At 72.1% G+C, this 43,381-nt stretch carries 51 protein-coding genes and 1 tRNA gene; 31 read left to right on the top strand and 21 right to left on the bottom strand.

Annotated elements, in window-relative coordinates:
* From ABTZ03_RS37265 to ABTZ03_RS37250, 4 genes are all read left to right on the top strand, one after another.
* The coding region (locus ABTZ03_RS37265) for a class F sortase (protein ID WP_350517626.1) at nucleotides 1-751 on the top strand (751 nt) is incomplete at its 5' end.
* Nucleotides 752-1,003: 252 nt separating this feature from the next.
* On the top strand, nucleotides 1,004-1,861 hold the full coding sequence (locus ABTZ03_RS37260; RefSeq protein ID WP_350517625.1) for a hypothetical protein: 858 nt from the start codon (nucleotides 1,004-1,006) through the stop codon (nucleotides 1,859-1,861).
* Complete coding sequence (locus ABTZ03_RS37255; protein WP_350517624.1) at nucleotides 1,858-2,664, top strand: response regulator; 807 nt, start codon at nucleotides 1,858-1,860, stop codon at nucleotides 2,662-2,664. The genes ABTZ03_RS37260 and ABTZ03_RS37255 overlap by 4 nt, the downstream gene beginning before the upstream one ends.
* The gene (locus ABTZ03_RS37250; protein ID WP_350517623.1) at nucleotides 2,661-3,869 is read left to right on the top strand and encodes a sensor histidine kinase; all 1,209 of its coding nucleotides are present in this window, start codon (nucleotides 2,661-2,663) and stop codon (nucleotides 3,867-3,869) included. The genes ABTZ03_RS37255 and ABTZ03_RS37250 overlap by 4 nt, the downstream gene beginning before the upstream one ends.
* A gap of 244 nt (nucleotides 3,870-4,113) precedes the next feature.
* Here the strand turns inward: ABTZ03_RS37250 and ABTZ03_RS37245 are convergent, their stop codons facing one another.
* Entirely contained in the window at nucleotides 4,114-4,302 is a 189-nt protein-coding gene (locus ABTZ03_RS37245) for a hypothetical protein (protein ID WP_350517622.1), read from the bottom strand.
* A gap of 1,182 nt (nucleotides 4,303-5,484) precedes the next feature.
* The gene (locus tag ABTZ03_RS37240) at nucleotides 5,485-5,964 is read right to left on the bottom strand and encodes an NUDIX hydrolase (RefSeq protein ID WP_350517629.1); all 480 of its coding nucleotides are present in this window, start codon (nucleotides 5,962-5,964) and stop codon (nucleotides 5,485-5,487) included.
* An 18-nt stretch (nucleotides 5,965-5,982) separates the two neighbouring features.
* Between ABTZ03_RS37240 and ABTZ03_RS37235 the strand changes: the two genes are divergently transcribed.
* From ABTZ03_RS37235 to ABTZ03_RS37150, 18 genes are all read left to right on the top strand, one after another.
* Nucleotides 5,983-6,762, top strand: a complete 780-nt coding sequence (locus tag ABTZ03_RS37235; RefSeq protein WP_350517621.1) for a GntR family transcriptional regulator — start codon at nucleotides 5,983-5,985, stop codon at nucleotides 6,760-6,762.
* A gap of 180 nt (nucleotides 6,763-6,942) precedes the next feature.
* Entirely contained in the window at nucleotides 6,943-7,296 is a 354-nt protein-coding gene (locus ABTZ03_RS37230; RefSeq protein WP_350517620.1) for an SCO3933 family regulatory protein, read from the top strand.
* A gap of 5 nt (nucleotides 7,297-7,301) precedes the next feature.
* Entirely contained in the window at nucleotides 7,302-8,693 is a 1,392-nt protein-coding gene (locus ABTZ03_RS37225) for an FtsK/SpoIIIE domain-containing protein (RefSeq protein WP_350517619.1), read from the top strand.
* Nucleotides 8,694-8,779: 86 nt separating this feature from the next.
* Nucleotides 8,780-9,046: a hypothetical protein gene (locus ABTZ03_RS37220; RefSeq protein ID WP_350517618.1), complete on the top strand. Its 267-nt coding sequence runs from the start codon at nucleotides 8,780-8,782 to the stop codon at nucleotides 9,044-9,046.
* A gap of 141 nt (nucleotides 9,047-9,187) precedes the next feature.
* On the top strand, nucleotides 9,188-9,397 hold the full coding sequence (locus tag ABTZ03_RS37215; RefSeq protein ID WP_350517617.1) for a hypothetical protein: 210 nt from the start codon (nucleotides 9,188-9,190) through the stop codon (nucleotides 9,395-9,397).
* Between the two features lie 5 nt (nucleotides 9,398-9,402).
* Complete coding sequence (locus ABTZ03_RS37210; RefSeq protein WP_350517616.1) at nucleotides 9,403-9,585, top strand: hypothetical protein; 183 nt, start codon at nucleotides 9,403-9,405, stop codon at nucleotides 9,583-9,585.
* Nucleotides 9,582-9,746, top strand: coding sequence for a hypothetical protein (locus tag ABTZ03_RS37205; RefSeq protein WP_350517615.1), 165 nt, complete (start codon nucleotides 9,582-9,584; stop codon nucleotides 9,744-9,746). Before ABTZ03_RS37210 ends, ABTZ03_RS37205 begins: the two co-directional genes overlap by 4 nt.
* Nucleotides 9,747-9,815: 69 nt before the next feature.
* Nucleotides 9,816-10,028: a hypothetical protein gene (locus tag ABTZ03_RS37200; protein ID WP_350517614.1), complete on the top strand. Its 213-nt coding sequence runs from the start codon at nucleotides 9,816-9,818 to the stop codon at nucleotides 10,026-10,028.
* Nucleotides 10,029-10,039: 11 nt separating this feature from the next.
* Complete coding sequence (locus ABTZ03_RS37195) at nucleotides 10,040-10,786, top strand: DUF2637 domain-containing protein (protein ID WP_350517613.1); 747 nt, start codon at nucleotides 10,040-10,042, stop codon at nucleotides 10,784-10,786.
* A gap of 12 nt (nucleotides 10,787-10,798) precedes the next feature.
* Nucleotides 10,799-10,993: a hypothetical protein gene (locus tag ABTZ03_RS37190; protein WP_350517612.1), complete on the top strand. Its 195-nt coding sequence runs from the start codon at nucleotides 10,799-10,801 to the stop codon at nucleotides 10,991-10,993.
* Between the two features lie 23 nt (nucleotides 10,994-11,016).
* Entirely contained in the window at nucleotides 11,017-11,547 is a 531-nt protein-coding gene (locus ABTZ03_RS37185) for a DUF6197 family protein (RefSeq protein WP_350517611.1), read from the top strand.
* A gap of 88 nt (nucleotides 11,548-11,635) precedes the next feature.
* Nucleotides 11,636-12,184, top strand: coding sequence for a GGDEF domain-containing protein (locus ABTZ03_RS37180; RefSeq protein WP_350517610.1), 549 nt, complete (start codon nucleotides 11,636-11,638; stop codon nucleotides 12,182-12,184).
* A gap of 101 nt (nucleotides 12,185-12,285) precedes the next feature.
* The gene (locus tag ABTZ03_RS37175; protein WP_350517609.1) at nucleotides 12,286-12,468 is read left to right on the top strand and encodes a hypothetical protein; all 183 of its coding nucleotides are present in this window, start codon (nucleotides 12,286-12,288) and stop codon (nucleotides 12,466-12,468) included.
* A 3-nt stretch (nucleotides 12,469-12,471) separates the two neighbouring features.
* On the top strand, nucleotides 12,472-12,639 hold the full coding sequence (locus ABTZ03_RS37170; RefSeq protein WP_350517608.1) for a hypothetical protein: 168 nt from the start codon (nucleotides 12,472-12,474) through the stop codon (nucleotides 12,637-12,639).
* 65 nt (nucleotides 12,640-12,704) lie between these two features.
* Entirely contained in the window at nucleotides 12,705-14,120 is a 1,416-nt protein-coding gene (gene repSA, locus ABTZ03_RS37165) for a replication initiator protein RepSA (RefSeq protein WP_350517607.1), read from the top strand.
* On the top strand, nucleotides 14,105-14,323 hold the full coding sequence (locus tag ABTZ03_RS37160; RefSeq protein ID WP_350517606.1) for an excisionase family DNA-binding protein: 219 nt from the start codon (nucleotides 14,105-14,107) through the stop codon (nucleotides 14,321-14,323). Before repSA ends, ABTZ03_RS37160 begins: the two co-directional genes overlap by 16 nt.
* Entirely contained in the window at nucleotides 14,323-15,477 is a 1,155-nt protein-coding gene (locus ABTZ03_RS37155) for a tyrosine-type recombinase/integrase (protein WP_350517605.1), read from the top strand. Before ABTZ03_RS37160 ends, ABTZ03_RS37155 begins: the two co-directional genes overlap by 1 nt.
* Nucleotides 15,478-15,629: 152 nt before the next feature.
* Nucleotides 15,630-16,748 carry an SRA domain-containing endonuclease gene (locus ABTZ03_RS37150; protein WP_350517604.1) on the top strand — a complete coding sequence of 373 codons (1,119 nt, stop codon included), beginning with the start codon at nucleotides 15,630-15,632 and terminating at the stop codon, nucleotides 16,746-16,748.
* Between the two features lie 64 nt (nucleotides 16,749-16,812).
* Here ABTZ03_RS37150 and ABTZ03_RS37145 read toward each other — a convergent pair whose 3' ends face one another.
* Together ABTZ03_RS37145 and ABTZ03_RS37140 are read right to left on the bottom strand one after the other, a co-directional pair.
* Entirely contained in the window at nucleotides 16,813-17,619 is an 807-nt protein-coding gene (locus tag ABTZ03_RS37145) for a DUF6602 domain-containing protein (protein ID WP_350517603.1), read from the bottom strand.
* 167 nt (nucleotides 17,620-17,786) lie between these two features.
* Nucleotides 17,787-17,860 (bottom strand) — tRNA-Thr (locus ABTZ03_RS37140).
* Nucleotides 17,861-18,202: 342 nt separating this feature from the next.
* Here ABTZ03_RS37140 and ABTZ03_RS37135 point away from each other — a divergent pair.
* The 3 genes from ABTZ03_RS37135 to ABTZ03_RS37125 all read left to right on the top strand — a co-directional run bounded on the left by ABTZ03_RS37135 (nucleotide 18,203) and on the right by ABTZ03_RS37125 (nucleotide 20,853).
* Entirely contained in the window at nucleotides 18,203-19,294 is a 1,092-nt protein-coding gene (locus tag ABTZ03_RS37135) for an ABC transporter ATP-binding protein (protein ID WP_350517602.1), read from the top strand.
* A gap of 181 nt (nucleotides 19,295-19,475) precedes the next feature.
* Nucleotides 19,476-19,919, top strand: a complete 444-nt coding sequence (locus tag ABTZ03_RS37130) for a hypothetical protein (protein WP_350517601.1) — start codon at nucleotides 19,476-19,478, stop codon at nucleotides 19,917-19,919.
* A gap of 145 nt (nucleotides 19,920-20,064) precedes the next feature.
* Nucleotides 20,065-20,853 (top strand): nucleotidyltransferase family protein, encoded by a 789-nt coding sequence (locus ABTZ03_RS37125; RefSeq protein WP_350517600.1) that lies wholly within the window; start codon nucleotides 20,065-20,067, stop codon nucleotides 20,851-20,853.
* 155 nt (nucleotides 20,854-21,008) lie between these two features.
* Here the strand turns inward: ABTZ03_RS37125 and ABTZ03_RS37120 are convergent, their stop codons facing one another.
* From ABTZ03_RS37120 to ABTZ03_RS37090, 7 genes are all read right to left on the bottom strand, one after another.
* Entirely contained in the window at nucleotides 21,009-22,592 is a 1,584-nt protein-coding gene (locus tag ABTZ03_RS37120; protein ID WP_350517599.1) for a DoxX family membrane protein, read from the bottom strand.
* Between the two features lie 264 nt (nucleotides 22,593-22,856).
* The gene (gene rlmB / locus ABTZ03_RS37115; protein WP_350517598.1) at nucleotides 22,857-23,849 is read right to left on the bottom strand and encodes a 23S rRNA (guanosine(2251)-2'-O)-methyltransferase RlmB; all 993 of its coding nucleotides are present in this window, start codon (nucleotides 23,847-23,849) and stop codon (nucleotides 22,857-22,859) included.
* A gap of 136 nt (nucleotides 23,850-23,985) precedes the next feature.
* Nucleotides 23,986-25,380 carry a cysteine--tRNA ligase gene (gene cysS, locus ABTZ03_RS37110; RefSeq protein WP_350517597.1) on the bottom strand — a complete coding sequence of 465 codons (1,395 nt, stop codon included), beginning with the start codon at nucleotides 25,378-25,380 and terminating at the stop codon, nucleotides 23,986-23,988.
* A gap of 113 nt (nucleotides 25,381-25,493) precedes the next feature.
* Nucleotides 25,494-25,889, bottom strand: a complete 396-nt coding sequence (locus tag ABTZ03_RS37105) for a PPOX class F420-dependent oxidoreductase (RefSeq protein ID WP_350517596.1) — start codon at nucleotides 25,887-25,889, stop codon at nucleotides 25,494-25,496.
* A gap of 172 nt (nucleotides 25,890-26,061) precedes the next feature.
* Nucleotides 26,062-26,553 carry a 2-C-methyl-D-erythritol 2,4-cyclodiphosphate synthase gene (gene ispF, locus ABTZ03_RS37100; protein ID WP_350517595.1) on the bottom strand — a complete coding sequence of 164 codons (492 nt, stop codon included), beginning with the start codon at nucleotides 26,551-26,553 and terminating at the stop codon, nucleotides 26,062-26,064.
* On the bottom strand, nucleotides 26,543-27,298 hold the full coding sequence (gene ispD / locus ABTZ03_RS37095; RefSeq protein WP_350517628.1) for a 2-C-methyl-D-erythritol 4-phosphate cytidylyltransferase: 756 nt from the start codon (nucleotides 27,296-27,298) through the stop codon (nucleotides 26,543-26,545). Before ispD ends, ispF begins: the two co-directional genes overlap by 11 nt.
* 260 nt (nucleotides 27,299-27,558) lie before the next feature.
* Nucleotides 27,559-28,041 (bottom strand): CarD family transcriptional regulator, encoded by a 483-nt coding sequence (locus ABTZ03_RS37090; protein ID WP_030244332.1) that lies wholly within the window; start codon nucleotides 28,039-28,041, stop codon nucleotides 27,559-27,561.
* Between the two features lie 462 nt (nucleotides 28,042-28,503).
* Here ABTZ03_RS37090 and ABTZ03_RS37085 point away from each other — a divergent pair, with 462 nt between their 5' ends.
* Nucleotides 28,504-29,205 (top strand): DUF461 domain-containing protein, encoded by a 702-nt coding sequence (locus ABTZ03_RS37085; protein ID WP_350517594.1) that lies wholly within the window; start codon nucleotides 28,504-28,506, stop codon nucleotides 29,203-29,205.
* 157 nt (nucleotides 29,206-29,362) lie between these two features.
* On the opposite strand, the gene phoP is transcribed toward ABTZ03_RS37085, so the two are convergent.
* Both phoP and ABTZ03_RS37075 read right to left on the bottom strand, forming a co-directional pair.
* Nucleotides 29,363-30,058, bottom strand: coding sequence for a two-component system response regulator PhoP (gene phoP / locus ABTZ03_RS37080; RefSeq protein ID WP_031069385.1), 696 nt, complete (start codon nucleotides 30,056-30,058; stop codon nucleotides 29,363-29,365).
* A 2-nt stretch (nucleotides 30,059-30,060) separates the two neighbouring features.
* Nucleotides 30,061-31,545, bottom strand: a complete 1,485-nt coding sequence (locus ABTZ03_RS37075; protein WP_350517593.1) for a sensor histidine kinase — start codon at nucleotides 31,543-31,545, stop codon at nucleotides 30,061-30,063.
* A gap of 306 nt (nucleotides 31,546-31,851) precedes the next feature.
* Here ABTZ03_RS37075 and phoU point away from each other — a divergent pair, with 306 nt between their 5' ends.
* Entirely contained in the window at nucleotides 31,852-32,541 is a 690-nt protein-coding gene (phoU, locus tag ABTZ03_RS37070) for a phosphate signaling complex protein PhoU (RefSeq protein WP_350517592.1), read from the top strand.
* A 166-nt stretch (nucleotides 32,542-32,707) separates the two neighbouring features.
* Nucleotides 32,708-32,884 carry a hypothetical protein gene (locus tag ABTZ03_RS37065; protein ID WP_350517591.1) on the top strand — a complete coding sequence of 59 codons (177 nt, stop codon included), beginning with the start codon at nucleotides 32,708-32,710 and terminating at the stop codon, nucleotides 32,882-32,884.
* 103 nt (nucleotides 32,885-32,987) lie between these two features.
* On the opposite strand, the gene ABTZ03_RS37060 is transcribed toward ABTZ03_RS37065, so the two are convergent.
* The gene (locus ABTZ03_RS37060; protein WP_350517590.1) at nucleotides 32,988-33,584 is read right to left on the bottom strand and encodes a lytic polysaccharide monooxygenase; all 597 of its coding nucleotides are present in this window, start codon (nucleotides 33,582-33,584) and stop codon (nucleotides 32,988-32,990) included.
* 269 nt (nucleotides 33,585-33,853) lie between these two features.
* Nucleotides 33,854-34,612 (bottom strand): phosphoglyceromutase, encoded by a 759-nt coding sequence (locus ABTZ03_RS37055; protein WP_350517589.1) that lies wholly within the window; start codon nucleotides 34,610-34,612, stop codon nucleotides 33,854-33,856.
* 148 nt (nucleotides 34,613-34,760) lie between these two features.
* Here ABTZ03_RS37055 and ABTZ03_RS37050 point away from each other — a divergent pair, with 148 nt between their 5' ends.
* On the top strand, nucleotides 34,761-36,116 hold the full coding sequence (locus tag ABTZ03_RS37050; protein WP_350517588.1) for an MDR family MFS transporter: 1,356 nt from the start codon (nucleotides 34,761-34,763) through the stop codon (nucleotides 36,114-36,116).
* Between the two features lie 15 nt (nucleotides 36,117-36,131).
* Here the strand turns inward: ABTZ03_RS37050 and ABTZ03_RS37045 are convergent, their stop codons facing one another.
* Nucleotides 36,132-36,644 (bottom strand): type III secretion system chaperone family protein, encoded by a 513-nt coding sequence (locus ABTZ03_RS37045; protein ID WP_350517587.1) that lies wholly within the window; start codon nucleotides 36,642-36,644, stop codon nucleotides 36,132-36,134.
* Between the two features lie 85 nt (nucleotides 36,645-36,729).
* Nucleotides 36,730-38,100 carry a D-inositol-3-phosphate glycosyltransferase gene (mshA, locus tag ABTZ03_RS37040; RefSeq protein ID WP_502894713.1) on the bottom strand — a complete coding sequence of 457 codons (1,371 nt, stop codon included), beginning with the start codon at nucleotides 38,098-38,100 and terminating at the stop codon, nucleotides 36,730-36,732.
* A gap of 226 nt (nucleotides 38,101-38,326) precedes the next feature.
* On the opposite strand from mshA, the gene ABTZ03_RS37035 reads away from it, so the two are divergent.
* A complete protein-coding gene (locus ABTZ03_RS37035; RefSeq protein WP_350517586.1) occupies nucleotides 38,327-39,160 on the top strand; it encodes a class I SAM-dependent methyltransferase in 834 nt (277 codons plus the stop codon).
* 206 nt (nucleotides 39,161-39,366) lie between these two features.
* On the opposite strand, the gene ABTZ03_RS37030 is transcribed toward ABTZ03_RS37035, so the two are convergent.
* Nucleotides 39,367-39,927 (bottom strand): O-acetyl-ADP-ribose deacetylase, encoded by a 561-nt coding sequence (locus tag ABTZ03_RS37030; RefSeq protein WP_350517585.1) that lies wholly within the window; start codon nucleotides 39,925-39,927, stop codon nucleotides 39,367-39,369.
* Nucleotides 39,928-40,166: 239 nt separating this feature from the next.
* Here ABTZ03_RS37030 and ABTZ03_RS37025 point away from each other — a divergent pair, with 239 nt between their 5' ends.
* The gene (locus ABTZ03_RS37025) at nucleotides 40,167-41,696 is read left to right on the top strand and encodes a PP2C family protein-serine/threonine phosphatase (protein WP_350517584.1); all 1,530 of its coding nucleotides are present in this window, start codon (nucleotides 40,167-40,169) and stop codon (nucleotides 41,694-41,696) included.
* A 94-nt stretch (nucleotides 41,697-41,790) separates the two neighbouring features.
* Here ABTZ03_RS37025 and ABTZ03_RS37020 read toward each other — a convergent pair whose 3' ends face one another.
* The 3 genes from ABTZ03_RS37020 to ABTZ03_RS37010 form a co-directional block, all read right to left on the bottom strand.
* Nucleotides 41,791-42,141, bottom strand: a complete 351-nt coding sequence (locus ABTZ03_RS37020; RefSeq protein ID WP_350517583.1) for a DUF2516 family protein — start codon at nucleotides 42,139-42,141, stop codon at nucleotides 41,791-41,793.
* Between the two features lie 111 nt (nucleotides 42,142-42,252).
* Nucleotides 42,253-42,783, bottom strand: a complete 531-nt coding sequence (locus ABTZ03_RS37015) for a hypothetical protein (protein ID WP_350517582.1) — start codon at nucleotides 42,781-42,783, stop codon at nucleotides 42,253-42,255.
* 2 nt (nucleotides 42,784-42,785) lie between these two features.
* Nucleotides 42,786-43,193, bottom strand: coding sequence for a helix-turn-helix domain-containing protein (locus ABTZ03_RS37010; protein ID WP_350517581.1), 408 nt, complete (start codon nucleotides 43,191-43,193; stop codon nucleotides 42,786-42,788).
* Nucleotides 43,194-43,381: the final 188 nt, after the last annotated feature.

Below are 43,381 nucleotides of genomic sequence, written 5' to 3'. Positions count from 1 at the left end.
GGGGGCAACACACCGCGGGGGGACCGGCCGACGGCGCACCGACGGGCGGCGCACCGACGGGCCTGCGGGCGACCGGCGGGGCGCCCGTGGGCGGCGGCGCGCCGCCCGGCCCGGCCCGAACGTCCTGCAGCGGACCGTCTTCGGCACGGCCGGCCTGCTCTGCCTGACCCTCGGTGTCTCGCTCGCCCTCTCCGGGCGGGACACCCCGGTGGTGCGGATCGAGACCTCCGGCCACGACCCGGCGCCCGCCGCCACCGCCCCCACCACGCCGACCGGTGCGCCGACCACCACCGACCGCGCCCGCACCGCCTCCCCGCCCACCCGCCTGCTGATCCCCGCCATCAAGGTGGACGCCCCGGTGACCGACCTCGGCCTGAACACCGACGGCACCGTCCAGGTGCCCTCCGCCGACCGGGCCGACGAGGTCGGCTGGTACCGCAACGGCCCCACCCCGGGCGAGAACGGCCCCGCCGTCCTGATCGGGCACCTCGACACCAAGCACGGCCCGGCGGTCTTCCAGCACCTCCCGGAACTCCACCCGGGCGACCTGCTCCGGATCCGGCGCGCGGACGGCGGCACCGTGGACTTCAAGGTCCGCAGCCTGATCCAGGCCAGCAAGGACCGCTTCCCCACCGACACGGTCTACGGCGACACCCCCGGGCCCGCACTGCGGCTGATCACCTGCGGCGGGCGGATCGGCCCGGACGGCCACTGGACGGACAACATCATCGTCCTGGCGGACCCGGCCTGACCCGGCCCTCGCCCGGGCCGGGGCGGGGTGGCACCACCGGGCCGGGGCGGGGTGGCACCACCGGGCCGGGGCGGAACCGCCGGTCGCCGCCCGGGCGACCTACCACCACCGGCGGAGCAGAACCGCTACAACCGGAACCACGAGAATGATGGGAACCACCGGGACCCCCGGGACCCCCGGGACCCCCGGGACCCACAGAGAGCACCGCAGCGACCACCGCACCACCGCGGACGAGGAGGACGAGCACCGACCGTGGCACCCCCGCCCCCGCCACCGCCCCCGCTCCGCCGCCGCCCCGGCGCCGTGTCCGCGGCCGCCCTCGCCGCCCTGGCCGTGCTGACCGTCCTCGGCGTCCTGGCCTTCGGCCGCCCCGCCCCCGGCGGCCTGCGGGACGACGGTCCGCGCTCGGCGGTCACCCCGCCGGCGTCCGCCAAACCGCTCTGGCCCGACCTGGCCACCGCCCCGCCGCCGACCACCCCGCCCGCCGCCGGCTCCACCACCCAGGCCCCGCCGCAGCCCGTCCCCGACCTGACCGTCCCCGGGCGCGACCTCACCGCGGTCGACGTCCGCGCCCTCCTCACCAAGGACCCGGCGGTGAGCACGGAGGAACGGCGCGCCCTCGACTCCTGCGCCGACTGCGGGGTGCGGGCCCCGGAGTTCCGCGACCTCACCGGCGACGGACGGCCCGAGCTGATCACCGTCGTCACCACCCCCGGGCAGGTGGTGCTGCACGTCTACACCCTCGCCGGCGACCGCGTCCTGCCGATCCTGCGGGTCCAGGTGCAGCCGCAGTTCGGCGCCGCGACCGTCGACTCCGACCTGCTGCTGTACGAGTCCACCACCCTCTCCACCCGGACCACCAGCCGCTACCACTGGGACGGCAGTCGGCTCACCCTGGTCGAGCGACAGGTGGACGGCGTCGGCCCGCTCCCGTCCGCCGAACCGGGCGGCGACCAGCCGTCCGTCACCGGCGCCGACCGGGCACCCGCCCCGGCGCGCCCCACCGCCGGGCCGAAACCGGGCCCGGGCGCGGTCGTCCCGCCCGCACGCTCCGCCCAGCCCACCCCCCAGCCGTCCGCCCCCGCCGTCCAACCGGAAGCCAAGCGATGACCAGCGCAGCCGCCCCCGCCCAGCCGCACATCCTGCTCGTCGAGGACGACGAGGTGATCCGGGAGGCGACCCGGATGGCCCTGGAGCGCTACGGCTTCCCGGTCACCACCGCCGCCGACGGCCTGGAGGGGCTGGAGGCCTTCCACGCCGTCCGCCCCGACCTGCTGCTGCTGGACGTCATGCTGCCGCTGCTCGACGGGGTCGGCCTCTGCCGCCGGATCCGGGAGGAGAGCCAGCTGCCGATCCTGATGATGTCGGCCCGCACCGACCCGGTGGACGTGGTGTCCGGCCTGGAGGCGGGCGCGGACGACTACGTGGTCAAACCGTTCGAGAGCGCCGTGCTGGTCGCCCGGATCCGTACGGTGCTGCGCCGCGTCCCGGTGGCCCCGCCGACCGCACCCGCCCCGACCGCTCCTTCGTCGAGCACCCCACCCCCGCCCGCCCCTCCGTCCGCCGCCGCGGACGCCCCACCGCCTGCCGCCCCGGGCGCCACCCCCGCTGCCGCCACCCCCGCCGTCCGCAACCTCGACGGCCTCCAGGTGGACACCGACAGCATGGAGGTGCGGGTGGACGGCCGACTCGTCCCGCTCACCCCCACCGAACTGCGGCTGCTGCTGGAGTTCACCGCCGCGCCCGGCATCGTGCTGGAGCGCTCCGTGCTGCTGGAACGGGTCTGGGACTACGAGTGGGGCGCCGACACCCGGGTGGTGGACGTCCACGTGCAGCGACTGCGCGCCAAGATCGGCTCCGGCCGGATCGAGACCGTCCGCGGCTTCGGCTACAAGCTGCGACGTCCCGCATGACCCTGCGCCGCCAGATCGCCACCGCCGTCGCCGCCATCTCCGTCCTGGTCGCGGTGGCTGTCGGCCTGCTGGTCCACCAGGCGATGATCCGTCAGCACGTCGACCAGGCCCGGTCCTCGGCGCTCACCGCCCTCGGCACCGCCTTGACCGACTACGGCCGCGGCATGGCCGTCCCCGGCGCCGCCCTCGACGACCCCGTCCTGCCCACCCGGCTGCACGAGCTCGCGGCCGGCGGCCGGCAGGGCTCGCTGCTCGCCACCGACGCCCAGGGCGAGGCGATGTGGGCGGCCGGCCCGGTCCGGGGCGGGGTGCTCTCCGTCCGGCTGGACTTCACCCAGGACCGCCGGGCGATCGCCGACCTGGACCGGATCATCCTGATCACCGTCGTCGCCGCGGTCTTCACCACCGTGCTGGCCGGCGTGCTGGTCGCCGACCGGATCAGCCGCCGGCTGCGCACCGCCGCCACCGCCGCCCGGGGCATCGCGGCCGGCGGCACCGACACCCGGATCGGCGAACTCGTCGACGGGAAGGACGAGGTCGCCGACCTCGCCGCCGCCGTCGACCTGATGTCCCGCACCCTGCACCGCCGGCTGGCGGACGAACAGCGCTTCACCGCGGACGTCGCCCACGAACTGCGCACCCCGCTCACCGGCCTGGTCACCGCCGCCGAACTGCTGCCGCCCGGCCGCCCCACCCAACTGGTGCAGAACCGGGTCCAGGCCCTGCGCGCCCTGGTCGAGGACCTGCTGGAGGTCTCCCGGCTGGACGCCGACGTCGAGTCCCCCGACCTCTCCGCCGTCCCGCTGGAACGCGCCGTCCGCCGCACCGTCACCCTCACCGGCCTGGACGTCGCCGTCGAGATCGCCGCCGACACCACCGGCCAACAGGTCCGCACCGACCTGCGCCGACTGGACCGCATCCTCGGCAACCTGCTGCTCAACGCCCACCGCCACGGCGCCGGCCCGGTCGAACTCCACGTCGACGGCCGCCGCATCACCGTCCGCGACCACGGCCCCGGCTACCCCGACGACCTCCTCCACCACGGCCCCCAGCGCTTCCGCACCAACGCCCCGGAACGCGGCCGCGGCCACGGCCTCGGCCTCACCATCGCCACCGGCCACACCCGCGTCATCGGCGCCACCCTCACCTTCACCAACCACCCCGCCGGCGGCGCCCTCGCCACCCTCACCCTCCCGCCCGACTGACCCCCACAACGCCGGAAGGGCCGACCCGATGACGATCGGGCCGGCCCTTCCGGCGTTCCAGCACTGAGCCCCCTGTCGGGTTCGAACCGACGACCCCCGCTTTACAAGGACACGCGTTCGACACCCGGCGTGACCTGCGGCTCAGCCACCCTGCCGGTTCCTGGATCACCCCGCCGCCGGCGCCTGCGATTCACCGCCACGTACCGCCCGTTCTGGCACGGCTATGGCACGCGGCCCCAGCGAATCAACGACGTGGCTCGCGCGGCGTGACAGGCGTCCCAAGCAGCGCCGCCAGAGTCCCGGCAAGTGCCGCCAGAGCCGTGGGGAGAAGATCGGATGGAACCTTCAAGATCGCAATGATGATCACCACAGCAACCACCAGTCGACCGGGTTCGGGGGTTGACAAGGCATGCGGGTGAAAGGTCAGACTCATGTCGGGTGTCTCCTTGGGCATCCAATGCCCGCCCGTGCCGTCGATGGTCTCCAGCCTGCGGCCGGCGGGCATGTTTCGTTTCGGCCATGCGACCGACGCTAGAGACGTTAACTGGGTCACTGTCATAACCGTCCAGCCCTCCAGTCGAATTGGGACACGAGCACCCCATGCACAGAAACCGTGCATGCGAAATCACGAGAAACAGCGGCAGGCCGGTGAGCTGCACTGCTTCTCATCTGGGAAGAAACCCGCTTCCTATTTGGGAGCATCGTTTCTGGTCACGCGTCCTCTGAGTGTCCTCAGGCTGTCCTCAGACTGTCCTCTCAGACATGGCCAGATATCGCCCATCAGCCAGGGCAACTGCGCTTCCTGGCGCCGCAGGCGTACTGGTGCCTGAGCGGGTGGTCCCCTCCTCGATCGGGCAGCTTCGCCGCACCCGGGATCTCCTGGGGCCGCCAAGGCTCACCCTGTGACGCGTGCGCTTGGCCTTGGCGGCCCCTGGAGGTTCCGGGTACGCCCTTGGGTGGCCGGTCGATGAGGGGGCCTCCCGCGACCCATCCACGATCACCCCGTCGAAGCTGCACCCGTGTGCCTGCCTCTGGTCCCCTCCGAGGAGGGCCGGGGTTTGGGGCAGCGCCCCAAGGCTCTCGCGCACGCTGCCCGCCGGCGGTCCCGGCAGGAGGCTGATGGGGTCCCTTCCCTCTCCCCGCTCCGTCGTGCGGGGTGGAAGTTGGTCCTTTCCGTTTCCGCCCCGGCCTTAGCTTTCCGCCCCTTTGGGCGCGGCCGACGACGGCGAAGCCCCAGCCGGGGCGCAGACAGGAGGCGGGGCGCGCGCCGGAGAAGGCCGGCGCCGCCCGCGCTGTGCGCGGTCACCCCGAACCTTGTGTGAGGCTGCTGTTCCAGTAGTTCAGGAGGCCGGGAATCAACGCCGGATCTCAGATCCGCCGTAGATGTGCCTTCCCCCTGGGCTCCGCCCATCGCCCCGCCGAGCGGAGCGAGGTCTTGAACCAGTAGCGAAACTCGTAACAGCCACCCCGCCCCCGCCCCGATCCTCATCCCACATGCCGCCCGCCTCGGCTTGCGCGTCGTGAGCACCCCACGCTGGTGGCCCTGAACGCCCCACTCACTTCGATCGGCACCCCTGGAGCCGGACGAGTAGTCCCCGCGGGAAGACTGGCCGCCTCAGCTCGCCTGTGGAATATCGATGAGCGCCCGACCGTCGTGAGTCCGGACGTGCGGAGCCGCCTCGCCCTGGATCGCATCGAGCAAGCGGATGGCGTAGACCTCGCCCATGCGATCAGCGATCTCATCGGGGGTGAGCCATGCAACAGCCGTCGATTCGTCGGAGAGCTGCTCGCTGCCGCCCTCGGGGTGACACCGGAAGACCAGGGCAACGATGCCACGGGTCACGTTCTTGTAGACCCCGGTGAGCCGTTCTACTGAGACCTTGATCCCGGTCTCCTCGTACACCTCACGGCGTACGCCGTCCTCGACGGTCTCCGAGAGTTCCAGCACTCCGCCCGGCGGCTCCCACGTGCCGTTGTCAGCCCGCCGAATCGCGAGAATCCGGCCGTCCTCACGCACCACCGCCCCAGCCACGGACACGGAGTGGAGAGGCGTTGAAACTTGATTCGAGGACCTGGTACTCATGTACAGGAGAATAGGAGACCTTCCAACACCATGGCGAGTGGCGAGGCCGCATCGACGGCGAAGGCGAAGTACCAGCAGATCGCGGACGACCTGGCGTCCCAGATCCGATCCGGGGTTCTGGCCCCCGGCGCGGCGATCCCCAGCGAGGCCGAGCTCATGGAGCGCTACGGCGTGGCCTCCGGCACGGTCCGCAAGGCGGTCGCAGAGCTGCGGACCACCCAGCTGATCGAGACACATCACGGGCGGGGCTCCTTTGTCCGCTCTCGCCCCCCGGTACAGCGCAAGTCCTCGGACCGCTTCCGGCGCGCACACCGGCTCGCGGGTAAGGCGGCCTACCTGGCTGAGGCGGAGCAGTCCGGCGGCAAGCCTTCCGTGAACGTGCTCTTCGTCGGACCGGTCGACGCCCCGGAAGAGATCGCCGAGCGACTGAACGTGCCTGCCGGCTCGAAGGTGCTGGCCCGCAAGCGACGCTACTTCCGCGACGGGACACCGACCGAGGAAGCCACCTCCTACCTGCCCTGGGACGTGGTGAAGGACATCCCGGAGACGTTCGCCGAGAACCCCGGCGGCGGTGGGATCTACGCACGGCTGGAGGAGCACGGTCACACCTTGGCCGAGTTCACCGAGACCGTCCGGGCCCGGCTGGCCACCAAGGCGGAGACGGCCGCACTGGCGCTGAGCCCCGGGTCCCCGGTGATCCACCTCATTCGGGATGCCGTCACCGATGCCGGCCGCGTGGTCGAGGTCTGCGACACCGTGATGGCCGCTGACCAGTTCGTTCTGGACTACCACTTCCCGGCGCGCGACTGACTGTCGCTCAACTCTCGCAACCCGTCGCAAGATTCTTTCTCGCGGCGGGTTGACTCATGTACAGGAGTCGGGCACTCTTCTATCCATCAGCTCATGTACATGAGTGCATGAGAACACCTCCGTTAGAGGAGATGCACCGGGCTGCCCCTTCGCCCGAGTGCTCGATGAAGGAGCCAGAACATGCGCTTCATCCCCGTCGACACGACCGCCGCGCTGGTGATGGTCGCCCAGGCGCCCCGTCCGAAGCTCAAGAACCGTCAGACCGGTGAGCCGGCCGTGGACGCCGAGACCGGCGCGATGCTGGTCACCCTGGACGTCACGTTCGTGGCCAACGGCGAGGCAGACATCCTGTCCCTGACGGTGCCGCAGCCGGGCGTCCCGGAGGGGCTCGCGCCGGGCATGCTGGTTGCGCTCACCCGGCTGATCGCCCGGCCGTGGGAGAGCGAGTTCAACGGTCAGAAGCGCTCGGGCATCGCCTTCCGGGCCGACGCCGTGACGGTCGCCGCCCCGGTCCTCGCCGGCGCGAACGCCTGATCGCCATGGACGCCCTGACGACGACGCTCCTGGAGCTGGGTGCCCCCGCTTCGGTTCTCGGCTCCGGCGCCCTCTACGCCAAGGCCAAGATGCCCCGGACGTACTGGGCGACGGTCGGTCTCCCGCTGGCCATCCACCGCATCCGGCACGACTACACGGTCGTCATGGAGGCCTGTGGGCTGACCGTGGAACCCTCGTTCTGGCGCGCCATGGCCTCATCCGCCACCAACCAGCCGGCCAAGCCCGCGACGCCGACGATCCGCAGCATGAAGGCGAGTTCGACCGGCCTTCGGGTCCGGCTCCGGCTCGCCCGCGGCCAGCAGACCGAGGACATGGTCAATGCCGCCGAACGCCTGCGGCACGCCTGGGAGGTCCACGCGGTGCACGTCTCGGAGGTCAAACCCGGCGTGGTGGACCTGCGGATAGTGGGCTTCGATGTGCTGCGCAACGTGCGGATGCCGCGCCGGGCCGCCGCCAAGTCCGGTCTGCTGCGGGTTCCGGTCGCGATGCGGGCCGATGGCACCGTGCACTACCGGGATTACCGGCAGGCGCCCAACGGGCTGGACCTCGGCGCCAACCAGTCCGGCAAGTCGATGTACACCCGCAACCTGATCCACGGCCTCGCTCCACAGCCGGTCGCCCTGGTGGGCATCGACTGCAAACGCGGTGTCGAACAGCGCCCGTTCGCCCCGCGGCTCTCTGCTCTGGCCACCGACCAGGGTGAGGCACTCGGGCTGCTGCTCGCGCTGCTGGTCGAGATGGACGACCGGTACGACCTGATCCGCGCCTACCAGGGTGTTCCCGGGTCGGTGGCGGCCGAGGACGTGACCGCCGACATCTGGGGCCTGCCGGAGAGGGTCCGACCGGTGCCGATCGTGGTCCTGGTGGACGAGATCGCCGAACTCTTCCTGGTGGCCAGTAAGGCTGATGAGGAGCGGCGGAACCATCTCGTCACCGCGCTGATCCGGCTCGCCCAACTCGCCCGTGCCGCCGGCATCTACCTGGAGATCGCGGGCCAGCGCTTCGGCTCGGAACTGGGCAAGGGCGCAACCCTGCTCCGTTCCCAGCTCACCAACCGCACCGTCCACCGTGTCAACGATGTGGAGACGGCGAGGATGGGGCTCGGGGATGTCTCCGACACTGCCGTAGCGGCTTCGACCAGGATTAGCCCGGACATGCCCGGCCTGGCGGTCGCCGGTGACACCTCCGGACTGTGGTCCGAGATCCGCACGCCCTACCGCTCGCTGAATGAAGTCGCCGAGCGCTGCGCTGAGTTCGCGCACCTGACCCCCGTCATCGACCGCTTGGCGGCCTTCCGCCCGCAGGTCGTCACCCCGGCGAACGTCCCGCCGAGCCCGGCCACGCCGGGTCTGGTCCCGGTCTCGCTCGGGAAGTAGCAGCACCCCCCATCTCACGGCCGGCGCGGCCTCTCGTGCCAAGTCCCTACCCCCTCCATGCCTAGCAGACCTCGAAGGAGACAGCCATGGGCCTGTTCCGCCGCAACAACTCCGACAACTCCTCCAACCGTCACCAGGATTCGCTGACCGACCGGCAGAACGAAGCCCACGGCCGGTACGCCCAGCTGCACGCCGCCCGGAACACCGCCGGCGCCGCCGCAGCCCGCGCTGCCGACCACGGCTCCCCCGAGGAGATCGCCCGCACCCACGCGAACCTGAAGCAGGCTGACGACGCCATGTGGTCGGCGCTGTCCGAATCGACGTTCTGGGCCGACCGCCGCAACGAGCGCTGACCATCGTGGCCGCCCGCAGGCTCACCGCGCCGCCGAACCTGGTCCCAATCTCGCCCGGGAAGTAGCAGCACCTCACCCCACGCCGGTGCGACCGCTTCGCGCCACGTCCCTACCCCACCACGCCCTGACATGAGGAGATCCATGTCCCGCAAGCCTTCCATCTCCGAGATCGGCGCCTTCCTCGGCCACGTCAAGGCGGTCCGCGACAACGAGGCCGACACTGGCCCGCTGCTCGCCGAGAAGGCCGATCTGCTGGAGCGCATCGCCGAAGCCAACCCGGACGACCGCGACGCCGCCCAGCTCGCCCGTGAGGCCCGCACCGCCGCCGACCGCGCCCAGCGCAACAGGTAACCCCGGTGGCAACCCGCAAGCGCACCGCGCCGCCGAAGCCCGCGCCCTGTGAGCCCTGCAAGGGGACCGGCCAGATCACCGAGACCGTCTACGCCGGCCGAGGCGCCCGCCGCCACCGCATCGCCGACCAGGAGGCCACCTGCCTGGACTGCCTCGGCACCGGTCTCGCCCTGGAGGCATCCCTGTGATCCAGGTCCGTGTGATCTGTGACGTCAACGACGTCCCGTTCGTCGTCGCCGACCTCTGCCGGCTGTGGCACGTGCACGCCGCCAAGGAGTACCCCGCCAAGGACTCCGGCCAGCGACACCTCTACCTCGCCGTGACCCGTCGACCGACGAACGCCAAGTAGCACCCGCCTGCCGGGTCGGGGCCGCCGACGACCAACGCCCCGCCCGGCCGCAATTCCCAGGAGACAGTAATGCAGCAGGACACCTACCACTGCGTCCTCACGATCCAGCGGACCACGGACGGCGGGACCGCCAGCGCCACCTTCGCGGACACCATCACGCCCAAGCCCGGGATGACCCGCGTCGACGTCTTCAACCTGGCGATCGACCACCTGACCCAGCGCCGTCCGGAGCTGACCGGCGGCACGGTCCTCTTCTTCGCCCTCGACAAGAACCAGCTCTGACGGAGCCCGCCATGCGCCGACTCCCCAAGCTGGACGCCGTACTCGCACAGGCGGTGATCGCCGCCGCACTCTCCTTCGCCCACCTGCACGACCTCGCCGCAGCCGCCGGACAGGCCGGATGGAAGTCCTGGGCCTACCCGGTGTCCGTCGACCTCCTGCTCGTCGCCGCCTGGCGCCGGATGCGCTCCGGCACCGCCCGCCGGCTCGCCTGGTGCTGGTTCGTCATCGCCCTGGCCGCATCCCTCGGCGCCAACGTCGGCACCGCCGGACTCCTCGACCTCGGCAACGCCCCGGCCTGGCTCCGCGTCCTGGTCGCCGGCTGGCCCGCCGCCGCCTTCCTTGGCGGAACCCTGCTCGCCCACTCCGCTACAGCCGCTGCCGACGAAACCCCGGCCACGGAGACCGAACCGGACGACACCGAGACCGACGACGCCCAGCCGCTCTACGTCCCGGCCCCCGAACCGATCACCGAACCGGCCGTCGAACCGGCACCCGTCGAACCGCCCGCAGCCGTCCCGGCGATCGAACCGGCGCCCATCCCCGTTCCCGCTCCGGCCACCGCGCCGGCCACGGCCCACGCTCCGACCCCGGCCACCGCACCGACCCCGACCGTCCCGGGCTTCCTACTCGACCACGCCCGCAAGGTCGCCGACGACCACCGCACCCGCACCGGCAACCCGATCGACGCCGCCACCCTCCGTGCCCGCCTCGGTGTCCAAGACCCGCTCGCCTCGGCCCTCGTCGCCGAACTCGCCTGAAAGGCCCGCCTGGTGACCATCCAGCTGCCGTTCATCGTCATCCTCGCGATCGCCGCCTGGCTCATCGTCCGGCACCTGCGACTGCGCTGGTGGGCCGTCGCCACCCTCGTCCTCCTCGGCTTCTACCTCGCCAACACCTCCGCCGCCCCACTGATCGACAACACCACCCGAGACGGCGTGTCCGTCGTCAACAAGACCAACAAGTAGCAAGCCAAAAAGGAGAGTTGACTGTGAAGACCATCATCCGACTGCCGCCCCTGGTCACCGTCGACGGCTCCGGCCTCGTCGCCGAGATCGAGTCCTACTTGGCCTCGCTGCCCGCCCCGGCCCGCATCCCGGTCCCGTACGTCCCGGTGCTCGGCTCCACCCTCCAGCCCTGGAACGCCGGCTACCTGGTGCCCCGGCTCACGCTCCTCGACCGGATCACCCACCGCCCGGCCCGCCCGGTCCCGGTGAGCGCCGCCGGCCACCTGCGGCTCACCTCCCGCTACATCGACGCCTTCGGCTGGCTCCAAGGCGCCATGTGGGACTCCTTCGGCCGCGTCTGCCTCCTCGGCGCCCAGGCCGCCGTCCTCGCCCACGGCTACGGCACCCCCGGCACCGTCACCACCGCCCGGGTCCAGATGATGGAGATCCTGCACGCCACCGGCCGCCCCGTCCGCTCCCCGGACGAGTACAACGACCGCCCCACCACCCGACAGGCCGACATCCACCAGCTGCTCGACCGGGCCGCCGCCCGCGCCCAGCGCCTCGGCCTCTGACCTCCCCGGGGACGGCCAACACGCCGCCAGCATCCCGCCGCCCCGGAGATCGCAACCCCACCCCATCCGCCCATCACGGAGGACCACAATGGATCTCCCCACGGCCTTCGCCGCCGCTGTGCCACTGATCGGCTGGACCACCCACGGCGTCTGGCTGAGCCAGCGTCTCGCCACCGCCCGCCGTGACCCGCTCACCGGGCTCCACACCCGCGACGGCTTCACCGCCCGCGCCAACCGGCTGACCCAACGCCGTCCGGACCGCGCCTCGGTGCTGCTTATCGACCTGGACGACTTCAAGGTCACCAACGACACCCACGGCCACGCCGCCGGCGACGCCGTAATCGTCGCGACCGCCGACCGCCTGTCCACCTGGTGCGGCCGTACCGGCATCGCCGCCCGCCTCGGCGGAGACGAGTTCGCCGTCGTCGCCCTGGACGCCCCCGCGCGCCTGCCCGAACTCCGCTCTGCGCTCAACCAGCCGGTCCCGTATGCCGGCCTCACGCTCCCGGCCTCCGCCTCGGTGGGCATCTGCCCCATCGCCGAGCTGCCGGTCGTCTCGCTCACGGACGCGCTCAGCTCCGCCGACCGGGACATGTACGCGCACAAGCGCGACGGCCGCACGACCCGCCGCCGCTGATCCAAAGACCGGCCCCGGGGCGGCAACACGCCGCCAAGCATCCCGCCGCCCCGAGGCCGCAACCCCTTCCCGAACCGAAGCCCACGAAGGAGACCACCATCATGCCGCAGCACAACCACGCCCCGATCCGGATCTGCCCGAACTGCTCCGGTTTCGCCTCCGTCGCCATCGCCACCGGCGTCCGTCTGCGCGACGGCTCCCGCGACACCGTCCCGGTCAACTGCCAGCCCTGCAACGGCACCGGCACCATCGCCCGCCCGCTCGCCACCGCCAAGGCGGTCTGACCGATGGCCCTCCTCGACTGGCGCGACTCCAAGCACTGGGCCCCCAAAGCCGAGCCCTGCGGCGTCTGCAAGAAGCCCACCAACCTGCGCTCCGACCGTGGCAAGCCCGTCCACAAGGTCTGCGCCGAAGAGTGGCTCGACCGCCACCAGAAGCCCGCCAACCAGTCCTGAGCCGCTCCGCCCCGGAGCCGCTCGACCCCCCGGCTCCGGGGCCCTCTCCCCACAGGAGATGCCCCGTGCTCCACGAACTCCCGAACCGGCTGGCCCTCGCCGACCTGACCCGGCTCGCCTCTCGCGGTGGCCTGCCCCGCCTCCAGGACCAGATCCGCCGCACCGGCGGCTGCTCCAACCCGATGCACCTCAAGGGCTTCCGCACCCTCACCCACGCCCCGACCGGCGCCGTCTGGCACCGCTACTCCACCGACCACGAACCCGGCGGACGCCTCAAGGTCGCCTGCGGCAACCGCCGGGCCTCCCGCTGCCCCTCCTGCGCCCGGACGTACTCGGCAGACACCTTCCACCTGATTCGCGCAGGCCTCGCCGGAGACACCACCAAGGGAGTCCCGGTCGCGGTCCGCTCCCACCCCCGGGTCTTCGCCACCCTCACCGCCCCCAGCTTCGGCCCGGTCCACAACCAGCCCGACAAGGGCACCTGCCGCTGCGGACACGCCCACCCCGCCGGCTCACCGATGCTCGGCACGCCGCTCGACCCGGTGAAGTACGAGTACGGGCACGCCGTGCTGTGGAACAACCACGCCCCCGACCTGTGGCGCCGCTTCACCGTCTACCTGTTCCGGACCATGGCGAAGATGGTCGGGCTGTACCAGTACGAGTTCAAGGAGCAGGCGAAGATTTCGTTCGGCAAGGTCGCCGAGTACCAGCGCCGGGGCGCCGTGCACTTCCACGCCGTCATCCGCATCGACGGCCCCGCCGGCCCCGACACGCCCCCGCCCGCCTGGGCCACCGTCGCCCTCCTGGATGCTGCGATCCGGGCCGCCGCCCGCCGTGCCGGTGTCCCCGTCGCCGCCGGAGGTGATCAGCCCTCCCGGGTTCTGGAGTGGGGCACGCAGGTCGACGTCCGCCCGATCGGCGCCTTCTCAACCGGGGAGATCACTGAACAGGCCGTCGCCTCCTACATCGCTAAGTACGCCACCAAGTCCGCCGAGACGACCGAGACCGTGGACCGCCGCATCCTGGAGCGCCATGAACTCGACCGTCACGACCTGCCCGCCCACACCCGCCGGCTGATCGAAGCCTGCTGGGACCTCGACCAGCACTACCCCGGCCGCCTGCTCGCGCACTGGTCCCACATGCTCGGCTTCCGCGGCCACTTCTCCAGCAAGTCCCCCACCTACTCGACCACCCTCGGCGTCCTCCGCCAGGTCCGCGCCGACTACCGCGCCAACCAAGCCCGCACCGAACTCCGGGAACGCCTCCTCGCCGCCGGCCTCCCCGACCTGGACGACCTCCCCGAAGCCGAGACCCTGGTCGTCGCCCACTGGACCTTCGCCGGCGCTGGAAACTCCCCGGGCGAATCCATGCTCGCCGCCACCATCGCCCGGGACCTGCACGAACGCCACACCACCGACCGACAGGAGATGCGCGCACAACTCGCGCGAGAAGAGGGGGAAACAACATGGACCGCCTGCTGACCGTCAAGGAAGTCGCGGAACGCCTCGGCACCTGGGAGACCAGCGGGGAACGGTTCCCCCGCCGCCTGGTCGCGGAACGCCGCATCACCTTCGTCAAGGTCGGCCACCACGTCCGCATCCCAGAAAGCGCCCTCGCCGACTACGTGACCACGAACACCGTCCAGCCGGCCATCCGGTCGCGTCGGCTGCGGGCGGTGGCCTGATGGCCAACTCCAGGGGAAACCGCCGTCGCTTCGGCTCGGTCCGCAAGCTCCCGTCCGGCCGCTTCCAGATCCGCTACCCCGACCCGGTCACCGGCCTGATGCGTCCGGGTGAGGAGACGTACCCCACCAAGACTGATGCCGAGGTCGCGCTGACGCTCATCGAAGCTGACATCAAGCGCGACCAGTGGACCGACCCGGACGCCGGGAAGGTGAAGTTCGGTGACTTCGCCGACGAGTGGCTGAAAGACCGGAAGTTGGAGGACACCACCAGGGAGCGGTACGAGGGCGTGCTCCGGCTGCACATCAAGCCGACGTTCGGCGCGCGCTTCGTGTCCGAGATCACGGCGGCCCGGGTCCGGACGTGGCGAACTCGCCTCCTGGAATCGGGCGTTGGCGAGCCAACCGTGGTCAAGGCGTATCAGCTCCTCCGCAGCATCATGACCACCGCCGTGGACGACGAGCTGATCAAGCGCAACCCGTGCCGAGTCAAGGGCGCCGACACGTACGACGTCCCGGAACGCCCGGTCCTGACCGTCCCCGAGGTGTACGCCGTTGCCGCGGCCATCCAGCCGCAGTGGCGGGCGCTCGTGCTGCTGACCGCGTTCACTACGCTCCGGTTCGGCGAGCTGGCCGCGCTCCTCCGGCGGGATGTCGACCTGGACGCCCGAATCCTCTGGGTCCGCCGGAATCAGGCCGAGCTGAGCAGCGGCAAGCTGATCACCAAGGCGCCCAAGAGCCGTGCCGGCTTCCGCCCGGTCTCATTCCCGGACCTGATCGTCCCGGACCTCGAACGCCACCTGGGGCGCCACGCAGCTAAGGGGCAGGACGGGCTGTTCTTCGTCGGTCCCCGGGGCGGCACACTCCGCCGGAGCAACTTCCGGGACGACTGGACGGCGGCCAAGGCCAAGGCCGGCGTCTCGGGGGATATCCACTTCCATGACGTCCGGCACACCGGCAACAACATCGCCGCGCAGAACGGGGCCAGCACCCGGGAACTCATGGCCAGGATGGGTCACAGCACCACCCGGGCCGCGCTGATCTACCAGCACATGACCAGCGACCGAGACCGCGCCATCGCTGACCGCATGGGCGAAGCCGTTCGCCAGGCCCTACTCAATGAACCGCCAACAAGAGGCTCGGGGGCATCTGAGTAGCGGGACCGCTGGCCCACAACTCAACCAGCACCCCGCCGGCCAGCTCTGTTCGCGCCACCCAGCGCGCACAGGGCTGGCCCTCCGACGTCACAGGGGAGACGACTTCCAGACTCATGCCTCGGCATGTCAGCGCCATGATCTAGGGTCTGGCCATGACGACCTCCCTCGGCCCGATGGCTCCCGGCGACATCCGCACTCGGGCACAGATCCGACAGGAATTCGGAGGAAGCCCGCAGGGTGGCATCTGCCCCTCGGGCGAAAAGAAGAGTGTCAACCTCTATTCTGATCCAAGTGTCGGGGAGCACGTCGGCTACTACGACGGGTGGCTAGCAGAGGAAGACGAGCTAGGCCCCGTATTTGAATACACCGGGGCTGGCCTGACTGGCGACCAGACATTTGAGGGCACGCTTGGGCTAGGCAACCGGGCAATCCTCCGCCATGCCGAACAAGGCCGAAAACTGAGGGTATTCATTCGCGCAGGCACCGTTAAGGGAACCGCGACAGCGACGCACCGTTACGTCGGCGCCTTCAATCTTGACCAGCGCCTTCCGTACGTCTGGCGGAAGGTACGCGGAGAAAATGGCGAGGTGCGAAGCGTAATCGTCTTTCGCCTCCGGCCAGATGGCGCGTTCGAAAGCTCTACGGCGGATGCCCTCCCTGCGGCCACGGAAACCACGGCTGACTTCGTCCAGTTTCAGCCGATCACGGCTTCAATGTTGAACTCGGGACCAGCAACCCAAGGGGCGCTATCCCTTCCGGCACAACGGACTGGAGCAAAGGGGTCAACTAAGAAGCGGGCCGCGCACGCATCTACCGAGGGCATCTTTGTCGTGTCCGAGGCTTTCAACACGGAGATGAGCCTCAGGGCCGCGACCGCAGCAAGCATCGCCGTTCGCCGCGAGGCCGCGCTGACAAAGTCGTACAGGGCCCACTTGGAATCAGCTGGACATAAGGTGGGTGCATTTCAGATCAGAGTCGAGGGTCTGAGTTCAACCCTTCGCACCGACCTCTACGACGCTACCGTTCACGTCCTCTACGAGGCAAAGGGTTCAAGCTCACGCGAGGACGTACGCATGGCCATTGGCCAGTTGCTTGACTACGGCCGATACGTGAAGACAGACACCCATCCGCACGAGCCTCGCCAGGTGGTACTGCTTCCCACGGCTCCAGACCCGGACATTCGTGCCCTGCTTGAGCGCCACCAGATCGGCTTGGTGTACCAGCTGAGCAATGGTCAATTCACCGGCCCGGACACCCCGACCCTGCGCTAGTCCACGATGGGCGCTGCTCCAACCGCTGACCGCCGCTAGCGATTGGAGCAGCATCCGACACTTTCTAAAAGCTCCATTTCTTTGCAGCAAATCCCAACGGTGTTGCACCGGAATAGGGAACCAGGTCCAGTGGGTGCATCCAAGCATCGGAGAAATGGATGTTCAAATGGAGAGCCATGGGCAACAGAATATCCTGGTCCGGCACCGCATCCACCTGCATGAGCGATGACCCCGGCGACGGCGACCTGTCAAGGTTGCCATTCTTGGGATCGGTCCATTGCAAGTGCCCTTCACCAAGGACCCACACGCTGTCCGGCCATTCGATTGGGTCGCGCCCTGCACACCAATCCATCAGATGGTCGCCAATTGTCCCAAGCTTGAGGCTGCCGAAGGCAACGATCATCCCAGATGTCGGGAAGAAGCTAAACTTCTTGCCATACGCCGATGTGGAACGGGGAATGAGCCCCGGTACTGGTCGGTAGGCTACTTTTCCAAGCCTACGAACCTTGGCGATCTTTTCGCATGCATCTACCAGCTGTGCCTTGTCGAGTTTCGTCTTTACCTCAACTACGCCGTAGACGCACTCGTTAGGAATGATTCTATAGCCGTTGAGTGTGGTGAACGGCGGCGTCCCTCGGTCAATAAGTACGATGTCGCACTGAGGCGAAACCTGCCCGGCAGAGGCCACAATCTCAGCACTGTGGACAGCCTCAACATGCGACGGCAGGTAGCCCGAGAAGAACTCACGTACCAGCGCCTCGCGTGACGCGCCGGCCTCGCCGTTGTGGTTGAAGTTCCGGGACTGCTCAAAGTCGGCATGCATCTTCTTGGCCACAGAGCCGAGGATCATGCCGAGCTTCTCTTGGGTCATGACCGGATCCTAGGCTCCTCCGTGTGGCCGCGGCCGGTCGTTGCAGCTTCTCGTCGACGGCTTCTGGCACGCCCGTGGCACAGCCCGAGTAGGACCGCAGCGACGACGAAGGGCCAGCCCACCCGGATCACCCCGATGAGCTGGCCCTTCGGCCGTGTCTGACGCTGAGCCCCCTGTCGGGTTCGAACCGACGACCCCCGCTTTACAAGAGCGGTGCTCTGGCCAGCTGAGCTAAGGAGGCACGGTGACCGTCCGCGAAGGATCACGGCGGCACCGGGGGCAGTCTACCGGGCCGGGATGGCGGGGTGGGGGGATATCCGGGGGTTGCCGGGGTGGGGCGGGACGGCGGCGGGACGAGGGCCGGGCGGGGAGCGGGGCCGGGGGCGGGGCCGGGTGGGCGTGATGGAACCGATGCCGAAATCGGGGCGGAGGGGGGCTGACAAGCGACGGAAGCGCAGGTAGCGTCGCCGGGAGTCGGTACGGGCAGTGGTTCAGACCACTGACGGGCCGGCGGAGACGAACGCACACCCCCCTTTACTCGGATCGTCCGGCACGTTCCTGCCGGTGAAGGAGAAGAACGACGATGGCTTCTGTCACGTACGACAAGGCGACCCGTGTCTACCCCGGGGCGACCAAGCCCTCGGTGGACGCGCTGGAGCTGGAGATCGCCGACGGCGAGTTCCTGGTGCTGGTCGGTCCGTCCGGCTGCGGCAAGTCGACCAGCCTGCGCATGCTCGCGGGCCTGGAGGACGTCAACAGCGGCGCGATCCGGATCGGCGACCGGGACGTCACCCACCTGCCGCCGAAGGACCGGGACATCGCGATGGTGTTCCAGAACTACGCGCTCTACCCGCACATGACCGTCGCCGAGAACATGGGCTTCGCGCTCAAGATCGCCGGCGTGAACAAGGCGGACATCCGCACCAAGGTCGAGGAGGCGGCGAAGATCCTCGACCTCACCGAGTACCTGGACCGCAAGCCGAAGGCGCTCTCCGGTGGTCAGCGCCAGCGCGTCGCGATGGGCCGGGCGATCGTCCGCCAGCCGCAGGTCTTCCTGATGGACGAGCCGCTGTCCAACCTGGACGCCAAGCTCCGCGTCTCGACCCGCACCCAGATCGCCGGCCTGCAGCGCCGCCTGGGCATCACCACCGTCTACGTCACCCACGACCAGACCGAGGCGCTCACCATGGGCGACCGGGTCGCGGTGCTGAAGGACGGTCTGCTGCAGCAGGTCGACACCCCGCGCAACATGTACGACCGGCCCGCCAACCTGTTCGTGGCCGGCTTCATCGGTTCGCCGGCCATGAACCTGGTCGAGGTGCCGCTGGTGGACGGCGGGGTGAAGTTCGGCGGCTCGGTGGTCAACATCTCCCGCGAGGACCTGGCCGGCGCCCTCAACGAGAAGACGGTGACCGTCGGCATCCGCCCCGAGCACTTCCAGATCGTCCCGGCGGGCGGCATCGAGGGCGTCGCGGTGACCGTGAACGTGGTCGAGGAGCTCGGCTCGGACGGCTTCGTCTACGGCACCACCCAGATCGGCGGCGTGGACAAGGAGCTGGTCGTCCGGGTGCCCGGCCGCCAGATCCCGGCCCGCGGCGAGACCGTCCACGTCGTGCCGACCGCCGAGGAGACCCACGTCTTCTCCACCGGCACCGGGGTCCGTCTGGGCCGCTGACCCGCGGCGCGCCTCCCCGCGCACGGACCACCCCACGGAGCCCGTCGGACCCTTTCCGGTCCGGCGGGCTCCGTCCGTACACCCCCGCGTCAACACGGTGCAGGGACGAACCCGGACACCCTGTCACCCGATGGCGTGACGGAGGGCGATCCTGCCCGCACCCACCGCTACTCTCCTGAGGGTGAAGCAGCTTGTGCGCCGAATCGGCCAGACCGTCGCCCTGACCCTGCCGGTCGTCCTGGTGACCACCGGCACCCTCGCCGTGACCCGGGTCCCATGGGCCCCACCGACCACTCTCGACCAGCAGGTCGTGGCGGCGTCCAGCGGTGACGGCGCCGGGATCGGGCGCTCCACCACGACCGCCGCCAAGACGGACGGACTCGCCCCGCAGGAGTCGCTGCGGGTGGCGCTGCTGGACGAACTGCGCGCCAAGAACCCGTCGGCCGCGCTGGACCTGCTGGAGCGCTCGATGCGCGAGCAGCCGTCGCTGACCCCGTACTGCACCTCGCTGGCCACCGAGTTGGGCAAGGCCGCGGTCCGCAAGTACCAGGGCGACGTGCAGCGGGCCCGCTCCTTCGCCCGCCCGGTCTGCGACGGCTCCTTCTCGGCCGGCGTCGTCGGCTGACGGTCCGCCCCTCGACGGACGCCCCGACGGACGCCCCGGGACGGACGCGGAACCGGCGCGGAACCGGCGTAGAACCGGCCCGAGGGCGCGACGGGCAACCGCCGAGGACGCCCTCAAGACCCGTCCGGCGCCCTATTGTTCAGGCATGACCGCTGACTCCGGCCCCGTCGCCGACCTCGCGTCCCCGCAGTCCCAGCCGCCCCGGCCGACCACGACGCCCGTCACCCAGGCCGTGATCCTGGCCGGCGGCCAGGGCTCCCGGCTGCGCCCCTACACGGACGACCGCCCCAAGCCGCTGGTCGAGATCCCGGGCACGGGCACGCCGATCCTCGGCCACCAGCTGGCCTGGCTGGCCGCCGAGGGCGTCACCGACGTCGTGGTGTCCTGCGGCCACCTCGCCGACGTGCTGGAGGAGTGGCTCGACAAGGCCGAACTCCCGCTGCGGGTACGGACGGTGGTCGAGGCCGAGCCGCTCGGGCGCGGCGGCGGCCTGAAGTACGCGGCGAAGGCGCTGCCCCGCCCGGACGAGCCCTGGTACGCCACCAACGGGGACATCTGGACCCGCTTCAGCCTGCGCGACATGGCCGCCTTCCACCACGAGCGGGACGCCGTCGCGACGCTCGCCCTGGCCCGGCCGCGGATCCCGTGGGGCGCCGTGGAGACCGACCAGTTCGGCAACGTGCTGGACTTCATCGAGGCCCCGCCCTCGCCCTTCCTGATCAACGCCGGCCTGTACGTGTTCAGCCCGGAGTTCGCCGAGCTGCTGCCGGACGTGGGCGACCACGAGCGCACCACCTTCCCCCAGCTCGCCCGCAGCAAGCGGCTGGCGGGCTACCAGCTGCCGCAGGGCGTGTACTGGCGGGCGATCGACACCGCGAAGGACCTCACCGAGGCGGCCAAGGAGCTCGCCGCCTACCGCGACCGCTCCAACTGAGCGCACGACGCGCGGCACACGGCACACGACGGACGACGCACGGCGCGCGACGGACGACGCACGGCACACGGCAAGCCGCCAGCAGCTGAGCCCGCACACACGCTACGGCCGGGTGCTCCCCCACGGAGCACCCGGCCGTAGCGCGTCCGGCGGCCTCAGGTGGCCGTCGGCGTCCCCGGACGGGAGGACTGCCCACCGGACAGGTCGGCCAGCGGTCCGCTGCCGAGCACCGGTCCGCTGCCGAGCACCCCGCCGAGCAGCCCGCCGCCGCTGCTGGGGGTGGGCTTGGGGGCCGCGCCGCCGGAGCCGCCGGGCGCCGGGGTGCGCTGGGCCGGCGCGGAGCCGGGCCCGGCGGCCGGGGCAGCCGGGGCCGGGCTGGAGCCGCCGGTCTCGGGCTTGCCCGAGTGCTTGCCGCTGGGCGTGGCCCCGGTCGGCTTGGCGGCGGGGGCGGTGGCCGGCGTGCTGGCGCTCGGCGGCGGACTGGCCGGGTGCGGGGCGGCGGCCGGGGGCGGGGTGGACGTGCCCTGGCCGCCGGGGGCGCCGGCGGGGCTGCCGGAGGGCCAGACCGGGGTGCCGTAGTCGGTCGACGGGCGGGCGGGCGCCTGCTGCCGGGCGCCGGTGCGGACGGCAGCGCCGAGCATCGAGCCGAGCAGCAGGGTCAGGCCGACCACGATCGTGGTGACCACCGCGCCGCGGCGCAGCACGCGACGGCGGAGCGCCCCGGGCGCGCCCGCGCCGATCCGGCGCCAGGCCTCCAGGTTGAGCCGTCCGTCGAGCGAGGCGAAGGGCGCCCCGGCGATCAGCAGCGGGCTCCAGGCGGCGAGGAAGATCAGGTCGGGGGTGTCGTAGACCGGGACGGCCCGCCAGCTGACGGTGAACAGCAGCGCGGCGGAGAGCAGCATGGCCGCCCCGGCGGCGAGCCGCTGCCACAGGCCGAGGACGGTCAGCACGCCGACCACGATCTCGGTGAACGACACCACCAGGCCGGAGCCGACCGGGTGGGCCATCGCGAAGGCCAGCAGCGGCTCGGCGACCTTCCACGGGTGCAGCGAGGAGAGCCAGCGCATCATCGAGCCGCGCTCGCCGCCGTCGAAGTACACCGGGTCGCAGAGCTTGCTGAACCCGGCGTAGACGGAGAGCGAGCCGAGCACGGCGCGCAGCGGCAGCAGCACCAGGCCGAGGTCGACCCGGCGGCCGGGGTACCAGGGCTGCTTGCCCTCGGCCTCGGCGGCGGAGACCTCGGGCAGTTCGCCGCTGGGGGTCCAGCCGTGCGGCTGGCCGACCGGGCCGACGCCGGCGTCGGTGGCGGTGCCGGCGCCCTCGCGCGGCTGGCGGGGGACGGACCGGGCGCCGGCGTAGGCGGGCAGCACCTGGGTGTCCTCGTCGAGGTCGCCCCCGGCCGGGGAGCCGTTGGTCCGCACCGCTTCCAGCAGCCGGGTGGCCGCGAGGTCGCCGGGGGCGGCCTGGCCGGTCCAGGTGACGGCGGTGACCCGGCCCTTGCGGCGCGGCGCGCCACCGGCGGCCGCGCCGGCCAGCGCCGGGACGGCGGAGGCGGGCACGACGACCTGCGGGGTGACCAGCGGACGGCGGATCAGGCCCTGGTTGGCGTACGGGTCGCCGAACGCGGCGCCGGTGGACAGCAGTCCGGCCGGGGCCTTGATCAGCGGCGCCACCGGGGTACCGAGCCGGAGCCGGAAGCTCGCCTGGGTGCTGCTGAGGCGCGCGGGGTCCGACGGCACCTTGACGGTGTCGAGCCCGGGGCCCGAGCCTGCGTCTATCCCGGTGCTGCCGCCGCCGAACAGGGGGCGCCGAGGTGTTCTGGTGTCCACGTCCACGCCCGTCTAACCGGGTGACGGCCGCTTAGGACACTCTCTCGGGTGGATGTCCGGCGCATACTTGAAGTGATCATGAGAAAAGCGATCGGACCCGGTCGGGCCCGATCGCTTTTCACTCGGATCGCGGAGAATTCAGAAGATCTGCTGCGAACCGGACACCCGGTGTGCTCAGCGCTTGGCGCGCAGTCGCGCGGCCTCGTACAGCACGATGCCCGCCGCGACGCCGGCGTTCAGCGACTCGGTCAGGCCGCTCATCGGGATCCGCACCCGCATGTCGCAGGTCTCCGAGACCAGCCGGGACAGGCCCTTGCCCTCGCTGCCCGCGACGATCACCACGGGGCCGGTCAGCAGCTCCAGGTCGCCGAGCTCGGCCTCGCCGTCGGCGGCCAGGCCGACCACCATCAGGCCGGCCTTCTGGTAGGCCTCCAGGGTGCGGGTCATGTTGGTGGCGCGGGCGACGGGCAGCCGGGCGGCGGCGCCGGAGGAGGTCTTCCAGGCACCGGCGGTCATGCCGGCCGCGCGGCGCTCGGGGATGACCACGCCGTGCGCGCCGAAGGCGGCGGCGGAGCGGACCACGGCGCCCAGGTTGCGCGAGTCGGTGACCCCGTCCAGGGCGATGATCAGCGCGTCCTGGCCGGCGTCGTTGGCCTCGACCAGCAGGTCGTCGGGGTGGGCGTACTCGTACGGCGGGACCTGCAGCACCAGGCCCTGGTGGTTCATCCCGCCGGTCATCTGGTCCAGCTGCGGCCGCGGGGCCTCCATCAGCGGGATGCCCCGCTCGTTGGCGGCCTGGAAGGCGTCGCGGACCCGGTCGTCGGTGTCGATGAACTGCTGGACGTACAGCGCGTTCGCCGGCACGTCGCCCTGGAGCGCCTCGACCACCGAGTTGCGGCCGAAGACCAGCTCGGCGCTGCCCGCGCCGCCGCGGCCGCCCCGGCCACCGGCGCCGGCCCGGCGCATGCCGGCCCGGGCCTTGGCGTCCCGCTCGCGCTTGAGGGCGGCGTTGGCGGCCCGCTGCTTGGGGTGACCCTTGCGCTCCGCCCCGGGCGGGGTCGGGCCCTTGCCCTCCAGCGCCCTCCGGCTGTGCCCGCCGGTACCGACAGACGCGCCCTTCTTCGATCCGGGGTTGCGGCGGTTCCTGCGCTGGCTGTTGCCGGCCATGGCTGTACTTCCTGTCTGTCCGGCATGCCCGGCCGCCCCGCTCGGTGCGGCGACGGCCTGCGACATGCGCTACGTCATGAGGGAGGGCCGCACCGGTCCGGTACGGCCCACCCATCACCCCGATCGTCAGATGGGGTTACTGGCTGTTGATCGTCCAGCGCGGGCCGGACGGGGTGTCCTCGATCACCAGCCCGGCCAGGCCGAGCTGGTCGCGGATGGCGTCCGCGGTGGCGAAGTCCTTGCGCTGGCGAGCCGCCTGCCGCTGGTCCAGGACCAGACGGACCAGCGAGTCGACCACGCCGTGCAGGTCCTCACCGCGCTCCGCCCCGGCCCACTGCGGGTCGAGCGGGTCGAGGCCCAGTACACCGAGCATCGCACGGACCTCGGCCAGTCGCGCCACCACGCTCTCCTTGTCGTCCGCGTTCAGGGCGCTGTTGCCCTGGCGGACGGCGGTGTGCACGACGGCCAGCGCCTGCGGGACGCCGAAGTCGTCGTCCATCGCCTCGGCGAAGGCCGGCGGCACCTCGGGCGCGGCGTCGACCGTGCCGCAGCGCTCGACGGCCCGCTGGATGAAGCCCTCGATCCGGCCGAAGCCGGCCTCGGCCTCGCGCAGCGCGTCCTCGCTGTACTCGATCATCGAGCGGTAGTGCGCGGCGCCCAGGTAGTAGCGGAGCACGATCGGCCGCCACGCCCGGACCATCGACGAGACCAGCACCGAGTTGCCGAGCGACTTGCTCATCTTCTCGCCGGCCATGGTGACCCAGGCGTTGTGCACCCAGAACGAGGCGAAGTCGTCGCCGTAGGCCTTGGACTGGGCGATCTCGTTCTCGTGGTGCGGGAAGATCAGGTCCAGCCCGCCGCCGTGGATGTCGAAGGCCGGGCCGAGGTACTTGTGCACCATCGCCGAGCACTCCAGGTGCCAGCCCGGGCGGCCGCGGCCCCACGGGGTCTCCCAGCTCGGCTCGCCCGGCTTGGCTGCCTTCCACATCGCGAAGTCGCGCTGGTCGCGCTTGCCGGTCTCGCCCTCGCCCTCGGGCTGGCGCAGGTCGGCGAGCTTCTGGTTGGAGAGCGCGAGGTAGTCGGGGTAGGACTTCACGTCGAAGTAGACGTTGCCGTCGACCGCGTAGGCGTGGCCCTTCTCGATGAGCCCCTGCATCATCTCGATCATCTCGGGCACGTGCCCGGTGGCCCGCGGCTCGACGGTCGGCGGCAGGCAGCCCAGCGCGGTGTAACCGTCGTTGAAGGCGCGCTCGTTCTCGTAGGCGATCTGCCACCACGGCGTGCCGAGCTCGCGCTCCTTGGCGATGATCTTGTCGTCGATGTCGGTGACGTTCCGGACGAAGGTCACCTGGTAGCCGCGGTAGGCGAACCACCGCTGCATGATGTCGAAGTTGAGGCCGGACCGGATGTGCCCGATGTGTGGCGCCGACTGAACGGTAGCGCCGCACAGGTAGATCGAGACACAACCCGGTACAAGCGGGACGAAGTCGCGTACCTGGCGGGTGCTGGTGTCGTACAGACGAATGCTCACAGCGTCAAGCGTAGTGGGCGACGGGGGGTGCCCCGCGACATTAACCGGGAAACGGGCAGCGCTTTCCCCGGGAACGGCCGGACCGTTCCCGGGGGGACGCGGTTCGCCGGGGCCTAGATGCTGCCGACCACCTTGCGGGGCGTGAGCCGGATGACCACCCGGACGTCGTCCGGGCCGTCCCAGGTGTACTCGTCCACGCCGCGGTACTTGGTGGCCAGCTCGTCGATCAGCTCCCGGCCGCCCTCGGTGGTCAGGGTGACCGAACCGCGCACCTCCAGGTACTCGTACGGGTTCTCCGGCGGGTTGATCACGAGCGAGACCCGCGGGTCCTTCACCAGGTTGAGGTGCTTGCGACGGCCCTCGACGGTGGAGAACAGGATGTCGTCGCCGTCGCGCTTGACCCAGACCACCGAGGACTGGGGGCTGCCGTCCGGCTGGATCGTGGAGACCACGGCGAAGCTCTTGCCGTCGATCAACGCCTTGGCGCGGTCGGAGAGTTGCGCACTCATCGAAAACCTCTTCTCATCGGCGGCGGTGCGGTACGGCCCGGGGCGAGCCCCGCCCGGACCCGGACCGCACACTATCGACTCGGGCCCCCGCACATCGCGTGAACACCCGTCAACTCCCGGTTATTCCCGGCCGCCTGAAGAGATCCCCGCGGGCTCCCCGTGGAGCCCGCGGTCAACGCCGTTCGTACACCAGGGCGGTGGCGATCGCGGCCAGCCCCTCGGCCCGGCCGGTCAGGCCCAGGCCGTCGGTGGTGGTGCCGGAGACCGAGACCGGCGCGCCGACCGCCTCGGACAGCGCGGCCTGCGCCTCGGCCCGCCGCTTGCCGACCTTCGGCCGCACCCCGATCACCTGGACCGCGACGTTGCCGATCTCGAAGCCCGCCGCCCGTACCAGCCGGGCCGCCTCGGCGAGCAGCGTCACCCCGGAGGCACCGGCCCACTCCGGACGGTCGGTGCCGAAGTGGGCGCCCAGGTCGCCGATCCCGGCGGCCGAGAACAGCGCGTCGCAGGAGGCGTGCGCGGCGACGTCCGCGTCCGAGTGCCCGGCGAGCCCGAACTCGGAGTCCGGCCACTCCAGCCCGGCCACCCGGAGCGGGCGGCCGGCCTCGAAGGCGTGCACATCGGTGCCGATCCCCACCCGGGGGATCAGGGGCTCAGTAGGCATCGGCGGCCCTCCTGCGGGCGAGTACGGCCTCGGCGAGCACGAGGTCCAACGGACGGGTGACCTTGAACGCCTCCTCGTGGCCGGGCACCACGACGACCGTGCCGCCGTAGCGCTCCACCAGCCCGGCGTCATCGGTGACCGGCGGGGCGTCGGCGCCGCCGGCGGCCTCCTCGGCCAGCGCCTTGGCGTGCACCTCGACCAGGGCGGCCCGGTCGAAGCCCTGCGGGGTCTGCACCGCGCGCAGGGTGGCCCGCTCGGGCGTGTCGAGCACCGGCTCGGGGCCGCCCGGGTTCGGCTCGACCCGCTTCACGGTGTCGGCCAGCGGCACCGCGGGCACCACCGCGGGCGCGCCGGACCGGACGGCGGCCGCGACGGCGTCCACCACCTCGACCGGGACCAGCGGCCGGGCCGCGTCGTGCACCAGGACGATCCCGACGTCCTCCGGGATCGCGGCCAGGCCGAGCCGGACCGATTCCTGGCGGGTCGCGCCGCCGGCCACCACCCGGATGTCCTTGTCGTCCAGCCCGTGGCTGTCCAGCAGGGCGACCACCTCGGCCACCCCGTCGGCGGGCGCGGCGACCACGACCAGGCCGACCGCCCGGCTGCGGGCGAGGGCCCGTACCGCGTGCACCAGGAGCGGCACACCGCCCAGTTCCCGCAGGGCCTTCGGGGCGCCGGGCCCCAGCCGCTCACCGCGTCCGGCGGCGGGCACCACTGCTGCTGCGACTGCTGCTGAGGCGTTCAGGTTTCACTCCTTCGGAGAAGTGGGTATGGCCTTGGCGTGCCCGGCGGGCGCGGGGCCCCTTCCGAAGAACCACTGGTCCACTGCCCGCCGCACGACTGCGCAGAAACGGTCTTGCAGGCCTGGACCGGCTCGGGTGGGGAGGCGTCGTCCGGACACGCCTCAGCGCCCGGAGTGCCACTGCACCACTCCCGGACGGTTGGTCCTGGGAGCGGCACGCCGGCACCGGGCGCTGTGGGGCGTTGGGCGGAAGCCCGACCGCACTACGAGGCGAGCACCTCGTCGAGCAGCGTCTCCGCCTTGTCCTCGTTGGTGTTCTCCGCCAGCGCGAGCTCGCTGACGAGGATCTGGCGCGCCTTCGCGAGCATCCGCTTCTCGCCGGCCGAGAGGCCGCGCTCGCGCTCGCGACGCCAGAGGTCGCGCACGACCTCGGCAACCTTGATCACATCGCCCGAGGCGAGCTTCTCCAGGTTCGCCTTGTAGCGACGGGACCAGTTGGTCGGCTCTTCGGTGTACGGTGCGCGGAGCACCTCGAAGACCCGGTCCAGACCCTCCTGGCCGACTACATCGCGCACGCCGACGAACTCCGCGTTCTCGGCGGGCACGCGGAGCGTCAGGTCTCCCTGCTGCACCTTGAGCACCAGGTAGGTCTTGTCCACACCTTTGATCTGGCGAATTTCGATGGCCTCGATCAGCGCGGCCCCGTGATGGGGGTAGACCACCGTGTCGCCAACCTTGAACGTCATGTGACAGGACCCCTTCCGTGGCTTTCCAGAATAACACGCCTTGCGGCCCACTCGAAGGGCGTTTTCGCAGGTCAGGGCAGGTCTCGGGGCTTGACAAGGACCCCCATGACGTGCTGCGACCGATGTTCGAGAGGGGCTTCCCGCAGGTCGGAGGCGGTTCCGAGGTCCGGCGAAACCCTTGCGCAACACCCCCGCAACCATGATTGGATCTTGAGCTTTCACCCCGTTCCGAGTCGTGACCGAATCGTTATTCGATCTTGGTCGAAGCTTGTCCTCCCGCCCCGCCCTCCCGTCGGTCGGCGCGCCGGATTCCGATGACCCGTCCATGCCACGGGTACCGCCGGACGGCCCCCGCGGGGCCCCTGGAGTGCGACACGGGGACCACCCCGTGAGGAGCGCATAAGTGAGGTCGATAATCTGAGACCTGACCTGTCGACACGTAACCAAGGAGTAGCCGCCGCCGTGAGCCGCAGCCTTCGACGCGGCAGCATCGCCGCAATCGCCGCCATCGCCATCGCCTCGCTGTCCTCCTGCGCCGCCAGCAACACGCCGGACACCTTGCAGGTAAAGCCCGACAACGCGGCGGCGACCCTGGGGACGGACCTTCGACTGAACAACATCGTGATCGTCACCGGGGCCGGCACCTCGGGTGACTACACCGGCCCGGCCAACGTGGTCGTGAACATCTCCAACACGGCCACCACCCCGGCCGAGCTGCAGTCGATCACCGTCGGCAACGGCGCGGCCGCCACCTTCGCCGACGCCGCGGGCGCCCCGCAGCCCAGCATCGTCATCCCGGCCGGCGGCTCGGTCGCGCTCGGCGCACAGGGCGGCCCGTCCGCCACGCTCGGCTCCGCCGCCGTCCACGTCGGCGGGTTCTCCACCACGACCTTCACCTTCAAGGGCGGCCAGAAGGTCGACACCCAGGCCGGCGTCAGCCCGGCCACGGGCCTGTACACGGGCTTCGGCCCGACCCCGGCGGCCGTGCCGGGCCACAGCGCCTCGCCGGCCGCGGGCGCCCCGGCCACGCCGTCCACCGGCGCCGGCACGACGGGTGCTCCGGCCACCCCGTCGACCGGTGCCACCACCCCGGGCACCCCGGCCACCCCGGGCGCCCCGGTCGCCGGCGGCAGCGCGACGGCCACCGCGCCGGCCGCGCACTGACGGAGTGCACCCCGCCTCCCGCGGGCCCTTGCCGGGCCCGCGGGAGGCTTCGTGCTGCCCGGCGCGCGGAACCGGGCGAGCCGGGCAGGACCGGACATGCGTGAAGGCCCCACCGGCTCGCCGGTGGGGCCTTCGGTCGTCTTCGCGGGCCCGCGGTTTACGGCTCGAACTTGTAGCCCAGGCCGCGGACGGTGACCAGGTAGCGCGGCGCGCCCGGGTCGGGCTCGATCTTGGCCCGCAGGCGCTTCACGTGGACGTCCAGGGTCTTGGTGTCGCCGACGTAGTCCGCGCCCCAGACCCGGTCGATCAGCTGCATGCGGGTGAGCACCCGGCCCGCGTTGCGCAGCAGCATCTCCAGCAGGTCGAACTCCTTGAGCGGCAGGTCGACCTTGGCGCCGTCCACCGTCACCACGTGCCGGTCCACGTCCATCCGGACCGGGCCCGCCTCCAGGGCACCCGGGCCGCCGCCGTTGTCGCCCGCGCCGCCGTCCTCGCCGCGGCGGCGCAGCACCGCGCGGATCCGGGCGACCAGCTCACGGGTGGAGTACGGCTTGGTGACGTAGTCGTCCGCACCTATCTCCAGCCCGACGACCTTGTCGATCTCGCTGTCCTTGGCGGTCACCATGATCACCGGGACGTTGGAACGCACCCGGAGCTGGCGGCAGACCTCGGTGCCCGGCAGGCCCGGCAGCATCAGGTCGAGCAGGACGAGGTCGGCGCCGTTGCGTTCGAACTGCTCCAGGGCGTCGGGGCCGGTCGCGGCGACGGCCACCTCGAAGCCCTCCTTGCGGAGCATGTACGAGAGGGCGTCGCTGAACGACTCCTCGTCCTCGACCACCAGTACTCGGGTCACGATCAGGCCTCCGGGGCAAGCTGGGTTGTCTTTGTCAGGGGTTGTTCCCGCTCCCCCGCGGGGAGCGAACGGGCCGCACGGGCGGTGCGGTCCGCGGTGAGGGTTCGGTTGTCGCCGGGTCCGGCGGCGGGGCCGTCGTCGGCGAAGTCGTCGTCGAAACTGTCGTCGTCGAAGCCGTCGTCGTCCACACCGGCGGCGTCGACACCGCCGGCCGGGCCGCCCGGCGCCTCGTCGTCCAGGTCGTCCAGGTCGTCGGGGTCGAGCCCGGCATCGGCGGTGGGCGCCTGTCCGGCGGGCAGCCGGACGGTGAAGGTCGACCCCTGCCCCTCGACGCTCCACACCGAGACGGTGCCGCCGTGCGAGGCGGCGACGTGCTTGACGATGGACAGGCCGAGGCCGGTCCCGCCGGTCTGCCGGGAGCGGGCCGGGTCGACCCGGTAGAAGCGTTCGAAGACCCGCTCGCGGTCCTTCTCGGAGATCCCGATCCCCTGGTCGGTGACCGAGATCTCGATCAGCTCGCCGTCCGCCTCGCCGAGCGCGGCGGCGCTGGAGATCCGGCGGGTGGCGATGGCCACCCGGGTGCGCGGCGGGCTGTAGTTGACGGCGTTCTCCACCAGGTTGCCGAGCGCGGCGGCGAGCTGGCCGCGGTTGCCGTGCAGGTAGAGCCCGGCGATGCCGCCGGCCGCGATCAGGATCTGCTTGGCGGCGGCCTGCTGGCGGCAGCGGTCGATCGCCTCGGCGATCAGCTCGTCCACCGCGACCGGCTCCGGGTCGATCATCAGCCGGTCGTCCTGGACCCGGGAGAGGTCGATGATCTCCTGCACCAGGCTGGCCAGCCGGGCCGCCTCGACCTGCATCCGGCCGGCGAAGCGCTGCACCGCCTCCGGGTCGTCGGACGCATCGACGACCGCCTCGGAGAGCAGCGACAGGGCGCCGACCGGGGTCTTCAACTCGTGGCTGACGTTGGCCACGAAGTCCCGGCGGACGGCCTCCACCCGGCGGCGCTCGGTCTGGTCCTCGACCAGCACCAGCACCAGCCGGGAGCCCAGCGGGGCGACCCGGACGGAGACCGCGAGCGGCTCGGCCGCGCGGGCCGCGCCCGGCCGGGGCACCTCCAGCTCGACCTGGCGGATCTCGCCGTCCCGGCGGGTGGCGCGGGCCAGCGCCAGCATCGGGTCGACGGCGACCGCGCCGCCGCGCACCAGACCCATGGCGTAGGCCGCGGAGCTGGCCTTGACCACCTCGTCGCCCTCGCCCAGCACGATCGCGCAGGAACGGAGCACCGAGAGCACGGTGTCGACCCCGGGGGGCAGCGGGGTCTCCGGGGAGCCGGTGCCCAGTGCCTGGTACCGGCCGTACTGCCTGCCGCTGGTGTACTTGCCCTTGGCCTGCTCGCGCTCGCTCCAGCGGAAGGCGATGGAGGCGGTGAGGCCCACGCCGAGCCCGGCTATGGCACAGGCAGCGGCAGCGGCCACATTCACGTCCATGTGGCCAGCGTAAGCGCACGGCCAGGCCGGTCCCCAAGGGCTGGATCAAGGGATCGACCACGCGTTGCCGAGAATTCACCTTCACGTAGCCGTCGATTCACCGTAGTGGCCGTGCAACGTCGCCCGACCGGCACAAAGTTGGCCATGCAGCCCGTGTGGGAGAGATCGGTGCGTCGAAGGGCGGCCAAGGTCTCGGGTGTGCGCGTACCATTCGCGCCACCAGCAGCGGTCACCCGAACGCCGGACCGATGGTCGGACGGGCTGACCGGTCGGCACCGCCACCGACACAGCTTCTGAGGAGAGAACATGCGCGACGCGTACCACGAGGAACTCGATGCGATCGGCGACAGCCTGGTCGAGATGGCCCGGCTGGTCGGCTCCGCCCTGGGCCGGGCCACCACCGCACTCCTCGACGCGGACCTGACGCTGGCGGAGAGCGTGATCTCCGCCGACGAGAAGGTCAACGAGCTGCACCACGAGCTCGAGAACCGCGCCATCGACCTGCTCGCCCGGCAGCAGCCCGTCGCGACCGACCTGCGCATCGTGGTCACCTCGCTGCGGATGAGCGCCGACCTGGAGCGCTGCGGGGACCTCGCCCGGCACGTCGCCAAGGTCGCGCGGATGCGCTACCCCGAGTCGGCGGTCCCCGCCGACCTGCACTCCACCGTCCTGGAGATGGGCCAGCTCGCCCAGCGGCTGGTGGCCAAGGCCGGCCTGGTGATCGCCACCAAGGACGTCGACAAGGCCCTGGAGATGGAGCAGGACGACGACCGGATCGACGCCCTGCACCGCGAGCTGCTGTCGCACCTGATCGACGAGCGCTGGCGCCACGGCATCGAGACCGCCGTCGACATCACCCTGGTCGGCCGCTACTACGAGCGCTTCGCCGACCACGCGGTCTCGGTCGCCAAGCGCGTGGTGTACCTGGTGACGGGCGAGCACGTGGCCGAGTTCGTGGCCGCCACCGAGGCGGCGGAGGCCGCCGGGGCGGAATGACCTCCGCTCACCCCCAGGGGTGAGTAAACCTGCGGCAGGGGTGGTGCGGATGCACGGTTTTCCGGACGTCCCACCCCTGCGCGCCCGTTGACGCTTCCTCCGGACGGGGGCTTCACTCGACGGTGGGGGCACCGCAACGTGCCCGTCACTAGGAGGGAAGAGCTCGATGAAGGCCAACCCGACCCGACCGGTACTCGCCCAGCCCGCCGTCGAGCCACCCGCCCCTAAGCTGCTGCCCGTCCTCGCGGCCGGCTGCGGCTGCGGCCCGGGCTGCGGCTGCGGCTGCCAGTCCGGCGCGCCCTGCCAGTGCGGCGGCGTCGACGGCGGCTGCTGCGGCCACTGAGTCAGCCCGCCACGGAGACGTGCGACGACAGAGGTGCACGGCCGTCGGCGGCCGTGCACCTCTGTCGTGTCGGCGGTCAGGACCGCCGGACCTGTCGGGACCGTCAGAACTGGACGTCGGTGCAGGAGTAGAAGGCGTTCCCGGTGTCGGCGATCGTCCAGACCGCGACGACGACCTGGTGCCCGGTGCGCCCGCTCGGGACGGTCGCGGTGTGGCTGAGCGTGCTCGGCACCTGCTGGCCGTCGTACGGGACGGTCAGGAAGGGCGTCAGGTCGAGACTGTCCCGGGTGATCGGCTGGGTGGCGTCGTAGCCCGGCTTGGTGAGGTAGTACTCGAAGTCGGTGGTCGCGTGCCTGGCGGTGAAGGTCCAGGTGAAGGTGAGCTGCTGGCCCGCCGTCACCGGCGTGGTCGGCCAGGCGCCGCCGTGCGGGTCGTCCAGTTCGGCGAAGCGGGAGTTGCCGCCCGCGCAGATGGTGCCGTCGGCGGGACCGGCGGACGGGAAGCCCTTCGGGCCCTCGACGCTCTGCGGCTCCCACTGGATGTCGCCGCAGTCCCAGGAGACGGCGTTCGCGCTCGCGTCGCAGAGCGCGGCCCGGCTGGGCGGCGTGGAGATGTAGCCGTGGGACTGGGCGGGGAAGGCCAGGGTGAGCGGGATCGCCAGCGCGGCGACGGCCGCCCCGACCAGATGACGTGTGCGCATGGTGCTCCTCCGTGGGGGTGGATGGAGAGTGCGCCGGGGCACAGACGCGCGCGCGTGGGGGATGCGGCGGCCGGGACACGGGGGGACCCTTGGCATGCCTGCGCCAGCCCGGTGCCCTCACGGTAGGAGTCGGCGCCACCGCCCGTCAATGGTCTGAACCATTTTGGGACGACCGCCGCCAGGGCTCAACTCGCCTGGGGCACAGTCCGGTTGAACGAGAAGGCCCCGCCCCCCGGCGAACCGGGGGCGGGGCCTCGTCGACGGGCGGGTTACTTCTTGCCCTGGTTCTTGACCGCCTCGATGGCGGCCGCGGCGGCGTCGGCGTCGAGGTAGCGGCCGCCCTTGGCGAGCGGCTTGAAGTCGGCGTCGAGCTCGTAGACCAGCGGGATGCCGGTCGGGATGTTCAGGCCGGCGATGTCCGCGTCGGAGATGCCGTCCAGGTGCTTGACCAGCGCGCGCAGGCTGTTGCCGTGGGCGGTGACCAGGACGGTCCTGCCGGCGGCCAGGTCCGGGACGATGGCGTCGTACCAGTACGGGAGCATCCGCTCGACGACGTCCTTGAGGCACTCGGTGCGCGGGCGCAGCTCGCTCGGGATCTCGGCGTAGCGGGCGTCACCGGCCTGCGAGTACTCGGCGTCGTCGGCCAGCACCGGCGGCGGGGTGTCGTAGGAGCGGCGCCACAGCTGGAACTGCTCCTCGCCGAACTCGGCCAGGGTCTGGGCCTTGTCCTTGCCCTGCAGCGCACCGTAGTGCCGCTCGTTCAGGCGCCAGCTGCGGTTGACCGGGATCCAGTGGCGCTCGGCCTTGTCCAGGGCGATCTGCGAGGTGCGGATGGCGCGGCGCAGCAGCGAGGTGTGCACCACGTCGGGGAACAGGCCCTCGGCGGCCAGGAGCTCGCCACCGCGGGCGGCCTCCTTCTCGCCCTTCTCGTTGAGGTCGACGTCGACCCAACCGGTGAACAGGTTCTTCTGGTTCCACTGGCTCTCGCCGTGGCGGAGCAGGATGAGTCGGTACGTCGTGTCAGCCATGGCCCCCAGCTTAGTGGAGGGCGGAAAACCCCTGGTGAGGTCCACCGACACGTGAGTAATGTGTGCTCCGCACTACTGACACTTACATGCGCCGGTCGGCGGGCCTGCCCCTGTCGTCCGGCGGACGCCTGCCCTCGGGAGCCCCCACATGCTCGTCGCCCTGGCCGCCAACCCCCGGATCCGAAGACTGGTGCACGAGACGGTGGGCGGGCTGCCGCGGCAGTTCTGGTGGCTCTGGGTGAGCACGCTGGTGAACAAGCTCGGCGCCTTCGTGATCACTTTCCTGGCACTCTACTTGACCACCACCCGGGGCTACTCGGCCTCCTACGCGGGCCTGGTGGCCTCGCTGTTCGGCCTCGGCGCGGCGATCGCGGCGCTCGGCGGGGGAGTGCTCGCCGACCGGATCGGGCGCCGGCCCACGCTGGTCGCCGCCCAGCTCGGCACCGCGCTGTCCACCGCGGTGCTCGGCTTCGTGGACGGCCAGGTGGCGATCGCCGCGGTGGCCTTCCTGGTCGGCCTGTTCAACAACGCCAGCCGGCCCGCCGTCTCGGCGATCATCGCCGACATCGTCCCGGCCGAGGACCGGGTCCGGGCGTACTCGCTGAACTTCTGGGCGATCAACATCGGCTTCGGGCTCTCCGCCGCGGTGGCCGGTCTGATCGCCACCCAGGGTTACCTCACGCTCTTCCTGCTGGACGCGCTCTCCACGCTGATCTGCGCCGTGGTGATCTTCGTCCGGATCCCGGAGACCCGGCCGGACCGCGGCTCCGAGCCCGCGCGCAACGCCGACGGGCCGGCCATCGGCCTCGGCACGGTGTTCCGGGACGGCCCGTTCATGACGGTGGTCGGGCTCAACCTGCTGCTCGCGCTGATCTACCAGCAGAGCAGCACCACGCTGCCGGTCCACATGGGCGCCGCGGGCATCACGTCCACCGAGTACGGGCTGGTCATCGGCCTGAACGGGATCCTGATCGTGGTGCTGCAGATCCCGCTCACCCGGTGGATGGAGGGCCGCTCCCGGACCGGGCTGCTGATCGCCAGCTGTCTGCTCACCGGCTGGGGCTTCGGACTGGCCGCGCTGGCCGGCTCCTCCGCCTGGCTGTTCGCGCTCTCGGTGGCGGTCTGGACGGTCGGCGAGGTGCTCAACGCGCCGACCATGATGGGGCTGGTCGCCGAGCTCTCGCCGGCCCGGGCGCGCGGGCGCTACCAGGGCGTCTACTCGCTCTCCTGGTCGCTCGCGCTGTTCCTCGGCCCGGGGATCGGCGGGGTGGTGCTGGAGCACGCCGGGCCCGGGGTGCTCTGGAGCGCGTGCGGGGTCATCGGGACGCTCGCGGCGCTCGGGCACGTGCTGCTGGGCCGCCGCGCCCGGGCGGCCGCGGCGGCACGCACCGGGGCGGTGACGGCGGTGGGGACGACGGTGGAGACGGTGCCGGCGATGACGGACGCGGCGGCGACGGTCGCGGCGGAGCCGGTCCGGCCGGACCGGGCCCCGGCGCAGGCCTGAGGCCGGTCGGCGGACTCAGTCGCCGGACGGGGCGGCCAGGTGGGAGAAGGCGGCCAGGTTGCGGGTGGACTCCCCGCGCTTGGTGCGCCACTCCCACTCGCGCCGGATCGCCGAGGCGAAGCCCAGCTCCAGCAGGGTGTTGAAGGGCTCGTCCGCGTTCTCCAGCACCGTGCCGAGCAGCTGGTCGACGGTGGCCGGGGTGAGCGCCTCCAGCGGGAGCCGGCCCGCCAGGTAGACGTCGCCGAGCGCGTCCATCGCGTACGCGACGCCGTGCAGACGGAGGTTGCGCTCCAGCAGCCAGCGGTAGAAGGCCTCGTGGTTCTCGTCCGGACGGCGGATCACGAAGGCGTTCACCGACAGGGTGTGGTCGCCGACCCGCAGCGCGCAGGTGGTGCTCAGCTTGCGGGTGCCCGGGAGGGTCGCCACCAGCGTGTACGGGTCGGTGGCGGCCGGCTCCCAGGCCACCCCGGCGTCGGCCAGGGCGGTGCGCAGGAGGGTCAGGGCCTCGTCCTTGGTGCGGGTTGCCATGGGGGTGACGTTACTCGGCGGTACCCGGCGGCCGCAGCCCAGACGGGACCCGGCCGCTCGGGCCCGCCCGAGCAGGCCCGCCCGCTCAGGCCCGGCGGCGGGCCACCGCCAGCCGCCCGGCCGGGCGGGCCAAGCTGCCGGCGTACACCTCGGCGGTGGTCGCCGCGGCGGTGTCCCAGCCGAAGGCGGCCGCGTGCCGGGCCGCCGCCGCGCCGCGCCGGGCCACCAGCGCCCGGTCGGTGACGTACGGCTCCAGCGCCCGGGCCCAGGCCAGCGGGTCGTGGCCGTGCACCAGCGTGCCGGACCCGCCGTCCCGCACCGCGACCGGCAGGCCGCCGACCGCGGCCGCCACCACCGGGGTGCCGCAGGCCTGGGCCTCCAGTGCGACCAGCCCGAACGACTCGCTGTACGAGGGCATCACCAGGGCCGTCGCGGCCCGGTACCAGTCCGCCAACTGGGCCTGGCCGACCGGCGGGTGGAAGCGCACCACGTCGCCGATGCCGAGCTGAGCTGCCAGCTTGTGCAGGCTCTCCGGCCGGGCCAGCCCGGTGCCGGACGGCCCGCCGACCACCGGCACCACCAGGCGCTCGCGCAGCCCCGGACGGCGCTCCAGCAGGGCGGCGACCGCCCGCAGCAGCACGTCCGGCGCCTTCAGCGGCTGGATCCGCCCGGCGAACAGCAGCACCGCGGCGTCCTGCGGCAGGCCCAGCCGGTCCCGGGCGGCGGCCGCCGCGCCCGGGCCGCCGGGGCGGAAGACGTCCAGGTTGACCCCGGGGTGGACGACGGCCAGCTGGTCCGGCCGGGCGGCGTAGTGCAGCGCCAGCTCGGCGGCCTCCTCGGTGGTGTTGGCGATCAGCCGGTCGGCCGCCTCGACCACCTGGGTCTCGCCGATCACCCGGGCCGCCGGTTCGGGCGTGTCGCCCACGGCCAGCGCGGCGTTCTTGACCTTCGCCATGGTGTGCATGGTGTGCACCAGCGGCACCCCCCAGCGCTGCGCGGCCAGCCAGCCGACCTGCCCGGAGAGCCAGTAGTGCGAGTGCACCAGGTCGTAGTGGCCGGGGCGGTGGCCCGCCTCCGTCCGCAGCACCCCGTGGGTGAAGGCGCACAGCTGGGCCGGCAGGTCCTCCTTGATCAGGCCCTCGTACGGCCCGGCGGTGACGTGCCGGACCAGCACGCCCGGGGCCAGCTCGACCGTCGGCGCGTCGTCCGAGCAGGTCGACCGGGTGAACACCTCGACCTCGATGTTGAGATCGGCCAGCCGCTTGGCCAGCTCGACGATGTAGACGTTCATCCCGCCGGCGTCCCCGGTACCGGGCTGGTGCAGCGGCGAGGTGTGCACGCTGAGCATGGCTATCCGACGCGGGCGGCGGCGGCCCGGGACGAGCGACTGCAGCCGGCCGCGCGCGGGCGCGGCGGACGCGGCACGGCGTACCGAACGGACGGGGTGCTGGATCACCTGGCTGAAGCCTCCTCGTGTGCGGCCCGTCTCGGCGGTCCGCGTGAACGGGCCGCCGCATGTCCGGTGTGCGCTGCCCCGTCCGGGCACACATCACCACCAGTGTGCCAACCACATCGCGGGCACCGGGCATTCCCGCTCCCGCCGATCGGTCCGCCGGACCGGCATCGACGCAGGTCAGGGCGGAGGAGGACCCGCCCCGGGGACGCCGACTACCCTTCTGGGCATGGCTGCCTCCTTCGACCCCGCGACCGCCGCGCCCGCCCGCGGCCGGACCGGACGGCCGGTCGGGACTGTCACCCGGGGCACCACCAACACCAACCGGCTGCGCCGGATGGACCGCTGGATCGCCCACACCCTGGGCCGGACGCTGCGCGCCGCCGAGCGGCCGCCGGTGGCGGTCGACCTCGGCTACGGCGCGGCACCGTGGACGGCCGTGGAACTGGCCGGGCGGCTGCGCACGGTGCGGCCGGACGTCCGGGTGGTCGGGATCGAGATCGAGCCGGAGCGGGTCGCGGCCGCGCTGCCGTACGCCGACCCCCCGCTGCTCACCTTCCGGCGCGGCGGCTTCGAGGTGCCGCTGGACGGCGGCGCGCCGGCCCAGCTGATCCGGGCCGCCAACGTGCTGCGGCAGTACGACGAGTCGGCGGTGGCCGGGGTGTGGGAGCGGCTGTGCGCCCGGCTCGCGCCGGACGGACTGCTGGTCGAGGGCACCTGCGACGAGATCGGGCGGCGGCACGTCTGGGTCGCGCTCGGGCCGGAGGGGCCCCGGACGGTCACCTTCGCGGCCCGGCTGGGCGGTCTGGGCCAGCCCTCCGACCTGGCCGAACGGCTGCCGAAGGCACTGATCCACCACAACGTGCCGGGGCGGCCGGTGCACGCCTTCCTGACCGACTTCGACCGGGCCTGGGCGGCGGCCGCGCCGTACGGGGCGTTCGGGGCGCGGCAGCGCTGGGTGGCGGCGTGCACGGCGCTGGCGGGCAGCTGGCCGCTGGTGGACGCCCGGGGGCGGTGGCGGCAGGGCGAGGTCACGCTGCCCTGGACGGCGCTGGCGCCGTAGCGGGCCCCCGCCACGGCGGTGGTGGGGCGGTCGCGGGGCCGGGCCGGAACGGTCGGCGGCGCGGAGCGGACCGGTGGCGCGACGCATTCACTCGAACGAGTTATCGAATATCTCTGGCGTGTTGACGCCTCGTCACGCCACCATGGAGGCCGCCGAGCGGCGACACCACACGCCGCTCGGCCCTCGCCGTGCCCAGCCGTACGCCCTCAGCCGTCCTGCCCGAGCAGCTCCCTCCGGGCCTGCTCGAACACCCCGTACATCTCCGCCCCGAACAGCACGAACCGCACCTCCGCCAGCTCCGCGCCCGCCCCCGGGTCACCGCCGTCCAGCACCTCGGCGACGGTGCCCAGCGCGATCCGGGCCGCGTCCGCCGGCGGCCAGCCGAAGATCCCGGCCGACACCGCCGGGAAGGCCACCGTGCGCGCGCCCAACCCGGCCGCCGTACGCAGCGACTCGCGATAGCAGGAGGCCAGCAGCCCAGCCCGCTCCTCGTACTCCTCCGCCAGGTACACCGGCCCGACGGTGTGCACCACCCAGCGGGCCGGCAGCCGGCCCGCCGTGGTCGCCACCGCCCGCCCGGTGGGCAGCCCCTTGCCCCAGTGCGAGGCCCGCAGCCGGCGGCACTCCGCCAGGATCTCCGGCCCGCCCCTGCGGTGGATCGCGCCGTCCACCCCACCACCGCCCAGCAGCGAGGAGTTGGCGGCGTTCACCACCGCGTCCACCTCCTGCGCCGTGATGTCACCCTCGACCAGAGTGATCCGCGTCACCGTCACCACGCCCCTTTCCCGGGCCCGTCCGGCCGCTGCCGGGCCGGGATCCGGGCCGTCATCCGAATCCGATCACCACACCGCCACCGGCGTGGCAATAACCACAACGGCGCCGGTCGGCCAGAGAAATCCCCGGAGATCACGTTATGGTCGCGAGAAGTTCCCCGACGCACGGTGCCAGGCGGGCACTGCGGACGGACGCCGGCCGTTACGCAGTCGGGGAAAGGGAGGAACCACCGATGCCCGCAACGGGAGACGGGCGGGCACCTGGTGCCGCGGACCTGCCGGGCGCCCATGACGGTGCCCCCGTCAGCCATGCCCGTACGCGCCCGGCGACGACCGGTCCGGCCACGGCCACTCCCCCGATACCCCATCCCCGGTCGCAGCCGGTCCGCACCGGGCACGGCACCCGCCGCACCGCCCCCGCGCACGTCACCGGGACGGGGAACCGCCCGGCGACCGGCGAGGCACCCGCGGACGGCGGCGCCGCACCGCTGCGACTGCTGGTCATCGAGGACGACGCCTCGGACGCCCAGCTGATCAAGGCGGCGGCCGCCGACAGCGGCACCTCGATCGAGATCCACTGGGCCCGCGGCCTCGACCAGGCCACCCACCTGCTCGCCCAGTCCTCCCCCGCCACCCGGCGCGGCCGCGCCCGCGGCACCGAGTTCGGCTGCGTGCTGCTCGACCTGGCCTCCCCGGCCGACCTGCCGCACCCCTCCGACGCGTCCGACGGGCTGGAGGGCCTGCACGAGCTGCTCCGCCGCGCCCCGCACATCCCCGTGGTGGTGCTCACCGACGCCGCCGGAGCCGAACTCGGCGCCGCCGCCGTCGCCGCGGGCGCCCAGGACTTCCTGATCAAGCACGAGACGGACGGCCCGCTGCTGGCCCGCGCACTGCGCTACGCGGTCGAGCGCAAGCGCGCCGACGAGTCCCAACGGCGCCTGGTCGAAGCCGAGTTGCGCGGCCAGGAGAACGCCCGCCTGCAGCGCCACCTGCTGCCCACCCCGCTGCTCGACGGCGCCGGACTCTCCTTCACCCGGCGCTACCGCCCCGGCCGCCGCCGCGCCCTGCTCGGCGGCGACTTCTACGACGCCGTGCGCACCGACGACGGCACCGTCCACGTCGTGATCGGCGACGTCTGCGGCCACGGCCCGGACGAGGCCGCGCTCGGCGTCGCACTCCGGATAGCGTGGCGCACCCTGGTCTTCGCCGGACTCACCGGCGAGACCCTCCTCAGCACCCTCCAGCACGTGCTGGAGCACGAGCGGCGCAGCGACGAGATCTTCGCGACCCTCTGCATGCTCGTCATCGAACCCGGCGGCGGACTGAGCACCGGACTCGACGCGCTCGGCACCGGCGAGCGGGCCCGCCTCTACCTCGCCGGACACCCGGCACCGCTGCTGCTCGGCCGCGACCACGCCCCGACCACCCTGCCCGCCGACCTCGCCGGGCCCGCGCTCGGCCTGCTGCCGTGCCACGACGGGGAGGCCGCCTGGCCCGCGCAGGAGCTCGAACTCCAGCCCGGCTGGCGGCTGTTGCTCTACACCGACGGGCTGATCGAGGGCCGGGTCGGGGCCGGGTCGCGCCGCCTCGGCCAGGACGGGCTGGCCGACCTGATCGCCGACCACCAGTCCGCCGGACTGACCCGGGGACGGCTGATCGACAGTGCGATCGCCGAGGTGGAGGAGCTGAACGGCGGGGCGCTGACGGACGACGTCGCGGTGCTGCTGCTGGAGCGGAATCCGGTGCAGTTGATCCTGGGCTGAGGCGGCTCGGGCGCAGGTGGACAGCCGACAGCCCGGGCGGGGTGGACTCCCCGCCCGGGCTGCGGTGTTGCTTTGGGGGTTCGGCCCTTTGGGCTCACCAGGGGCCGTAGGGGCCGGTGTTGCTCCGGCCGCCGCGGCCGCTGCCACCGGTGAGCGCCTTGATCGCGGGACGGACGTCCACCACGTAGACGATCGAGGCGACCAGGCCGGCCAGGGTGCCGATGCTGCCGAGGAAGTTCGCCCCGAACAGGAGGTCCCAGCCGAAGCTGATGCCGAGGACGGCCAGCCAGAAGCCCTTGGTCTTCTTGTCGGCCGCCCGGTAGGCGTCCTCCCGGCGGGTCGCCGCGTCGATCAGCGCGAAGAACTTGTAGCCCAGAATGGCGACGGCCATCCACCAGAACGGGTTCAGGTAGGAAAGGGCCAGGATCTGGAACACTCCGGTCATCGCGATCTCCTACGTCTCTCGGCTTGCTGCGCCCCGGCCGCCGCCCATCCTGGCACGGCGGCCGCCCGCACGGTGTGAACGTCCCACCGCCGGCGGATGTGCCCCCGGTGGCTACTCCGTGGCGCCGGGAGCGCTCTTCCGGGGCTTGGACTTCTTCGGCGCGGGGGGCTCGTCGAGCAGCTCGGCCTCGATGGGCTCGGCGGGGGCGGCGGCGTCGGAGGGTTCGACGGCCTGGGTGGAGTCGGCCTGGGTCGAGTCGGCCTGGGGGCGCGCCTTGTCGACCACGACCTTGCCGCGCTCGGCCAGCTCGTCGTAGGTCTCCTTGGCGCGGACAGCCAGTTCGACGGCGCGGGCCACCTGCTGGAGGGCGAAGCCCTGGGCCCGCTCCTGGAGGACCTTGAGGTCGGTCGGGAGCGCGGTGACCGCCTCGGTGACCTTGGCCGGGGCCCCGGCCAGCAGGCCCTGGGCCTCGTGCAGCTTGGCGGTGGCCATCTCCTGGGCGCCCTGGCGGTCCGCCGCCAGCGCCTCGACCTTGCCCGGCACCTCGCGCAGCTTCTCGTACGCGAGGTCGCCGGCGCCGGCCAGGGCGTACAGCGGGGTCGGGTCGGTGAGGGTCTTCTTGATCTCGTCGGTGATCGGCATGGTTACCGGTCCTCCCGGTGGGTGTGCTGGGTGGCCGCGCCGTCGGTCGTCGGAGTGGAGTCCGAGACGGCGTTCTCCTTGAGGAAGGCGTCGTAGACCGCGAGCAGCGCCTGCTTCTGCTGCTCGTTGATCAGCGGATCGGCCAGGATCGAGGCCCGCAGTTCCAGGCCCTCGCCCCGCCGTTCCTCCAGGATCCCGGCCTGGACGTACAGCGTCTCCGCCGAGATCCTCAGCGCCTTCGCGATCTGCTGGAGGATCTCTGCGGACGGCTTGCGCAACCCTCGCTCGATCTGGCTGAGGTAGGGGTTGGACACGCCGGCGGCCTCCGCCAGTTGGCGCAGCGAGTACTGCGCGTTGCGGCGCTGCTCGCGGATGTACTCGCCCAGGGAGGCGACGTTCAGTGAGGCCATGGGGACAGCTTGGGGGATGGTGCTTGCAATTGCAAGCAGGGTGCTAACGGATGCAAACGGGGGGGTCTGGTGGGGGGTGGGCTTTCGGGAGGGTGGGTGGCCGGGGGCGGTTCCGGGGGGGGGTGCTCCGGGGGCTGGGTGATTTTCGGACTGCCGACCCTGTCCGCTGATGCCCGACCGCCGTTGGC

The sequence above is a fragment of the Kitasatospora sp. NPDC096077 genome (assembly GCF_040303245.1).
In the GTDB taxonomy this organism is placed as follows: Bacteria; Actinomycetota; Actinomycetes; order Streptomycetales; family Streptomycetaceae; genus Kitasatospora.
Note: the sequence above shows the minus strand (reverse complement) of the source record. Positions and strands in the feature narration are given on the sequence as shown.

What these genes read in the sequence shown, in the direction of transcription:
- ABTZ03_RS37255 (WP_350517624.1), top strand. Translation starts at nt 1,858, where the DNA reads ATGACCAGCGCAGCCGCCCCCGCCCAGCCGCACATCCTGCTCGTCGAG.
- ABTZ03_RS37250 (WP_350517623.1), top strand. Translation starts at nt 2,661, where the DNA reads ATGACCCTGCGCCGCCAGATCGCCACCGCCGTCGCCGCCATCTCCGTC.
- ABTZ03_RS37245 (WP_350517622.1), bottom strand. Translation starts at nt 4,302, where the DNA reads ATGAGTCTGACCTTTCACCCGCATGCCTTGTCAACCCCCGAACCCGGT.
- ABTZ03_RS37235 (WP_350517621.1), top strand. Translation starts at nt 5,983, where the DNA reads ATGGCGAGTGGCGAGGCCGCATCGACGGCGAAGGCGAAGTACCAGCAG.
- ABTZ03_RS37230 (WP_350517620.1), top strand. Translation starts at nt 6,943, where the DNA reads ATGCGCTTCATCCCCGTCGACACGACCGCCGCGCTGGTGATGGTCGCC.
- ABTZ03_RS37225 (WP_350517619.1), top strand. Translation starts at nt 7,302, where the DNA reads ATGGACGCCCTGACGACGACGCTCCTGGAGCTGGGTGCCCCCGCTTCG.
- ABTZ03_RS37220 (WP_350517618.1), top strand. Translation starts at nt 8,780, where the DNA reads ATGGGCCTGTTCCGCCGCAACAACTCCGACAACTCCTCCAACCGTCAC.
- ABTZ03_RS37215 (WP_350517617.1), top strand. Translation starts at nt 9,188, where the DNA reads ATGTCCCGCAAGCCTTCCATCTCCGAGATCGGCGCCTTCCTCGGCCAC.
- ABTZ03_RS37200 (WP_350517614.1), top strand. Translation starts at nt 9,816, where the DNA reads ATGCAGCAGGACACCTACCACTGCGTCCTCACGATCCAGCGGACCACG.
- ABTZ03_RS37195 (WP_350517613.1), top strand. Translation starts at nt 10,040, where the DNA reads ATGCGCCGACTCCCCAAGCTGGACGCCGTACTCGCACAGGCGGTGATC.
- ABTZ03_RS37180 (WP_350517610.1), top strand. Translation starts at nt 11,636, where the DNA reads ATGGATCTCCCCACGGCCTTCGCCGCCGCTGTGCCACTGATCGGCTGG.
- ABTZ03_RS37175 (WP_350517609.1), top strand. Translation starts at nt 12,286, where the DNA reads ATGCCGCAGCACAACCACGCCCCGATCCGGATCTGCCCGAACTGCTCC.
- ABTZ03_RS37170 (WP_350517608.1), top strand. Translation starts at nt 12,472, where the DNA reads ATGGCCCTCCTCGACTGGCGCGACTCCAAGCACTGGGCCCCCAAAGCC.
- ABTZ03_RS37160 (WP_350517606.1), top strand. Translation starts at nt 14,105, where the DNA reads ATGGACCGCCTGCTGACCGTCAAGGAAGTCGCGGAACGCCTCGGCACC.
- ABTZ03_RS37155 (WP_350517605.1), top strand. Translation starts at nt 14,323, where the DNA reads ATGGCCAACTCCAGGGGAAACCGCCGTCGCTTCGGCTCGGTCCGCAAG.
- ABTZ03_RS37150 (WP_350517604.1), top strand. Translation starts at nt 15,630, where the DNA reads ATGACGACCTCCCTCGGCCCGATGGCTCCCGGCGACATCCGCACTCGG.
- ABTZ03_RS37145 (WP_350517603.1), bottom strand. Translation starts at nt 17,619, where the DNA reads ATGACCCAAGAGAAGCTCGGCATGATCCTCGGCTCTGTGGCCAAGAAG.
- ABTZ03_RS37135 (WP_350517602.1), top strand. Translation starts at nt 18,203, where the DNA reads ATGGCTTCTGTCACGTACGACAAGGCGACCCGTGTCTACCCCGGGGCG.
- ABTZ03_RS37125 (WP_350517600.1), top strand. Translation starts at nt 20,065, where the DNA reads ATGACCGCTGACTCCGGCCCCGTCGCCGACCTCGCGTCCCCGCAGTCC.
- rlmB (WP_350517598.1), bottom strand. Translation starts at nt 23,849, where the DNA reads ATGGCCGGCAACAGCCAGCGCAGGAACCGCCGCAACCCCGGATCGAAG.
- ABTZ03_RS37105 (WP_350517596.1), bottom strand. Translation starts at nt 25,889, where the DNA reads ATGAGTGCGCAACTCTCCGACCGCGCCAAGGCGTTGATCGACGGCAAG.
- ispF (WP_350517595.1), bottom strand. Translation starts at nt 26,553, where the DNA reads ATGCCTACTGAGCCCCTGATCCCCCGGGTGGGGATCGGCACCGATGTG.
- ABTZ03_RS37090 (WP_030244332.1), bottom strand. Translation starts at nt 28,041, where the DNA reads ATGACGTTCAAGGTTGGCGACACGGTGGTCTACCCCCATCACGGGGCC.
- ABTZ03_RS37075 (WP_350517593.1), bottom strand. Translation starts at nt 31,545, where the DNA reads ATGGACGTGAATGTGGCCGCTGCCGCTGCCTGTGCCATAGCCGGGCTC.
- phoU (WP_350517592.1), top strand. Translation starts at nt 31,852, where the DNA reads ATGCGCGACGCGTACCACGAGGAACTCGATGCGATCGGCGACAGCCTG.
- ABTZ03_RS37065 (WP_350517591.1), top strand. Translation starts at nt 32,708, where the DNA reads ATGAAGGCCAACCCGACCCGACCGGTACTCGCCCAGCCCGCCGTCGAG.
- ABTZ03_RS37060 (WP_350517590.1), bottom strand. Translation starts at nt 33,584, where the DNA reads ATGCGCACACGTCATCTGGTCGGGGCGGCCGTCGCCGCGCTGGCGATC.
- ABTZ03_RS37055 (WP_350517589.1), bottom strand. Translation starts at nt 34,612, where the DNA reads ATGGCTGACACGACGTACCGACTCATCCTGCTCCGCCACGGCGAGAGC.
- ABTZ03_RS37050 (WP_350517588.1), top strand. Translation starts at nt 34,761, where the DNA reads ATGCTCGTCGCCCTGGCCGCCAACCCCCGGATCCGAAGACTGGTGCAC.
- ABTZ03_RS37045 (WP_350517587.1), bottom strand. Translation starts at nt 36,644, where the DNA reads ATGGCAACCCGCACCAAGGACGAGGCCCTGACCCTCCTGCGCACCGCC.
- ABTZ03_RS37035 (WP_350517586.1), top strand. Translation starts at nt 38,327, where the DNA reads ATGGCTGCCTCCTTCGACCCCGCGACCGCCGCGCCCGCCCGCGGCCGG.
- ABTZ03_RS37025 (WP_350517584.1), top strand. Translation starts at nt 40,167, where the DNA reads ATGCCCGCAACGGGAGACGGGCGGGCACCTGGTGCCGCGGACCTGCCG.
- ABTZ03_RS37020 (WP_350517583.1), bottom strand. Translation starts at nt 42,141, where the DNA reads ATGACCGGAGTGTTCCAGATCCTGGCCCTTTCCTACCTGAACCCGTTC.
- ABTZ03_RS37015 (WP_350517582.1), bottom strand. Translation starts at nt 42,783, where the DNA reads ATGCCGATCACCGACGAGATCAAGAAGACCCTCACCGACCCGACCCCG.
- ABTZ03_RS37010 (WP_350517581.1), bottom strand. Translation starts at nt 43,193, where the DNA reads ATGGCCTCACTGAACGTCGCCTCCCTGGGCGAGTACATCCGCGAGCAG.